The 57,671-nt window shown below is 44.2% G+C and carries 51 protein-coding genes (1 of these 51 running past the window's edge); 21 read left to right on the top strand and 30 right to left on the bottom strand.

Features of this window, described 5'->3' with window-relative positions:
• The 10 genes from AB9H30_RS17495 to AB9H30_RS17450 form a co-directional block, all read right to left on the bottom strand.
• Positions 1–415 carry the start of a hydantoinase B/oxoprolinase family protein gene (locus tag AB9H30_RS17495; RefSeq protein ID WP_371196022.1) on the bottom strand. It extends 1,484 nt beyond the left edge of the window, so the window shows 415 of its 1,899 coding nt (coding positions 1–415); it begins with the start codon at positions 413–415; the stop codon falls past the left edge of the window.
• Positions 416–419: 4 nt separating this feature from the next.
• Positions 420–2,486, bottom strand: a complete 2,067-nt coding sequence (locus tag AB9H30_RS17490) for a hydantoinase/oxoprolinase family protein (protein ID WP_371196021.1) — start codon at positions 2,484–2,486, stop codon at positions 420–422.
• 78 nt (positions 2,487–2,564) lie between these two features.
• Entirely contained in the window at positions 2,565–3,458 is an 894-nt protein-coding gene (locus AB9H30_RS17485) for a hydroxymethylglutaryl-CoA lyase (protein ID WP_371196020.1), read from the bottom strand.
• An 11-nt stretch (positions 3,459–3,469) separates the two neighbouring features.
• Positions 3,470–4,669, bottom strand: coding sequence for a CaiB/BaiF CoA transferase family protein (locus AB9H30_RS17480; protein ID WP_371196019.1), 1,200 nt, complete (start codon positions 4,667–4,669; stop codon positions 3,470–3,472).
• A gap of 70 nt (positions 4,670–4,739) precedes the next feature.
• Positions 4,740–7,322: a TonB-dependent receptor gene (locus AB9H30_RS17475; protein WP_371196018.1), complete on the bottom strand. Its 2,583-nt coding sequence runs from the start codon at positions 7,320–7,322 to the stop codon at positions 4,740–4,742.
• 20 nt (positions 7,323–7,342) lie between these two features.
• Positions 7,343–9,157: a sigma 54-interacting transcriptional regulator gene (locus tag AB9H30_RS17470; RefSeq protein WP_371196017.1), complete on the bottom strand. Its 1,815-nt coding sequence runs from the start codon at positions 9,155–9,157 to the stop codon at positions 7,343–7,345.
• The gene (locus AB9H30_RS17465) at positions 9,138–9,272 is read right to left on the bottom strand and encodes a hypothetical protein (RefSeq protein WP_371196016.1); all 135 of its coding nucleotides are present in this window, start codon (positions 9,270–9,272) and stop codon (positions 9,138–9,140) included. The genes AB9H30_RS17470 and AB9H30_RS17465 overlap by 20 nt, the downstream gene beginning before the upstream one ends.
• 397 nt (positions 9,273–9,669) lie before the next feature.
• Complete coding sequence (tmpT, locus tag AB9H30_RS17460; protein ID WP_371196015.1) at positions 9,670–10,308, bottom strand: thiopurine S-methyltransferase; 639 nt, start codon at positions 10,306–10,308, stop codon at positions 9,670–9,672.
• Positions 10,309–10,355: 47 nt separating this feature from the next.
• Positions 10,356–10,784, bottom strand: a complete 429-nt coding sequence (locus AB9H30_RS17455) for a VOC family protein (RefSeq protein WP_371196014.1) — start codon at positions 10,782–10,784, stop codon at positions 10,356–10,358.
• A 15-nt stretch (positions 10,785–10,799) separates the two neighbouring features.
• Positions 10,800–11,267, bottom strand: coding sequence for a CreA family protein (locus tag AB9H30_RS17450; RefSeq protein ID WP_371196013.1), 468 nt, complete (start codon positions 11,265–11,267; stop codon positions 10,800–10,802).
• Positions 11,268–11,428: 161 nt separating this feature from the next.
• On the opposite strand from AB9H30_RS17450, the gene AB9H30_RS17445 reads away from it, so the two are divergent.
• From AB9H30_RS17445 to AB9H30_RS17425, 5 genes are all read left to right on the top strand, one after another.
• Positions 11,429–13,327 (top strand): M1 family metallopeptidase, encoded by a 1,899-nt coding sequence (locus AB9H30_RS17445; protein WP_371196012.1) that lies wholly within the window; start codon positions 11,429–11,431, stop codon positions 13,325–13,327.
• A gap of 51 nt (positions 13,328–13,378) precedes the next feature.
• On the top strand, positions 13,379–14,275 hold the full coding sequence (locus AB9H30_RS17440; RefSeq protein WP_371196011.1) for a BadF/BadG/BcrA/BcrD ATPase family protein: 897 nt from the start codon (positions 13,379–13,381) through the stop codon (positions 14,273–14,275).
• Between the two features lie 114 nt (positions 14,276–14,389).
• Positions 14,390–15,847 carry a circularly permuted type 2 ATP-grasp protein gene (locus tag AB9H30_RS17435; protein WP_371196010.1) on the top strand — a complete coding sequence of 486 codons (1,458 nt, stop codon included), beginning with the start codon at positions 14,390–14,392 and terminating at the stop codon, positions 15,845–15,847.
• A complete protein-coding gene (locus tag AB9H30_RS17430; protein WP_371196009.1) occupies positions 15,844–16,770 on the top strand; it encodes an alpha-E domain-containing protein in 927 nt (308 codons plus the stop codon). Before AB9H30_RS17435 ends, AB9H30_RS17430 begins: the two co-directional genes overlap by 4 nt.
• 80 nt (positions 16,771–16,850) lie before the next feature.
• The gene (locus tag AB9H30_RS17425) at positions 16,851–17,963 is read left to right on the top strand and encodes a putative zinc-binding metallopeptidase (RefSeq protein ID WP_371196008.1); all 1,113 of its coding nucleotides are present in this window, start codon (positions 16,851–16,853) and stop codon (positions 17,961–17,963) included.
• Positions 17,964–17,981: 18 nt separating this feature from the next.
• Here AB9H30_RS17425 and AB9H30_RS17420 read toward each other — a convergent pair whose 3' ends face one another.
• Positions 17,982–18,725: a peptidase gene (locus AB9H30_RS17420; RefSeq protein WP_371196007.1), complete on the bottom strand. Its 744-nt coding sequence runs from the start codon at positions 18,723–18,725 to the stop codon at positions 17,982–17,984.
• A gap of 193 nt (positions 18,726–18,918) precedes the next feature.
• Here AB9H30_RS17420 and AB9H30_RS17415 point away from each other — a divergent pair, with 193 nt between their 5' ends.
• Positions 18,919–20,031 carry a hypothetical protein gene (locus AB9H30_RS17415; protein ID WP_371196006.1) on the top strand — a complete coding sequence of 371 codons (1,113 nt, stop codon included), beginning with the start codon at positions 18,919–18,921 and terminating at the stop codon, positions 20,029–20,031.
• A 17-nt stretch (positions 20,032–20,048) separates the two neighbouring features.
• Here the strand turns inward: AB9H30_RS17415 and AB9H30_RS17410 are convergent, their stop codons facing one another.
• Together AB9H30_RS17410 and AB9H30_RS17405 are read right to left on the bottom strand one after the other, a co-directional pair.
• Entirely contained in the window at positions 20,049–21,203 is a 1,155-nt protein-coding gene (locus AB9H30_RS17410) for a JmjC domain-containing protein (protein ID WP_371196005.1), read from the bottom strand.
• 91 nt (positions 21,204–21,294) lie between these two features.
• The gene (locus tag AB9H30_RS17405; RefSeq protein ID WP_371196004.1) at positions 21,295–23,343 is read right to left on the bottom strand and encodes a prolyl oligopeptidase family serine peptidase; all 2,049 of its coding nucleotides are present in this window, start codon (positions 23,341–23,343) and stop codon (positions 21,295–21,297) included.
• Between the two features lie 237 nt (positions 23,344–23,580).
• On the opposite strand from AB9H30_RS17405, the gene AB9H30_RS17400 reads away from it, so the two are divergent.
• The 3 genes from AB9H30_RS17400 (at position 23,581) to AB9H30_RS17390 (ending at position 25,996) form a co-directional block, all read left to right on the top strand.
• Positions 23,581–24,735, top strand: coding sequence for a serine hydrolase domain-containing protein (locus tag AB9H30_RS17400; protein WP_371196002.1), 1,155 nt, complete (start codon positions 23,581–23,583; stop codon positions 24,733–24,735).
• 154 nt (positions 24,736–24,889) lie between these two features.
• Positions 24,890–25,048 (top strand): hypothetical protein, encoded by a 159-nt coding sequence (locus AB9H30_RS17395; protein ID WP_371196001.1) that lies wholly within the window; start codon positions 24,890–24,892, stop codon positions 25,046–25,048.
• Positions 25,049–25,180: 132 nt separating this feature from the next.
• Positions 25,181–25,996, top strand: a complete 816-nt coding sequence (locus tag AB9H30_RS17390; protein WP_371196000.1) for a LysR family transcriptional regulator — start codon at positions 25,181–25,183, stop codon at positions 25,994–25,996.
• A gap of 44 nt (positions 25,997–26,040) precedes the next feature.
• Here the strand turns inward: AB9H30_RS17390 and AB9H30_RS17385 are convergent, their stop codons facing one another.
• The gene (locus tag AB9H30_RS17385) at positions 26,041–26,274 is read right to left on the bottom strand and encodes a hypothetical protein (protein ID WP_371195999.1); all 234 of its coding nucleotides are present in this window, start codon (positions 26,272–26,274) and stop codon (positions 26,041–26,043) included.
• A gap of 241 nt (positions 26,275–26,515) precedes the next feature.
• On the opposite strand from AB9H30_RS17385, the gene AB9H30_RS17380 reads away from it, so the two are divergent.
• From AB9H30_RS17380 to AB9H30_RS17370, 3 genes are all read left to right on the top strand, one after another.
• Entirely contained in the window at positions 26,516–28,540 is a 2,025-nt protein-coding gene (locus tag AB9H30_RS17380) for an FAD-dependent oxidoreductase (protein WP_371195998.1), read from the top strand.
• 31 nt (positions 28,541–28,571) lie between these two features.
• Positions 28,572–29,738 (top strand): N-acetylglucosamine-6-phosphate deacetylase, encoded by a 1,167-nt coding sequence (gene nagA, locus AB9H30_RS17375; protein ID WP_371195997.1) that lies wholly within the window; start codon positions 28,572–28,574, stop codon positions 29,736–29,738.
• A gap of 137 nt (positions 29,739–29,875) precedes the next feature.
• The gene (locus tag AB9H30_RS17370) at positions 29,876–30,796 is read left to right on the top strand and encodes a cation diffusion facilitator family transporter (protein ID WP_371195996.1); all 921 of its coding nucleotides are present in this window, start codon (positions 29,876–29,878) and stop codon (positions 30,794–30,796) included.
• A gap of 140 nt (positions 30,797–30,936) precedes the next feature.
• Here the strand turns inward: AB9H30_RS17370 and AB9H30_RS17365 are convergent, their stop codons facing one another.
• The 3 genes from AB9H30_RS17365 to AB9H30_RS17355 all read right to left on the bottom strand — a co-directional run bounded on the left by AB9H30_RS17365 (position 30,937) and on the right by AB9H30_RS17355 (position 33,337).
• Positions 30,937–31,614, bottom strand: a complete 678-nt coding sequence (locus AB9H30_RS17365) for a DUF1826 domain-containing protein (protein ID WP_371195995.1) — start codon at positions 31,612–31,614, stop codon at positions 30,937–30,939.
• Between the two features lies 1 nt (position 31,615).
• Positions 31,616–32,860 (bottom strand): zinc metallochaperone GTPase ZigA, encoded by a 1,245-nt coding sequence (zigA, locus tag AB9H30_RS17360; RefSeq protein WP_371195994.1) that lies wholly within the window; start codon positions 32,858–32,860, stop codon positions 31,616–31,618.
• 78 nt (positions 32,861–32,938) lie between these two features.
• A complete protein-coding gene (locus AB9H30_RS17355; RefSeq protein ID WP_371195993.1) occupies positions 32,939–33,337 on the bottom strand; it encodes a MerC domain-containing protein in 399 nt (132 codons plus the stop codon).
• 299 nt (positions 33,338–33,636) lie between these two features.
• On the opposite strand from AB9H30_RS17355, the gene AB9H30_RS17350 reads away from it, so the two are divergent.
• Positions 33,637–35,019, top strand: a complete 1,383-nt coding sequence (locus tag AB9H30_RS17350) for an alkaline phosphatase PhoX (RefSeq protein WP_371195992.1) — start codon at positions 33,637–33,639, stop codon at positions 35,017–35,019.
• 96 nt (positions 35,020–35,115) lie between these two features.
• Here AB9H30_RS17350 and AB9H30_RS17345 read toward each other — a convergent pair whose 3' ends face one another.
• The 3 genes from AB9H30_RS17345 to AB9H30_RS17335 form a co-directional block, all read right to left on the bottom strand.
• Entirely contained in the window at positions 35,116–36,483 is a 1,368-nt protein-coding gene (locus tag AB9H30_RS17345; RefSeq protein ID WP_371195991.1) for a sugar MFS transporter, read from the bottom strand.
• A 158-nt stretch (positions 36,484–36,641) separates the two neighbouring features.
• Entirely contained in the window at positions 36,642–38,342 is a 1,701-nt protein-coding gene (locus AB9H30_RS17340; RefSeq protein ID WP_371195989.1) for a methyltransferase domain-containing protein, read from the bottom strand.
• 369 nt (positions 38,343–38,711) lie between these two features.
• Positions 38,712–40,745: a hypothetical protein gene (locus AB9H30_RS17335; RefSeq protein WP_371195988.1), complete on the bottom strand. Its 2,034-nt coding sequence runs from the start codon at positions 40,743–40,745 to the stop codon at positions 38,712–38,714.
• A 283-nt stretch (positions 40,746–41,028) separates the two neighbouring features.
• Here AB9H30_RS17335 and AB9H30_RS17330 point away from each other — a divergent pair, with 283 nt between their 5' ends.
• The 3 genes from AB9H30_RS17330 to AB9H30_RS17320 all read left to right on the top strand — a co-directional run bounded on the left by AB9H30_RS17330 (position 41,029) and on the right by AB9H30_RS17320 (position 44,988).
• On the top strand, positions 41,029–41,508 hold the full coding sequence (locus AB9H30_RS17330) for a hypothetical protein (RefSeq protein ID WP_371195987.1): 480 nt from the start codon (positions 41,029–41,031) through the stop codon (positions 41,506–41,508).
• 113 nt (positions 41,509–41,621) lie between these two features.
• Positions 41,622–42,164 carry an ECF-type sigma factor gene (locus AB9H30_RS17325; protein WP_371195986.1) on the top strand — a complete coding sequence of 181 codons (543 nt, stop codon included), beginning with the start codon at positions 41,622–41,624 and terminating at the stop codon, positions 42,162–42,164.
• A gap of 139 nt (positions 42,165–42,303) precedes the next feature.
• Positions 42,304–44,988: a protein kinase gene (locus AB9H30_RS17320; protein ID WP_371195985.1), complete on the top strand. Its 2,685-nt coding sequence runs from the start codon at positions 42,304–42,306 to the stop codon at positions 44,986–44,988.
• A 44-nt stretch (positions 44,989–45,032) separates the two neighbouring features.
• On the opposite strand, the gene AB9H30_RS17315 is transcribed toward AB9H30_RS17320, so the two are convergent.
• The 6 genes from AB9H30_RS17315 to AB9H30_RS17290 all read right to left on the bottom strand — a co-directional run bounded on the left by AB9H30_RS17315 (position 45,033) and on the right by AB9H30_RS17290 (position 46,772).
• Positions 45,033–45,284, bottom strand: a complete 252-nt coding sequence (locus AB9H30_RS17315; protein ID WP_371196041.1) for a hypothetical protein — start codon at positions 45,282–45,284, stop codon at positions 45,033–45,035.
• Positions 45,187–45,435 (bottom strand): HipA domain-containing protein, encoded by a 249-nt coding sequence (locus tag AB9H30_RS17310; protein WP_371195984.1) that lies wholly within the window; start codon positions 45,433–45,435, stop codon positions 45,187–45,189. The genes AB9H30_RS17315 and AB9H30_RS17310 overlap by 98 nt, the downstream gene beginning before the upstream one ends.
• Positions 45,342–45,668: a HipA N-terminal domain-containing protein gene (locus AB9H30_RS17305; RefSeq protein ID WP_371195983.1), complete on the bottom strand. Its 327-nt coding sequence runs from the start codon at positions 45,666–45,668 to the stop codon at positions 45,342–45,344. Before AB9H30_RS17305 ends, AB9H30_RS17310 begins: the two co-directional genes overlap by 94 nt.
• Positions 45,655–45,933 carry a helix-turn-helix domain-containing protein gene (locus AB9H30_RS17300; protein ID WP_371195982.1) on the bottom strand — a complete coding sequence of 93 codons (279 nt, stop codon included), beginning with the start codon at positions 45,931–45,933 and terminating at the stop codon, positions 45,655–45,657. Before AB9H30_RS17300 ends, AB9H30_RS17305 begins: the two co-directional genes overlap by 14 nt.
• Before the next feature lie 187 nt (positions 45,934–46,120).
• A complete protein-coding gene (locus AB9H30_RS17295) occupies positions 46,121–46,447 on the bottom strand; it encodes a hypothetical protein (RefSeq protein ID WP_371195981.1) in 327 nt (108 codons plus the stop codon).
• Positions 46,448–46,523: 76 nt separating this feature from the next.
• Positions 46,524–46,772 (bottom strand): hypothetical protein, encoded by a 249-nt coding sequence (locus AB9H30_RS17290; RefSeq protein ID WP_371195980.1) that lies wholly within the window; start codon positions 46,770–46,772, stop codon positions 46,524–46,526.
• A gap of 153 nt (positions 46,773–46,925) precedes the next feature.
• On the opposite strand from AB9H30_RS17290, the gene AB9H30_RS17285 reads away from it, so the two are divergent.
• Positions 46,926–49,415, top strand: a complete 2,490-nt coding sequence (locus AB9H30_RS17285) for a hypothetical protein (protein WP_371195979.1) — start codon at positions 46,926–46,928, stop codon at positions 49,413–49,415.
• A gap of 112 nt (positions 49,416–49,527) precedes the next feature.
• Here the strand turns inward: AB9H30_RS17285 and AB9H30_RS17280 are convergent, their stop codons facing one another.
• The 4 genes from AB9H30_RS17280 to AB9H30_RS17265 all read right to left on the bottom strand — a co-directional run bounded on the left by AB9H30_RS17280 (position 49,528) and on the right by AB9H30_RS17265 (position 53,402).
• Positions 49,528–49,812, bottom strand: coding sequence for a DDE-type integrase/transposase/recombinase (locus AB9H30_RS17280; protein ID WP_371196039.1), 285 nt, complete (start codon positions 49,810–49,812; stop codon positions 49,528–49,530).
• A gap of 100 nt (positions 49,813–49,912) precedes the next feature.
• Positions 49,913–50,056: a hypothetical protein gene (locus AB9H30_RS17275; RefSeq protein ID WP_371195978.1), complete on the bottom strand. Its 144-nt coding sequence runs from the start codon at positions 50,054–50,056 to the stop codon at positions 49,913–49,915.
• A 132-nt stretch (positions 50,057–50,188) separates the two neighbouring features.
• Positions 50,189–53,020, bottom strand: a complete 2,832-nt coding sequence (locus tag AB9H30_RS17270) for a DUF3427 domain-containing protein (RefSeq protein ID WP_371195977.1) — start codon at positions 53,018–53,020, stop codon at positions 50,189–50,191.
• Positions 53,007–53,402, bottom strand: a complete 396-nt coding sequence (locus tag AB9H30_RS17265; RefSeq protein ID WP_371195976.1) for a (deoxy)nucleoside triphosphate pyrophosphohydrolase — start codon at positions 53,400–53,402, stop codon at positions 53,007–53,009. Before AB9H30_RS17265 ends, AB9H30_RS17270 begins: the two co-directional genes overlap by 14 nt.
• Positions 53,403–53,997: 595 nt before the next feature.
• Between AB9H30_RS17265 and AB9H30_RS17260 the strand changes: the two genes are divergently transcribed.
• From AB9H30_RS17260 to AB9H30_RS17245, 4 genes are all read left to right on the top strand, one after another.
• On the top strand, positions 53,998–54,258 hold the full coding sequence (locus tag AB9H30_RS17260; RefSeq protein WP_371195975.1) for a helix-turn-helix domain-containing protein: 261 nt from the start codon (positions 53,998–54,000) through the stop codon (positions 54,256–54,258).
• 1 nt (position 54,259) lies between these two features.
• Entirely contained in the window at positions 54,260–55,546 is a 1,287-nt protein-coding gene (locus tag AB9H30_RS17255; protein WP_371195974.1) for a type II toxin-antitoxin system HipA family toxin, read from the top strand.
• A 396-nt stretch (positions 55,547–55,942) separates the two neighbouring features.
• A complete protein-coding gene (abiEi, locus tag AB9H30_RS17250; RefSeq protein ID WP_371195973.1) occupies positions 55,943–56,485 on the top strand; it encodes a type IV toxin-antitoxin system AbiEi family antitoxin in 543 nt (180 codons plus the stop codon).
• On the top strand, positions 56,475–57,347 hold the full coding sequence (locus AB9H30_RS17245) for a nucleotidyl transferase AbiEii/AbiGii toxin family protein (protein WP_371195972.1): 873 nt from the start codon (positions 56,475–56,477) through the stop codon (positions 57,345–57,347). Before abiEi ends, AB9H30_RS17245 begins: the two co-directional genes overlap by 11 nt.
• Positions 57,348–57,671 lie beyond the last annotated feature (324 nt).

The following is a 57,671-nucleotide window of genomic DNA, read 5'->3' as shown; positions in this document are numbered from 1 at the left end:
CAAACATCGCCGACCATGCGATATGTCGGCCTTCCTTAAAGATTGGTATTAGCACCATCCAATCGGGTAGATGCGACACGGCTGCATTGGTCATGTAGGGGTCGTTAGTCAGTACAATATCGCCCTCTTCAAGCTCGCCTTCAAAGGCATCCATAAACCCGTGGATAAAGCTGCCGAACTGACCCACCACCATTTTGCCGTCTTTGTTGGCAATCATTGGGAAGCAGTCACCCTGCTCTCGAATACCCGGGCTCATCGCCGTTCTGAAAAGTACTGCATCCATCTCTTCGCGCGCGTTTTTAAGCGCATTTTCGATAATATCAACCGTTACCGTGTCGACATCTACTAACTGCATAGGGTGAGTATTAGTTTGCTTGATTTTCTCTTGCATGGTTCTTTTTATGTTATTTGACATATGCTTATCCTCTCCCTACTGGATGAATTAATAGGTTGCCCACTTGATCAACTTTAGCCCAGTAGCCCGGCAAGATGACGCTGGTAGAATCCATCTCACACACAATAGCCGGCCCGTTGACTTCGATGCCTACACATAGCTTACTTCTGTCGTAAATAGCCGCTGCATGATACTCACCCTCGTAATAAATTTTACTGTCGGTGATTTTACAGTCATCGAGAGGCAGTTTTTCTTGCGTCAATTTAGGCTCTGGAAGCTGCCCTGATTTTGCCGTCGCAATCGCGCGGATCATCACGATTTCATGACCATCTTCTAGTGCAAAGGTAAATAGCTGGGTATGCTCTTCATCAAATTGACGTTTAAGCACGTCTAAACCGTCTTTTTCGAGCTCCTCTTGAGTAAACTCAATGGAAAGCTGGAAGGCTTGACCGGTGTATCTGACATCTGCCTGATAGGTAATGTTTTGATCGGCTTGATCGATGCCGTCAGCAGTGAGGGTCTCACGAGCAAGCCCGCGAAGCTCGTTAAGAGCTTGGTTGAGTTCGTCTTTTTCGGTATTGGCTAAAAGCTTCACAAAGGTGCGCGATGCTTCGTCTCTTACGACAGTGGTTGCATCACCATAAGCACACAAAACACCAGGCCCTGGTGGAATAATTGTCGGCCATGCATCGGTCAAAATACCCAATGAGTTAGCGTGCAACGGGCCCGCACCGCCAAAACCTACAAGTGCGAAATCTCTTGGGTCAAAACCTTGTTCTACAGACACAAGTCTCAAGGCACCAAACATTGCTTCGTTAGCAATTTTAATAATGCCTTCGGCAGCAGCTTCTACGCTCAAGCCCATAGCATCGGCAACCTTTTTTACTGCCGTAACAGCAGCCGCTTTGTCAATTTGCATCTTACCGCCAAGCTGCACGTCGGCAGGTAAGTAACCGAGTACAACATTTGCATCGCATACGGTTGGCTCAGTGCCACCTTGCATGTAAGCGGCAGGGCCTGGCACCGCGCCAGCAGATTCTGGACCTACGCGCAGCGCTTTGGTTAACTCGGGTACAAAGGCAATCGAACCACCGCCGGCACCCACTGTACGCACGTCAACTGACGGAGCACGCACGGTAATATCTGCAACGCGGGTTTCGCGTTTAATACGTGGTTTTGCATGTTGAATAAGCGCTACGTCGGTAGAGGTACCGCCCATATCAAAGGTAAGAATGTTGTCGTAACCAGCACGGGTACAAAAATGCACGGCTCCCGATACGCCGCCTGCAGGGCCTGACATAAGCAGGTTTACAGGACTTTCTGATGATGCTCTAGCCGAAGCCAAGCCGCCGTCAGAGCGCAAAATAGACAAGTGCACGTCATTGCCTAAACGTTCTTTTAAAGAGCGGCTAAGGTTGTCTACATAGCGCGACACCTCTGGGCGAACGTAGGAGTTAACTACGGTGGTTTCCGTGCGCTCGTATTCCTGCATTTCTGGTACGACTTCGCTTGATATCGATACGGGTACGTCGCCAAAGATGATCTGAGCAATTTCTCTTGCTTGGCGCTCGTGCTCGCCATTTAAATAAGCATTTATAAAACAAATAGTTAGTGCTTCAACCTGGCCTTTGTCTTTTAATTTTTGCAAATCAACTTTAAGGCTTTCAACATCTAACTCGCTGACGCTGTTGCCTTTGGCATCCATTCGTTCGTCGGCTTCGATAGTGAGCTCTAGAGGAGCAAGTAGAGGCTTTTTGACAAAGCTTACCCAACCACCAAGACCACCCGGGCAGAATGAACGCGCCACTTGTAACACTTGTTTGTAGCCTTTAGTGGTAACCAAGCCTACTTTAGCGCCTTTGCCGGTCAGTACTGCGTTAGTGGCAACTGTGGTGCCATGCATAACGCGCTTGATATCAGTAGGGTCGATACCTGATTCTTCGCAAATTCTGGCGACACCGTTTAACACCCCAATCGACGAATCTTGAGGGGTGGAGGGTACTTTGGCGGTAAATGTCTCGCCTGATGCTTCATTGATCAGCAAAAGGTCGGTAAACGTCCCTCCTACATCAACTCCCAGTCTAAAACTCATATCTGACTCCTACTTATAATGTTTTTCAATGACCGATAAACCGCAAAACGTGCTGTTAATCGGCTAGTGTTATAGGGTTTAACTTAAGTATTTTTCTATCCACAGCTTAGCTTTTCCGCCTTTAGCGGTGCCGGTAAGCTGTATGGCTAAATCTGACGCTGTTAGTAATTTCTTCATATCAATGCCGGTAACAAAACCCATTTGCTCAACCATCATTACAACATCTTCGGTGGCCACGTTACCGCTGGCACCTGGTGCAAACGGACATCCGCCTAGCCCGGCAATGGAGGCATCAAAACGGCGCACGCCTGCGGTCAATGCTGCATATACATTGGCAAGCCCCATGGCGCGGGTGTCGTGAAAATGGCAGGCAAAGCGCTCTGCGCCAAACTTCTCGACCAGCGCATTCATTAAGCTTGTCACGTTAGCAGGATTGGCTGCGCCAATAGTATCGGCAACCACTATGCGCTTGGCTCCTATCGCAAGTAATCTTGCGCTGACGTCAATTACATCAGCTTGCGAAACCTCACCTTCAAATGGACACTCCCACGCAGTCGCTACATAGGCCTGAACCTCTGAGTTGTCTTGTTGCGCTTGCGCAAATACGCCTTGACAGGCTACAAGCGCGGTGTCGGTATTCATCCCAATATTTTTCTCATTCATGGTGTTAGAAACGGCTACCACTAAAGACGATAAGGGCACGCCAGCTTCTTTTGCACTCTGATATCCGCGCATATTTGGAATTAGTGCTGAAAATACGGTATCACCTTTTAGCTGGGCAAAGACTTTGTCAGTGCCGGCCATTGCTGGAACCGCTTTAGGTGATACAAACGCGCCGACTTCAATTTCAGGCACACCGGCTGCGACCAAGGCGTTTATTAATTCAACTCGCTGATGTATTTCCAGCACGCGAGGCTGATTTTGCAGACCATCGCGTGGCCCCACATCATTTATAATTACATGCTTATTCATAGCGCCGTCCATTACTTGATCACGCCCTTTTCACGTAACAAAGCGATGGTCTCGGGATCTTTATTTAACAATCCCTTTAGAATGTCATCGGTGTCTTGCCCAATACTAGGGCTAGCCGAATAACTCTCTTCATTGCTACGAGATAACTTAATCGGATTACCCGGGCCCTTGGTGGTGCTACCATCAGGATGAGTGAGGTCGACCACCATTTTGCGGTGCAGCACCTGTTCGTCTGATAAAGCCTGTGAAAATTTATTCACGGGTGCACAAGGTATACGTGCCTTCTCGAGTTGCTCAATCCAATACTCTGACGAATTGGCACTGAGGACTTCATTTAGCTTTTGATTGATCATCTGCTTTTTTGCCCAGCGGCCAGGTTGCGTGTCTAACTCAGCGTCGTCAAAATCAGGCACATTCACTACACCTTTCAAGTTCTGCCAAAAGTTGTCGGTGATCACGGCAATCACGATATATCCATTATTGGTTTGAAAGGTATCATAAGGCACATGTACAAAATGCGAATTACCAATGGGATAAGGGTCTTTACCCGATAAAAAGTACATCGTAGCCATGTAATTTAGCAGGGATATTTGACAATCGAGCATCGAGATATCAACGTCTTGACCTTTGCCACTGGTCGCACGCTCGATAACAGCCGCCTGAATGCCCATTACTGCAAACATGCCGCCGCCTAAATCGCCAATTGGAATACCACCGCGGACCTGGGCCTCAGGGCCAGTGCCGGTAATCGACATTCCACCGCCTGTGGCTTGCGCCACTTGATCAAACGCTGGGCGTTTGAAATTGGGTCCATTGCTGCCAAAGCCCGTTATTGAACAGGTAATGATTTTAGGATTCACTTTACTCAAATGCTCATAATCAATTTTTAAGCGAGTGGGCACACCCGCGCCAAAATTATTGATCACCACGTCAGACTCTTTCACTAAATCGTAAAACAGGGCTAAACCGTCTTCTGTTTTCAAATCCATGCAAACGCTGCGCTTGTTGCGATTTAGGGTAATAAAATAAGCACCCATGCCGTTTAATGAATTTTCAGGATCGGTTGCAAGTAATTTGCGCGTACCCTCTCCCTGCAGTGGCTCAACTTTTATAGTATCAGCACCGAGGTCGGCTAAAATCATGCTGCAATATGGACCTGAAAGCATATGCGTAAGGTCAATGATGCGTAAGCCTGCAAGCGGCTTGTTCATATTACATACTCCAATTTATAAAATGCAAAATCTCAGGGAGCCAAGCCCCCTGATTGATTTAAACCTGTGCTTAGAAACGGTAAGTAAAATCTACACCGTAAGACACGAGTGCTGATGGATGAATGAACGAGCCACCAAACTCAGGCGCAGGAATAACTTCTTGCAAATATTGTTCATCAGTAATGTTGCGTCCCCAGAAAGCTAGATTCCAGTTTTCTGCATCAAAACCAATGCGCAAGTTCAGGGTGTCATAGGCATCACGACTTGCGTTGTTAAAGTCTTGAGAATGCGGACCTGGCGGTACACCGCCCCCTAAGGTCCCAAAGAAATCCCAAATGGTAGGCGTTTGCTCACCTTGTAAGGTATGAAAGAAGGTTTCACCCACATACTGCCAATCAAGACGAGTCGTCATTACGATCTCAGAGGTGATGTTGTATTCATACATTGCACCAAGTGTAATCGTCGTATCAGGTGTTTGCGGAGCTTTGTTGCCTACCGAGAGTGGGCGATTACGGTTTTCTTTGATTTCAGAATCAATCATGCCTAACCCCCCATAAACTTGGAAGTCGTCAGTCAGTTGAGCTTGAAAATCAAACTCTAAACCACGGATTGAGAGCTCATCGATTGTGGTAACGGCTCTAAGCAAACCAAATGGGCCGGCAAAAAACTCGAAAAACTGGTTATCTTCGACGGTGGTATCAAACACCGCTGCATTGATACGAAGTTTGTTGTCTAAAAATTTAGATTTGAAACCAAGCTCTAGGTTAGTGGTGACCTCTTTGTCATACTCGTCGGTAACTAAAAGCTGAGCATTTACTGCATCACCTGGGGTACCGGCGCCTGTAGCATTAAACCAGAAGTCGAGTGTACCCTGCGTACCAATTGAGTTAAAACCACCGCTTCTAAAACCTATTCCGTAACTCGCGTACCAATTAATATTATCGCTTTGCTCATAACCTACGGTGACTTTTGGCTGCCACTGAGAAAACGAGCGGCTTCTGTCCGGAATACCCTCGGGCGTGACGTTAAAGGCTGGGTTTATGGCACCAACTTGACCATTCACAATAGTATTAACGTTTAGGCCAGAAGCCCTCACATTAGGCACATTGTTAGATACCGTTCTATCTTCATAATCGTAGCGCAAAGCGAAAGCCAGCTCCCACTGCGGATCAAGATCGTATTCTACTTGACCAAAGGCAGACATTACCGAAGTGTCGAAAGTATCATCAAATAGTAGGTCAGTCGGATTAGGGCCCGTTGGCGGAACATACGCCTGTCTTAAAAATCCTTGGCCCTGATCGGCACCATAAGCAACCACGACGTCACGTTCAATTTCAGCAAAATACAAGCCGGCAATCCAGCGTAAATCGGCATCAGTGTCGTCACTGGTAAAACGCAGCTCACCACTGAAATCAGTTTGATTGCGCTCTTGATACTGATAGCCATCGCATGCAGTGGGCGTATAAGGACCATATACCCCAGTAAACTCTACACCGGGAGGGAATACACCAAAGGGTGCAAAGAAATCACCGAATAAATCTGTTCGGTTAGCACCGCCTAATGCAGCGGGCGTGTTGTTTAAGGTTGCGCGGTCGGTCTGACACTGAGGAGTGACTTCATAACCATAAAATGAAGCGCTCGTGCCGTCTGACAGCAGGTACTCTTCAAGATCGTTATACGAAAACACTGCCGTGACATCTACACCGTCTAAGTCCAAGTCACCTTTTATTGAGAATTCAGTGGTCGTCTGCTCGTTTTCACCGGGTACATTAAAAGCAAAGGTAAAGTCATGGTCATTCACATTTGCGTTATAGGCTGGTTGATTGAATGCAGTTACAAACGAAGGCAAAGCAAACACTGCGTTAAAGTTAATCGCGCCACCCGCTACTTCGCTGCGACTTGCCCGTATGTCGAGGCTCAATAAGTCGGTCGCATCCCAAATCAATCTGCCTTTTATCGTAGTGTCTTCCAGAAAATCAACTACATCGTCTTGGCCTGTGAAAATGTTTTCATAATGACCATCAAATGTACTGTCGGCCACCGTTAAGCGAGCAAACACATTGTCCGAAAGACCGCCACTGACCGTGCCGTTTAAACGACGTAAGCCATTATTGCCGACACTGGCGCGAAATGATCCTTCGAGCTCGTCGCTAGGCTTTTTAGTCGTCACAATAATCGCGCCGGCGACCGCGTTACGGCCATAAAGAGCGCCTTGCGGTCCTTTTAGGACTTCAATTTGTGCAACATCGAGGAGTTCTTCATTAAAACTGTTGGGGTTGGTCATCAATACGCCATCAACCACATATGCAAAGGTGGATTCTGCATCACGGGTTGATACAATGCCGCGGATCGTTACTTGTGTGTCACCGACGTTAGCTGCGTCGACGATGCTAACATTAGGGATCAGACTGATAAAATCGCCTGTACGCTCAATGCCAGCGGTGCGTATGTCTTTTTCAGAGAGCGCAGTAACCGCAATCGGTACTTCTTGCAGGGTTTCTGGACGCTTCCGCGAAATACTTATGATTTCGACATCTTCCTCGCTAGTCGCAGTAGTTTGCTGAGCGACGGCAGCGCCACTAAATGCCAATGAGCTGGCCCCTAAAGCGATGATGACGCTTCCTGCTAAGTTGTTGAGCTTAAACTGTTGCATGACTTCTCCCAAGATTATTTTTAATTTCGATTTATTCGTTTGAGCCTTCGCCAAAGCGTTGTTTGGCTCATGCCTAAATATTCCGCTGCTTTTTGTTTATCACCGCCAAACATATTCACTGCGTCGGCCACTAGGGCCAATTCGTTGTGTTTCACCACGCCCACCGATTGGTCGAGATTGGCTTCTGTAAAAAGTTCGGGTGCAATTTGCCGAAGGGTGTTTGGCAAATTTTTAAGATCAGGTTTCATGTGCAAAGTAGCGACCACACGCTCAAGGATATTTTCAAGTTCACGCACATTGCCCGGCCAGCTGTAGTTACTCAGCTCAGTACTGATTTTCTGCAAGACCTCTTTAGGGTCTATATTCAGTACATAGCTATCAAGAAAATCCTGCAGTTTGACGGCCGAGATCGCTAAGATATCGTCTGGACGCATCCGCAATGGTGGTATGTCCAAATTGAACACGTTTAAACGAAAATACAGGTCTTCTCTGAACTCGCCTCTGCTCACCAACTCTTTGAGTGATTTATTTGAGGCTGCAACTAACTTTAGTGCCACGGGCTTTTCTTTGTTGCTGCCAAGAGGTCTATAATTACGTTCTTGTAAAAAGCGCAATAGCTTGGATTGCTGATCAAGCGCCAATTCGCTAATCTCATCAAGAAACAACACACCATTTTGCGCTTCTTCAATTAAACCTTTGCGTCCGCCGCGACGCGACCCAGTAAAAGCGCCGTCATGATGACCAAAAAGCTCGCCTTCAAACAACTCTGTTGGGATCGCGCTGCAGTTGAGCGCTACAAATCGTCCTTGAGAATATTGACTGTTGCGGTGCACCTCTCTAGCAATCAGCTCTTTACCAGTGCCCGACTCTCCTAAGATCAGCACATTGCTGGGGGAGTTAGAAAATGAAGCTACTTTATCAAGAAGTGTCTGAATGGCTTCTGAAGAAAACACCAATCGCTTCGCATTGTGTGCATCTTTTGAACCATTTGATGATGACGCATCATTCACCGCCGCTTGTTTACGCCGATAAAGTTGGTACATAAACATCGGGCGCTTGCCTGGGTTGACTGAATCTTGATGGAAAAACCAGTCTACGCCGTTTATAGTGCATTCACCGTCGGTAGGGCGCTGTGGGTCTTGCGGATGAATAATATCAGCCAGGTCCATTTCGAACTCTAGGCTGAGATTTAAATCTTCTTTAGCAGCTTTATTTAAGGTGATAGAGTCGCCTTCATGGTCAGTTAAAATAATCGGCGTTTTCGATTGGTTTATTAACCAATGCGTTAAAGCCTTATCAATCTTTTTAGCGCGCGACTGATTACCCACTAACACTGCCTCTTTCAAGGTCGTCGCACACGACTCAGCCGAGTATATTAATATCGAACGCAAACCATGTTGAGCAGCGAGGCCGCAAATCAGACTCGCACCAACTAAGGCTCTATTTTTTTGTGCATCGTCACTATTGGCTAAAATATGGAAAAGTTCACGAGCTTGCTCAGCAGTCTTGTAACACGATTCTTCTAGCGAGATGTTCAAGTGACTCTTTAACAGCGGTACCACAACCGATGGCTCTCCAAAATTAATCAAGCTGATGTCTGAGGACATTTTTGAGGCGCGGGTAACCGCATTGATAATATCGGTGTCGGTGGTTCTTAAACTAAGGACGGGAATATCTAAACTTGCTTTGAGGTATGCCGCGTTAGAGCCAGCGCTCACAATTACATCGGGTTGGTATTGGTCGATAAGGGTTTGCACTTCGTTAATGCTGCCCACAATAGCGTCAAATATCTTAAACTCGGCTTGCCCCTCAAACTCAGGCAAAACGCTGCTCATCAACTGACTGAACTCTTTGTGTCCGAAGATAAGAATCTTTACCAAACTGTGATGGTGATGGTAAGCCGTGTTCAATACCCAATCCTGCTGGTTTTTCGCCATAACGTTCACTCATGAAAATTCGAAGTACCGTAAATATAGTCGAGATTTCAATAAGCAGAAGCTTAGCGCTGTTTTAATATGCTGCTGTTGTACTGCACTGGCTGTGCCAAATTTTTAAGAATTAAACATTATTGTTTTTAATCAACACGTTATATGCAATTTCGGATTGATCGATAGATTTAGGCAACAGCAAACCATACCAATTAATTTCAAAACGAAATTTATTTTTTCAATGTGAAATGATTTTGTAGCGTATTTGTTAAAAAATTTCGTGAGATTGTGGTAGCGTGGTGGCTAGGTTGAAATGCTTTGATTGGAATACCAGTGTTCAAGGTCAATCACAAATAAGCGTATTTAAAAACTTAGGCTACTTTTGATATTAGTAGCCTAAGCGAGGTATTGGCTGGAGCTTATCTCGGACTTAGTCGATAAACCGCCTCAAATACCTCCGACTGCTCTCTGAACCCGCCCTCAACATGACCTGTAAATATATTGTCAATAGCATAATCCTGCTCATAAAACTCTCGTACCATGGTATCAGTTACACTAAATGGAGGCCCTTTGAATAGGCTTTGATCATACTGATAGCAAATCACAAATTTAGGGGTAGTTGGCGTCAGCTTGTGCAAGTGCTCGGTATATTTATTGCGTAAATCATCAGGTAGGGCAACTAATGCCCCTCGGTCAAATACCAAATCGGGTACTCCAATTTGTTTTTGCTCAAGCGCAAAAAAATCGCCAACATATACGCTTAAATTGCTTATGTAATAACGCGTGAACACATCAGTTTTTTCTATTTGTGGCATCGCGCCTAGTTCAGCAAATAGCTGCTGCACAGCCTGTTCATTCAACTCAATGGCAACGACTTTGCATCCATTCTTAAGCAGCCAAGATATGTCTTTGGTTTTTCCACACAAAGGTACAAATACCAAGGCATTGTCTGGGAGGGGGAATTCACTAAAGTACTTTTTAAGCAAATGATTGCCGCTCTCTTCATGAAAGCCAATATCATTTGTCGCCCAACGTTTGTGCCAAAACTCATGATGCATAAAAAAATGTCTGCCTTTATTTTTCCAAAATTTAAAATAAACCCGTCTTAAATTGGTTTATCGTCTGTTCTGCCTGTTTGCTGGCAAAGCTGTAATACCGGACCAAATGCATCAGGAGCATTTAAGTCGGCCACTCGCCAATCGGCTAATCCATTTCGCTCGCTTCCTTCAGTAAAGTGTATACCTTTATGCTGTAATGCGCCTTTAGCTTTGCTTAAATCTTGAGTTGCTAATGACAATAAAAACAAACCTTCTCCGCGCTGTGCAAGTATCTTACCGACATCAGAGTCTTCATTTTCAGGACACACTAACACTAAATAAGTTTTACCCAATAAAAAACGTGCGGTTTTTACGTGTCGCTGAGCTAAATGTTCGTATTCTGCGCTTTGCTCTAATAACAACTCAAAATAAGCTACTGACTCCGTTAAGTCTTTTACTAAGTAGTTGATATGATGAATCGATTTAGAAACAGTCATCAGTATATCCTCGATTTACTGCACGAGCACTGGGGCTTGATAAGCTTCAGTTCCCCACAACGGCACGGTAGATAAGCTATGTTTATAGCTACCCGAGGTTTCTTTAGTTGAATACGAAACATACATTAGGGTTTGCGACTTGGCGTCGTAGATTCGTCTCACCTTCATGTTCTTAAAGAATATGCTCTTAGATTTTTTAAATACGACTTCGCCAGAGGGCGATTTGTCGATTTTAGCAAACATATCAGAGGTAATCGCACCGGTTTGACGGCAAGCGATAGAGCTGTCGGAGGGGTCGGCTAAGTCAAGATTGGCTTCAATGCTCGATATATGACAGGTTACGCCGGTTATCACCGGATCTTGCAAGGCGTCAATTTTAATATCTTTAGTGGTGAACAAGCCCAACGATACATCGCCTACTTCGCTGTCAGAACATCCAAACAAACTCAACGAAACACATATCAACATGCATAATTTTTTCATTTCTTTATCCTTTTATATAGAATTTGATGCTAGGCCAACGAAATACATAGCGCTTATAAGTATAGCACCATCATATTTTGTAGTTTGAGTTTGTGCTGACACCGTGTAGCATAATGGCGCATACTCGCTAACTTCTTTTTAATATTCATATAGGACATCATATGCGCTTTGTTAGTATCGTGCTTGGAGCGTTATTGCTTGCCACTGGCTGCTCTAAGGCACCTGAAGATTCACAAGCAGTGGATAACACTGCCGCCATAAAACCGCTTACCAGCCATGAGCAATCAATGAATGTGTCACGCGACTACCACTCCTTTGCGAATGTTGACGAAGTGCTTGTGACGCATATTAATTTAGACATTACCGCCAACTTCGACACTCAGCAGTTAAGCGGGACCGCTGTCCTCGACCTCAAGCGTATTGCTGCTGATGCCGATACACTGGTACTAGACACGCGAGACTTGGTAATCAACAGCGTTAGCGCAAATGACACAGCGCTTAGCTTTAGCTTGGCAAGCGCTGATCCTGAGTTAGGCTCAGCGCTCAGTATCAGCCTTCCGAGCGAGGTGAATCAGATCACCGTTGACTATACGACCTCACCTGAAGCTTCTGGGGTGCAATGGTTAACGCCTCTGCAAACCGCTGGTAAACGTCACCCATTTCTATTTACCCAAGCTCAAGCCGTGCATGCCCGCAGCTTCATTCCACTGCAAGACTCACCCAAGGTGAGAGTCACTTATCAAGCCACCATTCGCACGCCTAAAGAGCTACTCGCCGTCATGAGCGCATCAAACCAAGCGGATACTGAGCGTGATGGTGTGTATGAATTCAATATGCCGCAGCCGATCCCGTCTTATTTGATTGCCCTTGCTATCGGTGACTTAAGCTTTAAGCCGATGGGTGAACGCACAGGTGTGTATGCCGAACCTGAATTAATAGAAGCGGCAGCAAAAGAATTTGAAGATACCGAAAGTATGCTCATTGCCACCGAAAACAAATACGGCCCTTACAGTTGGGAGCGATATGACTTGCTCATTTTGCCGCCATCATTCCCATTTGGAGGCATGGAAAATCCGCGTCTTTCATTTATTACGCCAACGGTAATAGCCGGTGATAAGAGTTTGGTATCATTGATTGCCCATGAATTGGCGCATAGCTGGTCGGGCAATACAGTAACTAACGCAACTTGGCGTGACCTGTGGCTAAACGAAGGCTTCACTACCTATTTAACCTATCGCATCATGGAAATGATCTATGGTACCGACCGCTATAACATGGAAGCGGTATTGGGGTATCAAGATCTACTGGCCGACATTGCCTCGTTACCAGCAGATGATCAAATTATGGCTATCGACCTGCGCGGACGCAATCCGGATGACGTATTTTCAAATATTCCCTATGAGAAAGGCGCACTGTTTTTACGTGAAATTGAGCAAAAAGTCGGACGCGATAATTTTGACGCCTTTTTGTTAGCATATTTTGAAGCCTTTGCTTTCAAAAGCATTACGACCGACGAGTTTGTAGCTTATTTAGACCAAACCTTACTTAGTGATTATCCCGATGTTCTCTCGAAAGAGCGCATTAAAGAATGGATATTCTCTCCTGGTATCCCAGCAGGCGCACCGGTTCCAGGATCTGACGCGTTCAGTAAAATTGATACGGCCCGCAGTGGATTTTTAAGTGCGGTACTTTCTCCAGAAGATATTGCTACCGATGCATGGACCGTGCACGAATGGCTTTATTTCTTAAACAATTTACCCGAGCAGCTTACCGATGAACAACTGGTAAAATTAGATACAGCGTTTGATTTGACCAACAGCCCAAATAATGAGATTGCGCACAGCTGGCTGATGATTGCGGTAGCAAACGAATATAAGCCCGCGTATGGCCGGCTGCATGAGTATTTAGTTTCAATTGGTCGCAACAAGCTGGTAAAGCCGCTTTATCGTGAGCTTTCCAAAACCGTTGAAGGCAAGGCCTTTGCAAAACGCGCCTTTGAGCAAGCTAAACCCGGCTATCATCCACTAACCATCAAAGCAAACGAAGGTTACGTACAATGAACGCCTGCGCAGCAATAAACAAATAATCATGACTGTGAATAATGTAGCTTAATGAATACAAGCGAAGCCCCTATCTTTATCGGTATCGATGGCGGCGGCACTAAGTGTCGCGCGGTAGTATTTGATAGGGAATATAATCAACTGAGTACAGCCGTCGCCGGGCCCGCAAACGTCGCAAAATATGGCAAGCTTGCTTACGATGAGATGCTCGCCGCGGTGCGTGAAGCATTGCATCGCCTGAATTTAGAGATTGAAAGCGAACAGCATCGTCTGTTTGTCGGCGCCGGATTAGCCGGCGTAAACGTCCCGTCTGCAGCTCGTGCATTACAACAGTGGCAACATCCATTTGCGCGCTTTGATTTTACAAGCGACATACATGCCGCATTGCTGGGCGCACATAATGGCAATGATGGTGCGGTATTAATCGCCGGCACAGGCTCTTGCGCTGCAGGCTTAAAAGGCAATGCTGTTAAGCAATTTGGCGGCCATGGTTTTGCCTTAGGCGATAAGGGCAGTGGCGCATGGTTGGGCAAAACGGCCCTTGCAAAAACCCTTGAGTCACTAGACGGCGTAATACTGGCCTCTGATTTTACCCGTGACCTACAGCAACACCTGTCGATACGCTCTGCGAACGATATAGTAGATGTCTATAATCAAGCACCGCCCTCAGCCTTCGCCGAGTTGGCTCCCTTGGTCATCGCTGCGGCCAGAGACCGAGACCCAATTGCCCTGCCAATTGTTGTTGAAGGTGCTGTTTATTTAAGCAATATTGCAAGCAGAGCTCTGATTTACAGCGGCAACAAACTGGCCTTAGTCGGCGGTGTAATTGAAGGCATATTGCCTTGGTTAGATGAAAATTTAAACCCTTCGACGGCATCAGCGCATCACGGGCCAGAGCACGGTGCGGTAATTTATCAACGAACTAAATTACAAGCCAAAGGTCAATGAATACGCCATACATTTTTACCTGATTGTAAATATAAGCTCGCTTAGCATATATGCAATATCTATTTGCTAGTGGTATGGTATGAATAACGTTTAACTATTCGCACAAGGAAATTTATGGCTATTCGATGGGGCAATTACCGAGTAAAAGGTCTGCACGATGAGTTGATTCAAACAGCGGGCAAGCCACGACCCTATGCACAAGATTTATGTGATTATTTAAAAGGTCTTAGCGATAAGGACGTTAATGAACTAAAAGCAGCCGCAGAGTCCGCTATCCATGTGATGGGGATCACCTTTCGGGTCTATACCGAAGAAGAAGGTTCGATTGACCGAGCATGGCCTTTCGACATTGTGCCGCGCCTGATTGATAAAAGCGAATGGATAGAAATTGAGCGCGGTCTGAAACAACGCATCAAAGCGCTAAATATGTTTATTGATGATTTATACAACGATCAAAAAATCATCAAAGATGGCGTATTTCCAGCCAGCATGTTGAAAAAATCCAAAAATTTCTTAGAAGAGTGCCGCGGCTTTAGCCCTGCCCATGGCGTATGGGCGCATATATGTGGTTCAGATTTAGTACGCGATAACAAAGGCAAAGTTTACGTACTTGAGGATAATTTAAGAGTACCCTCTGGTGTCTCATACATGCTAGAAAACCGTCACGTAATGAAGCGCGTATTTCCTGAAATGTTTGAAAAATATAGCATCATGCCCGTTGATGATTACCCTTCTCAGCTATACGACATGCTGGCAGAAATATCGCCGCGCAAGATAGAAGAACCGGAAATAGTCGTGCTCACGCCTGGTATTTATAACTCCGCCTATTTTGAGCATGCTTATCTGGCACAGCAAATGGGTGCAGAGTTGGTTATTGGCAGCGACTTGGTGGTTGAGGACGATGACTGCGTATACATGCGCACCATCAACGGTCTATCTCGCGTCGATGTTATTTATCGGCGAGTAGACGATTGGTTTATCGACCCTGAAGTTTTTGAACCAGACTCATTATTGGGCGTACCGGGCATTATCAGAGCATGGAAAGCCGGTAATGTTGCGCTAGCGAATGCTCCTGGGTCTGGCGTTGCCGATGACAAAGTTGTATACGCATACGTACCCAAAATTATTCAGTACTATCTGGGTGAAGAAGCCATTTTACCCAACGTTCCTACCTATAAGTGCAATAACAAAGAAGAGCGCGAATACGTATTGGAAAACATTGCCGACATGGTAGTTAAGCCGGCAAACGAATCGGGCGGCTATGGCATGTTAATGGGCCCTCACGCTAGTGCCAGTGAGCATGAAAAGTTTAGAAAACTCATCATACAAGACCCTCGAAATTATGTCGCACAACCCATGCTAACACTATCGACGGCGCCAACCATGGTTGGCACTAAAGTTGAACCTCGACATCTAGATTTACGACCATTTATTCTTAGTGGCAAAGAGGTAAATGTCACTATGGGTGGACTCACGCGTGTAGCGCTAGTAAAAGGCTCCATGGTGGTCAATTCGTCGCAAGGCGGCGGTAGTAAAGATACTTGGATTGTAGATATGGAGGGCGACCAATGAGCATGCTTTCAAGAGTTGCCAACAACATTTATTGGATGGCACGTTACTTAGAGCGAGCTGAAAACACAGCGCGTTTAATTAATGTCAATTCGCACTTACTACTTGATTTACCTTCGCGGGTAAAACTAGGTTGGGAGCCGATTGTCGATATTCTATCCTTCCGAGATCAGTTTTACGAAAAGTATGACAATGCCGACGAACACAGCGTGATCAGCTTTATGCTAACCGACTTGGATAACCCAGGCTCAATCATAAGCGCCCTGAGTGAGGCAAGAGAGAACGCTAGAACCGTAAAAGAAATACTGCCTGCAGAAGCTTGGGAGCAGATCAATGAAATTTACCTGTTTGTTACCGAAAACAAAGCGCAGGCGTTTGTTAGACGCACGCGATATGACTTTTTAAAGCGCATCATCAAAGCGAATCAAGCCATTACCGGTTTGCTTACTGGCACGATGACCCATGATGATGGCTACTGCTTTTTGCGCATTGGGCGTAATTTGGAGCGCGCCGACATGTCGACCCGAATCATCGATGTGCGCTCTGCCTCATTGTTACCAGATGTAGATGAAGACTCTCAGGCGTTTAGTAATATTCAATGGATGAGCGTGTTAAAATCGATGAGTGCTTATCAGATGTATCGCAGAGAAGTAAGAGTGCGTATTAATCGTCAGGACGTACTAGAATTTTTACTCCTAGAGTGTCGTTTTCCTCGCTCACTTTTGCATAGCATAGAACAAGTAGAATATTCACTTGCCGAGCTACCGCACAATAAAGCATCGAAAGACCGAACTCGGAACCTGCGCAGCTATCTATTAAACGCTAATCCCTCAAAATTAACGCAAGAACAACTGCACGAGTTTATTGACGATATCCAGCTAGGTTTAATTGAGATTGACAGCAAACTCAGTGAAAGTTATTTCTAGGTAATTTTCAAACAAAGGCGCACAATGCGCCTTTATTTTTGTCATAAAATCCGTGCTAGCTGCACATTCAGGAGAGATGCTTGAAAACCTTTGACTGCAAGTGCGGAAACACACTGCACTTTCCCAATACGCAATGCGTAAGATGTAAATCTATGCTCGGTTTTTTGCCCGATACTTTGCAAGTCTCGCCAATAAGTCAGGTATGTGTAGATGAGCTGAATAGGGCGGTTTATGAATCTCCAAACAGCAGTCGTCAATATCATCAGTGTGACAACTATTCCCAGCATCAGGTTTGCAACTGGATGGTTGATACCGAAGATAGCGACGATAGCGACACTCTGTGCCGGTCTTGCCGCTTAAACCAAGTTATTCCGAATCTTTCCGACGAAAAAAACACCAAGCTTTGGTTTCATTTAGAATCTGCAAAAAGGCGCTTGCTGTACACTTTATTTAAGCTTGATTTGCCAGTCGTAGGCAAAGACAAGAAACCTGAAACTGGTCTTGGATTTAAGTTTGCAGAAGATGAAATTGAAGACGAATATGGCAATGAGCTGTTTATCAAAAACTACGTAACAACTGGCCATAGCTCGGGGCTAATCACTATCAACCTTAACGAGGCAGATCCATCTTCGCGCATCGAAATGCGCGAAAAAATGCGCGAGCGATATCGCACCTTGCTAGGACATTTTCGCCATGAGTCTGGCCATTACTACTGGAACTGCCTGATAGAAGACACGCCATACATTGACGAATGCAGAGAGTTGTTTGGCGATGAGCGCATGAGCTACCAGCAAGCAATGAAGACCTACTACGATAATGGGCCCAGTAAAAATTGGCAAAACGTTTGGATAAGCGCCTACGCAAGCATGCATCCTTGGGAAGATTGGGCCGAAACTTGGGCTCATTACATGCACATGGTCGATACCCTAGAAACCGCGAATCAGTTTGAATTTACGATTGCGGGCAACAAACTTAGTAACCCGCTTGATGCGCATCCTCACAACAATGCATTAACCACTGAAATGCACTTTACAAAATTGTTTGATGATTGGTGTGCTCTGACTTTTTCACTTAATGCACTAAACCGAAGCATGGGACTAGACGACGCCTATCCTTTTGTGATCTCAATTTCTGCGCTCAACAAATTACGATTTGTGCATCGCGTCGTCGAAGAATCCGCATTAATCGTTTAAGGTTTTTATACGGGTGACTTAGTCACTCTGCTTTTCCCATTCAAAACGCGGTAATCTTTTGAACGCTCGCTTTAAGCCTTCGTTCCATTGCTTTTGCAGCGACTTGTACATCGGCGAGTTGATGGTAAAGGTATTGTGATAGGGCTCGCTGAAGTCATTACTTGTATGAATAGCTAGCTCAATAGGCGGGCCTACTGAGATATTGCTTCGTATGGTCGAATCTAAGGAGACCAAGGCGCAGCGCGCAGCGTCTTCTAGGCTGGTATTTGGCGCAATGATTCGGTCTAGGATTGGCTTACCGTACTTGCTTTCTCCAATCTGTATGTAAGGAGTTTCAGCCGAGGCTTTGATGTAGTTTCCCTGTGGATAAACATGGAATATGCCGCACTGTTGACCAGAAATTTGCCCGCCAATAATAAAGCTAGACTCTGCACTAATGCGGCTCTTATTCATCGCAGCTTCATGCTTCATCTGATAGGCTTGACTGAGCTCGCCAACATAGTCGGCAATTTCATGCAAATACTTGGCAGTTAACAAACTGAATTTAGCGTCTTTATCCTCAACATCAGTAGCGATTCTATTTAATACCGCCTGAGAAGTGGCTAAACTCCCCGATGTTAAAACGTAAATGCTGCGATCACCTGGAAAGATGAACGTGCGCATTTTACTGTGTGAGGCGACGTAATCGACCCCAGCATTGGTGCGGGAATCCGACGCGAATACCATGCCCTTGTTTACATTTACTGCCAAACAATATGTCAAAATACATTCCTCAGAGTGATAAGCACATAATTGTAGCAAGGCTTAGCAATTTTCATAGGTTCAGCCATACTTATTTTTTATTTACAGCGGCAAGCTCGCTAAAACACTCAGGAATTAGGCAACTCTATTGCACTGCTGGCCTCTGTGCGCGATACTTATCAGCAGTGAAAACAACCATACTATGTAGGTACGAATGTCAGACGGTTATGCCGAGCACCCGCCCAAACGTAAATCAATTAAAAACTATGTGATTGGCGCATTTTGGATCCTCTTATTGGTGGCGATAGTGTTTGCTATTGTGCGCTCTCAGCAAGCAAGCAAAGCCCGCGAAGAACAAGTTAGCGAAGTGATGTGGGACACCCAGCTATTAGCCTGCAATAGCGTCTATAATGCTGAGCCTACCGATGATTTTGCTACCTGTATAAAAATGGCAGAAGACGGCTGGATTGATGCGGCGTCTAGAGTAGCGTGGGCTTATAGCCGTGATGGAGAATATCAGAGCTGGCAGTCTGCGTATGAGTGGCTAGAGTGGCTCAGCGACCACGATGAACATGCAAAATTACTGAGCTACGTTGTGCTTTTTGAAATAGGTGAATCTGAAGAATTAAAGCTTTCGGGCGAGCGCGGCATCAGAGAAATGGCGGTTGCGAATCAACCTGCAGCGAGCATTTATTTAGCCTCATTGTATTATCTAGGCTTAAATACGCTGGAGCAACGCTCAAACATTGCGTGGTTGATTAATCGCGCCTATCAACAAAGCAAGTATTGGATAATGCCCGACGTCATTTCAAAAATATACGCCAATGGTTACCTTGGCAGTGTTGACATAAGCAAGGCAAAGCAACTATTGATTGAAGCGACCCAAGAAAGCTTTCCGTTTCATGCAAACAATATCGCATGGCTCTTTGCCACCACCGACAACCTGGACTTAGCAGACTTCCCACTTTCACTGGAACTGGCACAAAAAGTTGTTTCTGAAGAGCCTCACGCAAACAACTATGTGTATGTCGATACCTTAGCGGCCGCATACGCAGCTAATGGTCAGTTTGACGAAGCTTCAGAAACTCAAGCTACTGCCTTAGATCTCATTCTGAAAGAGTACGAGAATAGTGATACGCCCTCACCAGAAATTGAAAACTTCAAAAGCCGTTTAAGTTTATTTGAATCGGGAAAACGCTACATTGAACCTGAGTTATATGCCAGTGGCGAAGAATTTTTTGACTCAGTAAAAAATCGTGTTGAACAAACTTTGATTGAAAATCTATTTGTTGAACTCATTGCACCTGAAGTGCCTACAGTTGAATAGCGCATTGTTAACCAAGGCTATGCGATATCAAGATAACCTTGATTCAGTAGCAGCCTAATTAGCGGCTCGATTGTGTTGATCTGTAGGGAGTCTAACTCACTTGAACACGAGCTAATATCTCGGTCGATGATGGTTTTCAGATATCCTTCAACAGATGACGGCACCGCGAACTCTTGTGCGTCAATGTAAAACCTAAACCCTTCAGATTGGCTCTGCGCATAAATAGGCTTAACCCCCGGCGCTTTAACAAACTGCTCACCGTTTTCTAAAAGCGCTAGGACTTCGTCTTGGTCGAATAAGGTTTCTGGCGACATATCCGCAAGGCCTTGTCTGGATATGCTCTGCATCAGTGCACGTTGCGCCTGCTCGGAATCTAACAGGGACTGGATAGTGCGCTTGAGCTTATTGAGCTCAATATCTGTAATACTGGCCGCCGATATACTCTCATCACGATATTCATGCAGCTCAGGATCCGTATAGCGCTGCTGAGCACTCTCTAAATCCTCGCCTTCATCAACTAGGCCATTCAATACTTCTAAGTTAGTCGGCGCACGAAAGCCAATCGAATAGTTTAAACATTCACTGACCGCTATGCCGTTGTGGGGATGCTTGGGCGGGATATAAATTGCGTCGCCGCTTGCTAATACTTCGTCAATGAGCGGCGTGAAGGGCGTGATTTGTTTTAACAAGGGATGGGGCAAAAAGGTCTCATGATCACATGGTAAACCTACCTGCCAACGCCGAGTGCCCTTACCTTGCACGATAAACACGTCGTATTCATCGATGTGTGGACCCACTCCGGCGCCGGCGCTAGAAAAACTCACCATGACATCGTCCATTCGCCAACTGCCAATCTGTTTCACCCCGTCACTTAAGGCATCAACATCGGGCACATACCTATCTACACCTTGAACCAATAGCGTCCATGCCCCTTTACACAGAGGTTCAAAATCATCAATAGGACCTTGCGTGACCTGCCACTCGCCATTTACATTGGATATTAAGCGGCTATCAACGCCGTCTTCTTGCGATAAGCCAGCAAGCTCATGCTCGTCAATAGGGTCCACGAATGCTGGCATAAATTGTTTAATAACGCACGGACGCTTTTGCCAGTAATCTCGCAAAAATCTCGCCATGGATAGACCCTGCATGTGTGTTGATTCGTTATTCATGACGATTGACTACTTAATAGTTGCGAAACAGCTGGTAGGCCAAGTGTAACCTGAAACACACTTATTTGGTAAACACTAGGCCAAGAGTGAATCATCCTGCATCATCTTTAGGTGCTAACTTATCGGCTAAGCCTAAATCTGTTGGAGGCATTGGGTCGCTGCGGGTCGCTCCTTCTGCTAAGTAGGTATCCATCCAGCGCATAAAACGCAGCGAATAGTCGTATTGAGCGGCTGCTTTGCGATTTCCATGGCCTTCACCTGGATAAAACACCAACCTTACCGGCGTATCGGTACGCACCTTCATAGCTCGGTATAATTCCATTGATTGGCTTGGGTGAACACGAGTGTCCTCTTCGCCATGCATGATCAGGGTTGGCGTGGTGCTCTTACCCGCATGAAAAATCGGCGAGCGTTCTAGCAAGTTCATCCAGTTGTCTTCCCACGGCCATTTTAGTGAGTGAACTAAATGCATTTCGTTTGGAATGTCGCTGGTGCCAAATTTTGAAATTTGATTTGAAATACCCACAAAGGCAACCGCTGCAGCAAAGTACTCACTTTGAGCAGTAGCGCCCCACATCGATGCATATCCACCGTAAGAACCACCAGTGATACCCACACGGTCTTTATTTACCTTACCCGTTTCAACGAGTGCTTTAACACCATCGACTAAATCGTTGAATTCTTTGCCGGCATAGTCATTTTGATGCTCTTTAGCGAACGCAACACCACGACCTGTAGAGCCGCGGTAGTTAGGATAAAACACTGCATATCCATCGGCAGCCGCAAATTGACCACCGTCTGAGTATCGAGTTATCCAGCCATCGCTATAATGGGCTTCAGGGCCACCGTGCACTTGTAAGATCAAAGGCCAGCCACCAGCTGGCGCATCAGTATTTGGTGTAATTAACAAGCCTTCAATTGTTTCACCATCACGGGCTGTATAGGTAAAAGTGGTTTGCGGCGCCAGTTCAAGGTCGTTTAACCACGCATTATGATTAGAGAGTTTTTCAGTTTTGTTGCGTTTGATTTCAAATACTTCACGCGGATGCTCGGGGCTATCGGCGATAAAGCGTATCTCTCCGTCACCAATATCAACGCTGCGTACGACGATATTATCGGGCGTGCGCATAGTGCGTTTTTCGTCGCCATCGGTTTCATAAATCACTAAAGCGCTTTCAACACCCCGATGGGCGACCGCAAGTATGTCTTTGCCCAACCAGTCAATGTCCATAATATGCTGTGGCGCATCGGCCGTCAGCTGCGTAAAACTGTCGGTATTCGATTTAGCCACCATTAACACGCCTGCCGAGGTATCATGGACGTCAGTGCCGGCTAAAAAGGCTAAATGCTCACCGTTGTCTGAAAATTCAAATGCACCCAACTTGCCGGGTATGTCAATACGTGATTTTACTTCGCCGCTTGCGATATCTAAGAAAAATAAGTCACGCAACATCAATGAGTCATCAACCAGATTAGTCGGCGCTACGGCAAGTACCAAAGCTTCCTCATTAGCCGACACTGCAAAGTTTGACACATGTCCGCCGTCAAACACTTTAGTAGGCTTAGCATCTGGCTCAGTCAGACTCACCGCCCAAAGAGACGCGAGGCGCTGGTCTTCTTCGTATACATAGGCTTTAAAGCCCTTGTCTTTAAAATCTTCTTTATCAGCTTTTTCATTGGCAACAAAATGCAAAGTGCTGCCGTCGTTTGTTACGCGATAGTCGCCAATGTTTGTTTCGAACTCAAAACGTTTTTGTGCTTCTCCGCCTGCTAAAGCAATGGAATAAAGAGAGGTGTTTTTATCGCCCTCTCGCTTACTTTTAAAATATAAGACGCTGCGATCGGGGCTAAACTGTAATCCAGAAATACTGCCATGGCCGCCAATAAATTTTACCGGCTCGCTATTGCCGCGAATAATATACAGATGGGTATCAGTTGTGCCGTCTTCATCGCCAGCCACGACATTGCGGGGAGCCGCTAGCGTGTAAGCCGTTAAATTACCATCTTTTGATACGGTGATATTACCCGCATGTTGCACCAGCGGTAGATGCTCTATTTCAAAGGTTTTAGATGCGGCTGCGAAACTTGCCATGCTAATAGCAGCACACAATAAGGTTGCCTTGAAAGGAATCTTTTGCATAGGGTCTTACTCCGTCGTTTTCTTATAATTTTGTATTGTTATATCGCATATAGCTTACGTGATTAAACACAAAAGTGTTCAGAAATATTGGCACTTTTTGCCAACACTACTCCCTAGAAAACCTTCTGGCATACTAATCGGATATACCCAGATTACTTCACTTAAGCCATCATTCTGATTTTTATACCGAGGCCGCGCATGATACATTTGCGATATTATTAATTATGGTGCGCAGCAATGAAAAACACGCTTTTATTCATCAGCCTTTGCCTATCGGCATATTCTTTTAACACGATCGCGCAAAGCGCATACTTTCCTGAGCGCGGTCAATGGCAGCAACAATCCCCTCGTGACTTAGGTCTTAACGAACAAGCACTTCAAACAGCCATAAGCTTTGCTCAAGACCACGAATACAGCGGCGCAAAGGATTTAAGAATAGCTATTCTTAAAGCTTTTGAACGCGAGCCCTTTCATAAAATATTAGGGCCCACTAAAAAGCGCGGCGGTCCGGCGGGGCTCATATTAAAAGACGGTTATATTGCGGCGCAGTGGGGAGATATAGAAAGGGTGGACATGACCTTTAGCGTAACAAAGAGTTACCTTTCTACTCTGGCCGGCTTAGCGTTTGATAGAGGGCTAATTGCATCGCTCAACGATAAGGTCAGCAAATATGTTTGGGATGACACGTTTATTGGTGAGCACAATCAACAAATAAACTGGCACAGCCTACTTAACCAATCCTCGGACTGGTCTGGTGAACTCTTTGGTATAAAGGATTGGGCCGACCGACCACCCGCAGAAGGCGGTATCGACGACTGGAAATACCGAACCCTTCACGCTCCTGATACCGTTATGGAATACAATGACGTCAGAGTAAATGTACTTGCATACTCACTGCTACATGTATGGCGCCAGACTCTTCCACAAGTATTAAAAGTCAATATCATGGATCCTATAGGGGCATCTACCACATGGCGCTGGTTTGGCTATGAAGATGCTTGGGTCACCATAGACGGCATGAAAATGAAATCGGTTACCGGCGGCGGACATTCTGGCGGTGGGGTATTTATTTCGACTTTAGATCAGGCACGTTTTGGCTTGCTAGCGCTCAACATGGGTAAGTGGAAGGACCAACAAATTCTCTCCGAGGCATTTTTACAACAGGCCATACAGCCTTCAAATGCTAATCCTAGTTACGGATATATGTGGTGGCTAAATCAGGGTCCCCGAAAGTGGGAGCAGGTAGATGACAGCAGTATTTTTTATGCAGCAGGATTTGGCGGTAACTTCATAGTGGTGGATCGTACACACAATTTAGTGATAGTCACAAGATGGTTAGAGCCTAGCAAGATTGGTGAATTTGTAGCCAAAGTCCTTGAAAGCACACAATAAGTTAATAGCTCACATGTGCGAATAAAATTTATTGTCGTCACGACAAATATATTTTGATTGTATTGGTCTGAAAAAAACCGATATTACGAGATGTGGGCACCGCAAATATAGTGCTTACAAACGGTAAACATATCAGCCATCTTGAGATAAGAAAATGAGTAAAGATAATCGCTTCAACAAAAAAGAATACAGCTATGACGACGAAAGCTTTAATGGATATAGTGCGTCAAAGCAATCTGGCAACAAACAGCAGGTGCTTGAACAAAAGCCGAAAAGCAGCTTTAAGCGAATAAACAAGCGCGGCTTTGCATAATCGCATTCCTAAACATGCGAATATAGCGTAAACAAGTGCGAAACCTAACGACTGCAATACCAATTTACTTGCACTATTGATAATTAAAGGTAATCCTTTAGATTACAAAAATGCGATTCGAAAGGCAGCATTGTGGACGTTAGGTTTTTTACTACATTCTTAGAAGTTTCTAAAACACGCCATTTTGGTAAAGCAGCCGAGAATTTATACTTAACGCCAGCCGCCGTCAGTGCTCGCATTAAGCAACTCGAAGAGTTCTTTAGCACAACTTTATTCACCCGTGAGCGCAACAGCATTCAACTGACCCCAGCGGGTCAAAAGCTACTTCCCTACGCCCAACAGTTAGAAGATACCCTCAAACAAGCGCGACAGCTTTTAGGCGAGCAAGATGCCGACTTTATTACCTGTGGCGCAACAGCAAATGCATCTAGCTTAATTTTAGACGAACTTCTTGCAACCTGCAGAGCCCAGTTTACGAACATGGCGATTACCACTGAAACACACTGCACCGAACAATTATCGCGACAGTTGCACGAGCGCACTATCGATTTTGCATTTACTACTGAGCCATTTAAATCATCAGATATTGAAACCATTGCGCTGCGCGAGCAGCCTCTATACCTATTGAGTAAAAGCAATCTTGGTGATGATGCACAGCACACAAATTTTGTGCATATCGAATGGAGCAGTAAAGCGAGCACAGCATTACTGACCGAATTTCCAAAATGTAAGCACTATAAATTGAAAACGAATGATGCTCTAGCTGCCGTTCGCTATGTCAACGAACACTCTGGGAGCATAGTGTTGCCTGACTGTCTAAAGCATAAGCTAATATTGAACAATACTTTTAATAGCCAAGCGGTGAGCACCGTCACTCTATACTGTGCGCGACTAAAAGAGCGCCCACACCCGATTGTTGATGAAGTCATCACTTGTTTAACTGCATAAAAAAAGCACAGTAGTCGAATGCCTACTGTGCTTTTTGGCGGAGCTTAGTTTGGTACTTTAGTAATCGCTTGAAAACCTTCTGCATCTAGCTCTTCATTGATGCATTTCAGTAAATAAGCGGGTAGTGCCGGACCTTCTACACCGTCATCTTCTGCCATTTCTACACAATACTCTTTAAATTCTGCAAGTAGCTCTTCATCGGCTACAGGTTTGTCATCTGCAAGGGCTGAAAATACTGCACTAAATCCGATAAACAGGATCAATAAACTGCGTTTCATCTTTGTCTCCAAGTGAAAGATTCGCAGGGAACATACACCCACCAGCACTGTTCAATACAGCAAAATAATTTATGCGTAATAGAAAGAATATTTGCACGTTAATTCAACGTTTATTTAAGACTTAAAACACGTCATGAGGGCATTTAGCATGTTTTTTACATCAACATAGCGTTATATTATCTAAACTGTGGTACTGATAGGTCCGCTGACTTTTTTACGTTTTACAATCATAGGTTACATCATGTCGAATAATCCTTTTCCGTTCCTGCTCAAACCGCTGGACCTTGGCTTCACCACTCTAAAAAATCGCGTGTTGATGGGCTCCATGCACCTAGGTTTAGAAGAAGAAAAAGGTGGTTTTGATAAACTCGCAGCATTTTACGCCGCGCGAGCTCGGGGCGGTGTTGGTCTGATAGTAACCGGTGGTATCGCGCCTAACATCGCCGGTTGGGTAGCTCCCTTTGCCGGACGAATGAGCAGTAGTCGTCACGCCAAAAAGCACCAAGTGATCACCGAAGCGGTGCATGCCGAAGGCGGAAAAATATGCATGCAAATCCTGCATGCTGGACGCTACGGTTATCATCCCTTAGCAGTATCTGCATCTGCCGCAAAATCACCAATCACTCCATTTAAACCCAAAGCTCTGTCGGCTAGGGGCATTCGCAACACCATTACCGACTACGCTGAATGCGCCAACTACGCAAAACAAGCGGGCTACGATGGCGTTGAAATCATGGGCTCTGAAGGATATCTAATAAATCAGTTTTTTTGTGAGCGTACTAACTTTCGTAGCGACGAATTTGGTGGCAGCTTAGAAAATCGCGCACGCTTAGCGCTTGAGATAGTGAAAACAACCCGCCAGCGCGTGGGCGAAAACTTCATTATTATTTACCGCTTATCCATGCTCGATTTAGTTGAGGGCGGCGCACCATGGGATGAAGTAGTTTATCTGGCAAAAGAAATTGAAAAAGCTGGCGCGACGCTCATCAATACCGGTATTGGCTGGCATGAAGCTCGTGTTCCGACTATCGCTACCTCGGTGCCGCGCGCGGCCTTCACTTGGATCACTCAACGCATGAAGAGCGAAGTGTCGATACCACTGATCACCACTAATCGTATTAACACCCCAGAAATCGCTGAATCGGTGCTTGAGCAAGGTCACGCCGACATGGTATCGATGGCTAGACCATTTTTAGCCGATGCGGATTTTGTGGCAAAAGCCATGCGCAACCAATCAGACCAAATCAACACCTGCATTGCCTGCAATCAAGCTTGTTTAGACCATGCGTTTGAACAAAAGCGGGCGAGCTGTTTGGTCAACCCTCAAGCCTGTTACGAAACTGAACTCATTTTTAAAAGCGTAGCTACGCCTAAAAAGCTCGCGGTAATTGGTGCTGGACCAGCTGGCTTAGCCTTCGCAACCTATGCTGCTGAGCGTGGCCACAATGTACATTTATACGAACAAAGCGGCGAAATTGGCGGGCAATTTAATTACGCCAAACAAATACCCGGCAAAGAAGAGTTTTATGAAACCTTACGCTACTATCAGCGCAAAATTGAGGTTACCGGCGTTAAGCTTCACTTGAATAAAAAAGCTGACCTAGGCTTACTTGAGCATGAAGGCTTTGATGAAGTCGTACTCGCTACCGGAATTAAACCACGCACACCTGCTATACCTGGCATTGAGCACCCAAGCGTAATGAGTTATATCGACGTACTGCGCGACCATAAACCGGTGGGCAAACGCGTCGCGGTGATCGGTGCCGGCGGTATTGGTTTTGACGTTTCAGAATATTTAGTAGAAAACGAGCACCTGACTGTTAATCTCGATAAATGGCTAAACCACTGGGGCATAGACAAGACCTTTAGCCATCCTGGTGCTTTGCAGCCTAAAAAAGAGGTAGACCCTGTACGTGAAGTATTTTTGTTGCAACGCAAAGCGAGCAAGGTAGGTAAAGGATTAGGCAAAACTACCGGCTGGATCCATCGGGCATCTTTGGTTAATCATAAGGTGCAGATGATTGGTGGTGTAAGCTACGAAAAAATAGACGACGACGGCTTACATATAATGGTTGGCGACCAGCCTAAAACCCTCCAAGTAGACAATATTGTTGTGTGCGCAGGACAAGAGCCGTTTAAAGTCTTGGAAGAAAGCTTTGTTAACGCTGGCATGAAAGTGCATATCATTGGCGGTGCTGATGTGGCCGCCGAACTCGACGCTAAGCGTGCAATTAGGCAAGGTGCCGAATTAGCTGCTTCAATATGAATACCATTAAAAACACCGCTAAGGCAGTTGCATGAAAACCTACCTAACTCAGCACTTATTTGACGGCGTGCAGATGCACAGAAATATGCACCTACAGGTAGACGAAGGCTTAATAGTGGCAATCTTACCCGCTTCTACCAGCCCGCTCGAGGCAGACGAGTCTTTAGATGGGCTGGTCTGTGCCGGTTTTATTGACACTCAAGTAAATGGCGGCGGTGGCGTGTTATTCAACCACGAACCCAGTTTTCAAAGCCTACAAACAATGATGCGGGGGCACACCAAATTCGGTACAACGACAATGTTGCCGACCTTGATCACCGACAGCGGCACAATCATGCAAAAAGCCGCGACTGCGGTCAAACAAGCCATTGAAACATCCTTGCCGGGAATTGCCGGTATGCACTTTGAAGGGCCTCATTTGAGCCTTGCTAAAAAGGGCATCCATCCAAGTGAGCATGTGCGCTCGATTAGCGATGTCGACCTTATGACCTTTACTCGCAGCGACATTGGCAAGGTCATGATAACTATTGCACCAGAAAACGTGCCGCCCGATATTATTACCGATTTAGTTAAACACGGTGTTGTGGTCTCTTTAGGGCATTCAGCCGCCAGTTTTGATCTTGTACAAGGAGCAATAGAAGCTGGTGCGATTGGCTTTACGCATTTGTTTAATGCGATGTCGGGACTGACCGCTAGAGAGCCAGGAATGATTGCCAGCGCCCTCACCGACCCTCGCATTTTCGCGGGCTTAATTGCCGACCTCCATCATGTGCATCCAATTAACTGTAAATTGGCCTACCACTGCATTGGGCCAAGTCGCTTGATGTTAGTTACCGACGCAATGGCACATGTCGGCTCCGATATGCAAAGCTTACCGTGGCTAGACTCCACAATTACCAAAGTTGGTAATAAGCTTGTGTTGGAAGACGGCAGTATCGCCGGCTCATGTTTAGACATGGCGGGCGCGGTGAAAAATATGTTTGATTTACTCAGCGCGGGTCTGCCAGATGACCAGCCTAATGACGTACTCAGCGAAGTCTTAAACATGGCAAGCCAAGTGCCTGCAAATATGCTCAGCTTGAGTGATCGCGGCGAACTGAAGCCGGGCAATCGAGCGGACTTTGTGCTACTCAATGATGACCTACAGGTAAAAGCCTGTTGGATAGATGGCAAAGTGGTTTTTGACCATTTGACATAGCATACCGATACTCAATGTAAGGTTTATTTAGTTGCAAATTCCGTCTGCAAATATCGACAACAAATTTATCTCAGGCACTATCTAATTTTGAAAAGCGGAGTAGAATCCGCGCGTCTTCTTCTTTCATCTGTTTAGCCATGGCCATTGGTTTTCACGAACAAAAAGAAAAAAGCCTATTACGGCTTTCTCTTTATATCGCTGGATTGTTTGTTTTTGTTGCGTTCGGTTTCGCTTTAATCACGCAGTCGGGCGCCATTTTATTTGATGGTGTTTACTCGCTAATTGCGTTTTTTATGGCCTTGTTAACCTTAAAAGTTGCCAACCTTGTGCAGCTACCCGACGACGACCGCTTTCACTTTGGCTACACAGCCATTGAGCCGACCCTGAACTTGTTCAAATCGATCATTATCATAGTTACCTGCTTATATGCCGTGTTTAGTTCGATTAGCAGCATGCTCCAAGGCGGCAACAGCGCAGAATATGGTTTAGCAATGATTTACGGTGTATTTGCTACCATCGGATGCTTTGCCATATCGGCCTATATGAAACATCGCGGCAAAACGCTTCGCTCTGATCTGGTGGGGGTCGATGCTCGAACTTGGTTTGTAGACGGTGTGCTCAGCGCATCCATTTTGTTGGGTTTTGCTATTGCTTATCTATTAGAACAATCAGATTTTGCCGTTTATTCACCCTATGTTGACCCTATTTTATTAATCGTACTGGGCATCGCCATCTTACCAATTCCAGCTAAAATAATGCTCGACAGCCTTAACGAAGTAATCAATAAAGCCCCGTCTGAGGCCGCTTCAGCGGTGGTCGAAAAAAAGCTCAAGCATTCACTAAGAGCGGTACCCTATGAGCATGTCGAAGTGCGGATCAGCAAACGCGGCAGAGACTTGTACTTATTGGTGCATATCATCGTAGATGAATCCTATGGCTTGACCACCATTACTGAGCTAGATGACATTCGCAAAGAGACCGAAGCGGCGATGCGCGAATGGAATCCGTCTATTTTGATGGATATTTTGTTTATTTGTGACCCTAAATTAGCAGATTAGAACATGTGTTCTTTTTAAGGCAACGGACTGGGTTAGTTCATTGCGTTAACAAACACCATAGTTACTGCACTAAGGTTAGCCAATACAAATCGCTATTCAATATAAGCATTTTGCGCATATTACGAAAAGTATTCGCAGTACTAGGCAACAAAATCAAGCGTCATTAACAACCTTCGCTCACCTGCTTTTAACGCAGGCGAACGATGGACCAGACCCGCGCCCTCGTTTCCTTCCCATGTATCGCCTTTTAATAAAGCGACATGTCCACACCCAATGTTTTGGATATCTGTAGCGTCGTGCATTAAGCCCGATTCTTCATCTTGCTTGCCACCGCTGGCATGCCCTAATTTGTGGATATTAATTTTGTTATGAGGTAACCATTGTGTGCCTATGCCACAAAAAGTCGTCACTAAGCGGCACGGCACCCGGTCAAAATGAAACCGAGGGCACATTGCCTTTTCTAAAACGGACAGCCTCAGTCCTACTTTGTCGGTGTCAAACAGCACGCAAAACATATCGATCACTTCTGCCATATACATCTGAAGTTGCTTTGCATACACTCTGTCGGCCGCGATATTCGCAATATCTTCGACAATGCTATTAGCGCCTACCTGCCTAACCACGTTCATCATCGGTTTGCGACTAATATCATCACTTACCTGCCGTATAAAGTCTGAGGGCAAGTCTCTTTCCCAAATTGCGATATTGCAATGCTCATTGTAGATATCAGTGAGAATGTGTGGATCTGAAGATATGCTTGCGTCGCGAAATTTTGCGGCGCTGTTGTCAACTAAGTTTGTACTTACTATTGCGTTCATATTATTGCTCCCAAGCAGGAAAGGGATCGTTTAAGGATTTCCAGTAAGATTGACCTTTACTCAAATCGCTGTCGTTCAATAAGCACTCATCTAAGGCGCTAATGAGTGCCTCTTTATCGAGGTTTTGCCCAATAAACACTAACTCTTGTCGCATATCACCAAAGGGCTCTTCCCATTGCTTAGATATTGACTCTAGGTAGGCTGGGTCATCTGGCCACTGAGACTTAGGCACCGCTAACCAAAACATTCCGCCATATCCATAGTGTGCAATGCCCCCTGCTTGACTCCATTGGCCGGCAAACTGCGGACGAGTGGCTAACCAAAAATAACCTTTAGAGCGCAGCAGTGTGCCAAACTGACTGGTGTTATGAAAAAACTGGTAGATTTTTTCGGGATAAAACGGGCGACGCGCAGTATAAGAAAAACTATCAATACCATATTCTAGGGTTTCTGGAACATGCTCACCACGCATCTCTTTTAACCAACCGGGCGCTTGCTGGGCTTTCTCAAAGTTAAATAAATGGGTACCCATAATCGCATCAATGGGTACCTGCCCGTTGCAGATTGGAATGATGTTTGCGCTAGTATTCAAACTGCGCAAAATTGCTGAGAGCCTCTCTAGCGCAGAAATATCGACTAAATCGGTTTTGCTGATCAATATAACATCGGCAAACTCCACCTGGTCGATAAGTAAGTCTGCAACCGTCCGCTCGTCATCTTCACCTAAGGACTCTCCTGTCTCTGCAAGATACTTTGCTTCGTCATAGTCCTTTAAAAAATTAACCGCATCTACCACTGTCACCATGGTATCTAGTTTAGCAATATCGCCCAACGAAACGCCGTTTTCATCGGCAAAAGTAAAGGTTTCTGCAACCGGCAGAGGTTCTGATATACCGGTTGACTCAATTAATAGATAGTCAAATTTACCTTCATCTGCTAGCCGACCAACCTCAAGCAGTAAATCCTCACGTAAGGTACAGCAAATGCAACCATTGCTCATTTCGACAAGCTTTTCTTGACTATGATTGAGCGAGATCTCATTTTTTATTAGCGCCGCATCAATATTAATCTCGCTCATATCATTAACGATTACCGCCACTTTTTTGTCTTGTCGATTATTGAGGATGTGGCTCAGCACAGTGGTTTTGCCCGCCCCCAAAAACCCCGAGAGCACGGTAACAGGTAGTTTTTCTTTAACTTGGTTAATCAGGCTATCGCTAAGGTGATCGTGAGATCTTGTATTCATGTTGGCCTCAGTTTGTGTCAACAAATGTAAAAATGAATTGGCTTATAAGTGTGCTCACAGAATGCTTGGTAAGTTGTTTCATGGCTTGTTGCAGGGCTCACTTCGGCGTAACAGAAGGTTTTGCAAGTGACTAAACGCAATTAATACCGAGCCCACGACGGTCAGCACGACTTCGCTGCTATGACCTAGTATGTCGTGCCCAAGTAATGCGGCACTAGCAAGCGTCAACAGGCCAATTAAACCCACCAACAACACGCTTATTTGACGGTGATAGAAATAGCCAAAAAGCATCGCAAATATGCTAATAGGAATGACCGCAAAGACTAAAAATAAATGAAAGCGTTCGTCACTCAGGGCAAGCAAAGCGGTTACCGAAGGCAAAGCAGTTAGCAAAACTGGCAGCGCAAGACAGTGTAAAATACACATAAACGATATTGCGATGGCAGTGTTGTCACTCGCACTTATAAACTTTGTCAAGATCGTCTCCTATGATGTTGATATCGACTACGATAATAAAAATACTCTTGATGAATTGATACAATATAACATAACATAGGCGTTGAAAAGCCTTAGCAACAAGATAATTGATAAGACCTACGAAACTTTTTTGCGAAGCTAAGCCCCACTTGGGAAAAAATGATCAAACAAGCTTTGCTTAGTGGCCCATGCATTTATGCTGTATTTGCTTTCATCAAAAAAGCCGAAATTTGCTTAACAGCCTGTCAAAAAAAAGTTTTAATACATATGGCTCGCTAAATTTATTTTAAGGAATCGCTATGCTTAACAGACGAGAATTTAACAAAGGTTTACTGGCGACAGCACTCAGTGGCTTAGCCCTGCATTTGCATGCAGCCGACCAAAAGATACTCAACCAGCTTATGAGCGATAGTCGAGCATATGGCCCGCTAATATCAGATCCAAATGGCATGCTCGATTTACCTGCCAACTTTACTTATCGGATTATCTCTAAGCTTGGTGAAATCATGGACGATGGTCTTAGCGTACCTGACAGAGCCGACGGCATGGGCTGTATTTTCTTAGACGAAGAACGGGTTGTGTTGGTGCGCAATCATGAACTGTCCATTCCCAAAGACAAACCTGCGCAACCTGAAAATATGAAAGCGATCGCCACAAAAGCATTCGACACAACAGCCGACGGCTACCCTTTACCCGGTGGCACCAGCAATATTATTTACAACCTCAAAACCGGTAAGGTTGAAAAGCAGTTTATGTCTTTAATAGGCACCATTCGCAACTGCTCTGGCGGCACAACGCCCTGGGGCTCATGGCTCACATGCGAGGAATCGGTAGCAAACGCCTCAGATTCAATTGGCAAAAACCACGGCTATGTGTTTGAAGTACCCAGCTCATCTGACGGCTTAATTGAGCCTGTTGCATTAAAAGATATGGGCAGATTTAACCATGAAGCGGCCTGCGTAGACCCAGTTTCTGGGATTGTTTATTTAACCGAAGACCGAAACGACAGTCTATTTTATCGGTTTATACCAAATCAGCCCGGAAACTTGGCACTAGGCGGCAAACTTCAAGCTCTCGGCATTCTAGACAAACCACAGTTTGATTCTCGTAATTGGGACAATGATCATATGCTGCTTAATGCTGAACTGGGCTGTGATTGGATTGATTTAGAGCAAGTAGATAGCCCCCAAGACGACTTACGCACGCGGGGCTTTGCAAAGGGTGCGGCCCTTTTTGCTAGAGGCGAAGGCATACATTTTGAAAACGGTGAGATGTACTTTTGTTGCACCAGTGGTGGCAAACAAAAACTGGGCCAAATCATGCGCTATCGTCCTTCAGCATTTGAGGGTAAAACGCAAGAAAGATTGCAGCCAGGAACACTCAGTTTATTTTTAGAAAGTGCGAACAAAGCCGCTTTCAACTTCGGAGACAATATCACCATTGCACCAAATGGTCATTTGCTCGTATGTGAAGATCAGTATTCAGATACGGTTAACAATAAGCTAAAAGGCATACAAACTAACGGTGAAATTTACGATTTTGCGAAAGTGCGTTGGCAAACTGAGCCCGCCGGAGTGTGCTTTTCTCCTGACGGTAGCACCCTTTTCGTTAATCTTTACTCGCCTACGGCGACCTTAGCGATAAAAGGTCCTTGGGGCAGCTTTACAGGATCGATGTCGTGATTCCCCCGAAAATCTGAGGCAGTCATGGGAAGAAGATCAGCACCATAAACAGAGGTCGATGCCTGTATGTAGCGCTGGCGGTTGAGTCATAGGCATTTACGCTTTTACTTTTGCTTGCGTTTGTTGACGATTCACCTTAGTTGTTCTTGGCGGTATTTTGCAGCCTATCAGCGCATAATAAAATATGAACATGTAGCACGGCAACATCATCCAATATGCAGACTGGCTGCTAAACAAAGCCGATAGACCGCCGTATACCAATGGTAAAATCGCACCGCCGGCAATACCCATGATCAGCAATGCTGAGGCTTTTGCGGTCATCTCACCCAAGCCTTTTAACGCCAGTGGCCATATAGCCGGCCACACAATCGCATTAGCAAAACCAAGCAAAGCTATAAATGTGATGGTATTAGGCACTAAACCTAAGCCCATCCAACCCCATAAAATTTCAGAGAAGAAGGTATCAGTAGTAGATGAAAATACTACGGCGACCGATAAGATCATGCCGAGCACTGCCGAGCCTAGTAGCGCATGGCGCTCGGTCATGACGCGCGGAATCAACACTAGGCCAAGAAAGTAACCCAACACCATAAATGCCATGGTAAAAGAGGTTAAAGTGGTGGCATTAGCTACGCCTAAGCTCGAACCAAACAAACCAATAGTATCGCCAGCGATGACTTCAACACCGACATATACGAATAAGGTTGCTGCCCCTAAGATTAAATGTGGAAACGCAAACAAAGACGTTTGTGCCTTAATTTCTTCACCAGTGGTTTGGTCAATTTCGTTGAGGTTAAGCTCTGGCAAGCGCGATTTTAACATTGCTAAGGCCAACACCGCCAAAGCAATAGCCATCCACAAGTAAGGGTAAATCAAGCCATCAGCCAAAATCGTGATTTTAGCCGCGCGGTCGACTTCACTCATGGCAGCAATGGATTTTGCCGTCACATCCCCAAACTCGCCTAATACCAGCACAGTGAAAATCATCGGCGCAACTACGCCGGCAAGCTTATTCAAAATACCCATAATAGAAATTCTGACCGCGGCGGTTTCTTCTGGCCCAATTTTCACGATGTAAGGGTTAGAGGCCGTTTGCAATAGTGTTAGGCCTGTGCCCAGCACAAACTGCGCAACCAAAAATAGGGCAAAAGACTGCGCTTGGGCAGCAGGAATATACAGCAAGCAACCTGCAGAAATCATCCCAAGCCCAACCGACATGGCTTTACGATAACCGGTAATTTCAAGCACCTTCGCCATCGGCAGCGCCATTACCACATAGGCAAAGTAAAAAGTAGACGCAATGAGAATGGCCTGAATTTCATTGAGGTTGCAGACAATTTGCAAAAACGGAACCAATGCACCGTTCAGCCAAGTGATAAAACCAAAGATGAAAAACAATCCGCCTATTATCACCATGGGCAGCAAACTGCTGTTCTGATTTGGGCTTACTGCTGTGGTTTGCATAACGCTTCCTTAGTCCTCACCAGACCTAGTTTATATTTATTATTCTTTACCGGTGTTTGTTGTTGCTCATCGCACCACTTTGCTCGATTACTGAGCCCGCTGCCTGTGCGCCATTTATCGTTGTTGCCTGCACACTTAAATCTTGGTTAATGACTATATTATTGCCATTCTGCTAGTTGTTGTAGATGCAAAATACGATTTCTTTGCAACAAAAAAGCTTCAAAAACATCATCATAACTGCGGTTATCTGTGCCTAATCTGGGCAATGCCAGTGACGCCTGCGTAAAAAATTCGCTGGGCTCGTTTGCCCATGCTAGCTGCCACCAATCGACAATATCCTGCCTGCAGCTTATTAGCTTATGGGCACTGGGGAGCTTGTCAGACTTATTCGCATTTACCGAAACTTTTGTTGGCAACAAGTTCCACAAGTCATTGTTTGGCCAACGTGAAAACGGTATCGCATGGTCTACCGCGTAGCGTTTGGCGCGCCGAATAGATTGACCTGTCCAAACACAGCTTACATCAGCCACATCTAGCAATGCATCCACACGTCTTCTCACTCTGGATGTAGAGCGCATTGGATCATCCCAGCGAAGGGCATTGAGGTAATCACTGGGCGAGAATTTACTCATATCGCTTGCATAGTTTGCCATAAGAGTCGCCCACTCATTGACTATGGCGGGCTCAATCCAAATACTAAACTGCGTCATCGCATCCCATATGCGCTTCGGAACATAAAAAGAACCAAATGAACCAAGGTATTGATGGTTTAAGGTGATTGAGGAGGGAGTAACCACCCTGTTGGCTTTAACGGAAAAGACCTGCTCTTGTGTGCCGGGGAGCTTGATATATTTAGCAGGCATGTCTTTTATGGTATTCGCGATATCTTTAATAGTGCGATGCAGTGCTTGAGATAAGCTCTGATTTGCAAAACTCGCGCCTAAGTACAAGTCATTATTATGCAGCTCCCCAAGACTTCTCCAGCCTTGTTGAGAAACAAATCCAAGGCCTTTATTTGGATTATTCAGTTGCTGCATTTTATGAACATCTATTAAGGGTCGATAAAGCTTTAACCAATAAAAGGCGACTAATCCAAGGGGCAACTCAACCAGATCATCCGACTGATCGATCACCGCACCGGCATGGGCCTCTGCAATTCTCAACACTGAGCGCAAAAGCGCAATCTTATAAGTCGATGCTTTGTTGTCATTTACCACGATGTTTCGAATGAGTGGAAATGCGCCAGTGCCGTCATCAGGCAAAGTAAGTACCACAGTCTCCCAGCTCACATCAGAGCGACCCATCTGGTCTTTTTTGACTTTTTCGCTGGCTAGTTCAAACGATAGGCCAAATTTGCTAGCTAATTTCTGATGCTCTTCACTAGACACGCTGTACATTACCCGCCCGTCTCGGCACTCACCGTGCCGCAGCGATATTATTAATTTGCCATTGGGCTTAAGCAAGGAGCTCAGTTTGCGAAATGCTCTCTCGCGATGAGTAGGTGCAAGATGCATCCAAACGGCACTAAGCAATATCAAATCAAACTTTATTTGGAGGGAAAATACCTGCCTTAATTCAGGCAGCGAATCGTCTAGCCAGTGAATGTTCGCGTCTATTTGCTTTTTTTGTGCTAATTCGCGCATGCCTTTTGCAGGCTCTACCGCTACAACACTAAAGCCTTTTTTTGCCAAAAATGCACTGTCTCGACCGGAACCTGCACCCACATCTAAAGCCCATCCCTTCTCAGGAATATGATGCATCCACTCACCATGCACATCAACAAAATCGATGCTGTCGTATTGAGCACTGAGTTGTTCGGCTTGTGTGGAATAATAGAAAATGGTTTTTTTATCGGTCAATGGACTGAAGTGCTTTGTGTTTGGATCTTAATACAAAAGTACATGAAATATTAAGCTTAAGCCATAGCTGCAGATTGGATTTTAGACTCTCTATAAAAATTGAATTGGATCCGTATTCTATTACTCACAATAAAATAGCGCACTCGGCGCGATTCGAACGCGCGATCGGCTTCGGATACCAACGATAAGAGCTTTATTCGGTTAAAAAAAGCGACAGATTTTTATCTGCCGCTTTATTGGTACTCTATTAGTGACGTTCTGACTCATACGTATGCAGAGTAAAGCCCCCCAAATACTGATGTTTTGCATAGCGCTTTCACAAAAGAAGCAAGCGCATACATTCTCTCCTAATAAAACATCTACGATTTATCAAAAGTTAGTATTGCTTCTTTGTCCGCTTGCTTCTCTTGGGATACCGTCTTGACCAGCTTCGCCAAGGGTAAAGCTGTTGCCACTTATGATTGGCGTTAGGCTATCGCTAGCATTGCCATCAAAAATGGCCACCGACCATCCGCCACGCCCTGCAGCGTCAGTTTCATTAGTAAAATCAGCCGCGCCACCATTACCACCGCGACCGGTAGTAATCACATTGTTATTAATAGTAGCCGGTGTTGAACCCCCTATAAATATACCAAAAGAAGGACCGCCACCGCCTGAGCCACCAGAGCCACCACGCCCACCTTGACCACCACTGCCGCCATTACCTCCGCGCCCTCCTTTTGCGTTTGCAGGCCCGTTAGTACCGTCGGCACCTTCACCGCCAAGGCCGCCAGCACCGCCGGCTGCCCCTGTACCACCAACGCCACCGCGGCCGCCATTACCTGAGGTAATTTGATTGTTAATAATGTTATGGCTGTTACCGCCTGCAATGTGCACAGCAATGGATGCAAAGCCAGATCTACCGCCGAAACCGCCCGCGCCGCCATCGCCGCCTTCACCACCACCGCCACCACCGCCGCCATTAGCACCTGCTGCGCCACCAGCGCCACCACCGCCGCCGCCGCCACCGCCGCCAGCAAATCCGTTACCACCTTGATCGCCAAATGAGCGAGAGTAAATCCCCTCACTTGTAATACTCCCAAACCCTGTTCCACCAGTACCGGGCGTTCCTCTTACGCCAGGGTCACCACTACCGCCATTACCGCCATCTCTGCCCTCGGGCGTTGAATTGTCAGTATCAAATCCACCACTGCCAGGAGAGCCACCTCTTACAAGCGGTACTTCTCTACCACTGCCGCGCGTACCGTCTTCACCAGGCTCAAACGAGTTATTACCTGCGTTGCCGCCATCACCACCGTTCCAACCGCCGCCAGTAGATTTACCGCCTTCGCCGCCGTTAATATTTAGACCCACGCGAGCGTCCTCGCCATCTACGCCATCTCGTCCTGCATCAACGGTGCGGGCACCTCTATTGCTTGCATTTTTTGACCGTCCTGAAGTGATATCGCTGTTACTTACTGTAGTGGTATCAACAGCATCAAAGTATACGCCATAGGAGGCACCAGCTGCGCCATCGACGCTATTTTCATCAAAGTCTTCTAATAAAACTGTAGCGTTATCTAAGGTGAAGCTAGAAGAACCATTTTGTGCATATACACCAATAATATTAAAAGAATCATCTATTTGGACTGATTCCACCAGTAAATCGACACCAGATACCACGGTGGGTGAATCAACGTTGCGATAAAGGATTCCATTTTCAGTCGCAGTTAAACCTGTACGGTTGTTTTGTATATCTCGAGACCAATCGGCAGAAAATCCTCCGTAAATACTATTACCACCACTTAAGAAAAGATTTTCGCTGGGAGTCGGTTTCACATTTAAGCGCGCATCACCCGATGGCGTTTTAATGTATACATCCGCTTGCTCTGCCAAACCGTCCAGTACGCTGGCCAAGTTAGTAAAAGGGGCGTCGATGCTACCTGTGCTCGTTCCGCTAAATTCTGAGTCGACAAAAATCGCCGTTGTGGTGTCTTCTAGAACCAGCACCTGAACTTGGGCGCTATCTGAGCGGCCATTGGCCGTTGCGGTTACGCGCAGCACGATGGAATCAACCTCATCTGGCGCAGAAAAACTGGCTGAGGCCGTAGAAAAACCAGAGGTGTTTGAAATAGGGGCACCAGATACTTGCGTCCAGCTATAAGAAATGGCATCACCGTCAGGATCAGTAGCACTAGCAGTCAGGGTTACCGAATTACCCGCACTCACCAATGTGCGAGCTTCTGCGGTAACCGTTGGTGGAGCATCGTTTGAGCCCCCGCCCCCGTTAGGACCACTGCCACTGCTGTCTCCACCACCGCCGCAAGCAGCCAAGCTCAGCGCACTTGCTACCGCAAAACTTAACAGTGATAGCCTGTAGGTTTTGCTTCCATGAGACTCTTTTATTGATTTTGAATTGTGCATGTTTTTCTCCATTTTCTTACGCATTGCGCTGTAACAGGCAACTCGCTCTCACATTATAATGAGACGCTAAACCTAGTGTTTTATTAGTCTTCAATGCTTAAAGCGCAAAGCAGGCAAAAAACCCCTCATAAAATAGAATTAATTTTGATTTGTAGGTTTTTAAATCTGAGATGGGTATAAACAGAAAAGGTATTTGCAAAATTAATGAGGGGGTTTTTCAGCCTTTTGCGCTTAATGGATATCACTAGAGATTTTTTAAACACACGCTGCAAAAGGCAAAATAATGATGAAAAAACAAAACTTAAAATACCTGGCTGTTGTTACTTTCTTTTTTTGGGTAAACCCAGCGATATCACAAGTGCAACAGTTGCCTGAAATAGGTGCTTTCCTTCCCTCTATTACCGACGTTAAACCAAAGGAGGTGTCGGCGGTGGATGGCTTATGGTCCATATCGAGCTTGGATAAAGTGGTAAGAATTGACCGAGGAAGGATATACGCAATTGAAGGTTGGACGCACCTTTTTGTACTCAAGATTATGCCTGGAATGGTGGTTATTCATCCGTTTACTGAGGAAACGCCAGGTGTGTTTGTAGGTGATGACTTACCATTGCAAGGGCCATTAAAAGCCGTGCTAACAGGCGATCGGATTCTGCATTTTGAAGTGAAAGGCGCGTTAGGCGAAGTTGAATATCAGTTGATACCACAACAGTTAGATGATCCAGATGCATTTAATCAATTAATGAAGCAAGTACGCGATTTTTAATCAGAGCGGCACAAACTGAGTAAAGTTTGATAAATATTGCACAAATATAAAAGACGTTTTATTCTCGTTTCACTGTCTATTTTATACACAGTTGAGCTGAGGGGAGATTTTTTGTGTCAACGTTCTCAAACGAGATAGCTTGTTTGCCATTTGACTTGCAAGCTTTGATGCTTGACGAGCTTCACAATATTGCCAGTCGATTTATGAATAAAGAAAGTGCTGGGCATACACTTCAGGCAACCGCACTGGTAAATGAAGCTTACGTAAAGCTGGCTGACAAAACAGTGCATTTTGTAGATAAGCAGCACTTTGTTGCTATTGCTGCCCAGCAAATGCGGCGCATATTAGTAGATAGTGCGCGACAAAAGCAGGCAGCTAAGCGCGGCGGGAGGCCAATAAAAATCACCTTAGAAGAGAGTGCCATTGCAAGCCCAACAGAGCTGCCTAACCAACAAATTGAGCTTTTGTATATCAATGAACTGCTCGACGAACTGGCAAGTTTTGATGCAAGGGCGTCAAAAATTTTTGAGATCAAGCTGTTTTCAATGCTTGGCAATGAAGATATTGCAAAGATAATGGAATTGTCACTTGCAACGGTAGAGCGCGATATAAAAGCTGCAAAAGCATGGTTTAAGCTACAAATTCGCAAAAACTAACAATGTAATGATAAACAAATCCTTACTCATTATTAAATAGTACGGGATTATTATTGGACTAGTATTGGACTAGTATGGGACTAGCCCAGCACTATCCCGCCGTCTTATTTTTTACTGAGCAAAGCAAAGGCAGGCTATCATGAACCAAGAAAAATGGGCTCAGATAAAACAAATTTTTTCACACGCCAGTGCTCTTCCCAAAGACGCGCAAGCTGAGTTTATACAGCGCGAAGCAATGGGCGATACTTATGTCATAGAACAAGTCATGTTGCTGCTGAGCACCGATGACGAACAAGACGATGTGCTTAATCTGACAGGCGCAGTAGTATCATCCGCTACAGATATTATAAAAAATGAAGCGCTGTTGAGCATTGGCGATATTATAGAAAGTTTTAAGGTTCAGGATGTGATTGGCGAGGGAGGCATGGGTAGTGTCTTTTTAGCAAACCGCATAAACGGCGACTTTGAGCAACAAGTGGCAATTAAAGTCATTCATAGCCGATACATCAGTGAGCAAAGCATTCAGCGTTTTAGGCGAGAACGACAAATTCTGGCCTCGCTTAATCATAAAAACATTGCCAGTTTCATAGGCGGCGGGGAGACTGAAAAAGGCCAGCCTTACATCATTCTAGAGTATGTTGATGGCTTACCAATCAACGAATATTGCATCCAGCATGCATTAAGCATAAAGCAACGCTTGGCCCTTTTTAAAAATGTGTTAGAAGCGGTGATTTTTGCTCACCAAAACTTTGTGGTACACCGTGACATCAAACCAAATAATGTGTTGGTTACCGCAAGTGGAGAGGTAAAACTGCTCGACTTTGGCATTGCGAAACTTCTGCAAGAAGATACGACACATAGCAAAACAATGGCCAACCTTACCCACGAATACACTAGAGTGATGACGCCCGCTAATGCCTCGCCCGAACAAATTTTGGGAGACAATGTTACCACGCGCTCAGATGTGTATGGCCTTGGCGCCCTATTAATGTATTTGCTTACCGATGAAGCTGTATTTGATACCACACGTAGCTCCTTGCGCAGCATTGAGTCGATGATCCTCGAAACCGTTCCGCTTAGGCCATCTGAGCGTTGTTTAAATGCAAATAATGCCATCCTCAAACGCAGAGCCAAAATCCTAAAAGGCGATCTCGACAACATTGTACTCAAGGCATTACAAAAAGACCCCGACAGACGTTATTCGAGCTGTGAACAATTTCTCGAGGATATTATTCGCTATCAGAATAATTACCCGGTTTTAGCCAAGCCCGATAGCTTTTGGTACAAAAGCTCCAAATTTTTGCAGCGCAACGCTCTGACTAGTTCTCTTACAGCCTTATTTTTTGCGGGTATTATTGGCACCAGCGCGGTGATTTTTAGGCAGTCTTTAGTTATAGAGCAAGAGCGCGATTTTGCCTTACAGCAGGCGACTACTGCTCAGCAAACCGCTGACTTTATGACCCAAATATTTAATAGCGCAGACCCAAATAACCGATTTGGGGGCGACACTAGCGTCAAAGAGGTCTTAGAAAAAGCAACAAATGATTTAAATGACTTAAACAGTGAGCCTTTTATTAAGGCACAACTCAGCGCGACCTTAGCCTCGGTATATAACGTGCTAGGAGAAAATGATTTGGTAAGCAAGCTCATTGAAGACGCCGAAGTCTACCTAAAAGCTTACGCCGACAAAGATAGCACTCCCGCAAACACCTCTGCATTGCGTGGGCTTAGATATTTAGTGGCCAATGAAAAAGGCAACATGTTGATTCATTCAGGTCAGTATGAGCAAGCGCGTGAGGTATTTTCATCCTCGATTGCGATGCTAGAAAATGATGTAGCCTTGCAGGCTGAGGATTCAGAATACAATCGCTACTATGTGTGGGCGCATTATGGTCTGGGTACTGCGTATTCTTATGAAGGCTTTGATAATGAGTCTCTCCTGCATTATGAGAACGCCCTAACCCGCGCACAAAGCATGATTGCTAACGAGGAAAAGTTTGCAGACGACATGCGCGAGACCCTGTCTGTTCGATACTTCGCCTACGGGCATTCTTTGCGCAGAACAGGGCAGATAGAAAAGTCTAGAGACATATTAAAGCAAGGAATTGAAGTAGAAGCGTCGCTAGAGAGGCCGCCTAGCCTTGATCTCGCATACGGTTTTAATCAGTTAGCGAGCACTAGTGTGATGCTGGGAGAATATGAGCAAGCTGAAGATTATGCCTTACAAGGATTAGCGATTCGCACAGACATACTCAGCACTAACCATGTTGAGACACTTGCAAGTATGGGCATGCTAAGCAATATATACGCACGACAAAAGCAATACACTAAGAGCATCGAAAACCGCAAAAACATGCTAGCCGCAGTTGAGCAAATACTGGGCACCTCACACCCACACTATGCGGCTGTGCTGGGCGCATTAGGGCAGCTATACATGTTAATTGATGAGCTAGATACTGCACAGGCTTATTATGAGGATGCATATCAGCGCTTTATTCAACTTTTTCCAGATGGCAATGGGAATGTAGCGATTACGCTAACCGGACTTGGTGATGTTGCCTTACGCTCTGACCAAGCTGAAGCAGCTTTAACATATATGCAAGAGGCGATTGATATTTACGAGCGAGACGCGCTGCCACGCAATGCTCGCGCGGCAAAAACCTTTGGACTTTACACGACCGCACTGTACAAAAACCAGCAAATATCCAAAGCACAAAAATACGAACAAGCGACCTTAGACATCTTAAATGAATTGTACAAACCCGAAGACCAAGAATACAAAACGTTAACACGACGAATTGATGAAGTGAAGCTAGCGAATTAGTCTTTTAAGTGTTCGCCGGTGGATCTATTCACCGTAAATATTAGTTATATGTGCTCTTTAAGTTGCACCCACTTGTTATTTATCGTTGATATAATCGCCTTAGAAGTGACCGATGATACATTTGCATTTTTCAATACCGCTTCGGCATTTGATAAGTTATCCATTAACCCTTCGACTATGGTCGTTACCTCTTTTGGGTTAATGTTTGCTTGTTTCGCCAACACAATCAAATCTATCTTGGCGCAACCAAAATCGCTTATTACTAGCGCTAAGTAGTTCAAATGGTGCGGTTTCAATACCGCACATGTTTGCTAAGGTCATACAACTAAACTCGACCAAGCTCTCTTCATGCTTTAGGTAGAAGTTATTGGAGGTAAGTTTAATGATGCACTGTTGACCGTTTGCATTAGGTTTAGTGGTATAAGACCCATCAGATATAGCCCCCATCCATCTGGAAGACTATCTGCAAAGACACCATGCAATTTTTGATGCGGTGTAGAGGGGCCAATTTGAACGTTAGTCGATTGCTCTAGTGCAAAGGGTGAAAGGTTAGAATACTTGCTCAAATAAGTTTCAGCATATTGGAAGTATATCCCATTTTTGTTTTCAGCAAGTTCACCTACATGCGCAATCTCGCCGTTTGAAAGGCGATGGTTGACTTTCAGTTTATGATTTAGCATAGTTTACAACCTCATCAAGGCTTTTTGGTGATTCAGTTTTTCGAGTTAATTGCTGCAACTCTGTTAACTTACCCACTTCAGCATATAACATGAGAAATTGGCGTAGTGATATCTCACCTGTACTTTCAAACTTTCTAATTGTGCTGTTGGGTACACCGGTTTTTTCTGCAAATCTTTGAACGCTGTACCCTTTGCGTTTTCGTGTATTTTTGACAAAATGACAAAGTTCAAGTTGTAAGTCAAACGGTGATAGTAACGATAGCATGACAAATCTCCCTCATCATTAAATTGCCATTATAGTAGCATAAAGCCTGTTTAAGATTTATTAATTGCTACTATAGTATCTATTTTTGCTTTGCAAATGCGTCAACTGTTTGTAGGCTTGCTAGCACTATTTTGAGTATTGTCATATATGGTCGCGAATACATAACTTAACGACATCGTCAGGGGCCTTAAACTCTCATAGCGCGAATTTCTGATGATTGAGAGTGCAAGTAGCGGGCTCTGGCAAGAACGTGCGCTTTTACTTTTGTCATGTATTGGCGATCATCGTTAGTAAATTGCTTTGCTTGGGTGATTTGATTGATAAAGTTATTCTGAGTAAGAAGCTCAGTCACTTTATTTGCCAATATTGTTAGCTGACGTGACAAGAGCTTTTTATTTATCCCGCAGGTTTCTGCGAAGTCTGCTAACTGGTACGCATGAATATTGTTTGGTGCGAATTCATCACCCATCGCCATCCTAGTCAATATCGCACCAAAGGTAATGCAGGACATCATTGATTTTGATAAACACCTCTTCCAAGAACCATGTATCGCATAATCGGAAAGAATCCTGTTAAGTTGACAGTAACCCTTAAGGCACAAAAGTGCATACGGTGCCGCCGTTTTCACTCACGCGCAGCACCATATCATTCAAAAAAGGCCCACCATTACTATTTTTAGCTGAAATAGTTAAGCGAGAATTAATAGGGTAAGTTTTTCTCCATTGTACTGAGGTCATACTCAGTGTTTTGGCTGCCTCGCTATATTGCCCTTCTTCGCAAAACCCTACGACATTATTAATATTTCCGTGTGTAATTTTTATTTGCGTGAACATTCCCATATCGGTTTCCTCTTAAAAACTAATAAATAACGACGCATAAATTTTGAATTTAAACAAATAATTTACACCTCAATAACGTTAAATAAACATAATGCATCATATTCATATATACTCAAACAATTGATTATTTTTTATTCATTTTAGAGAGCGCTAATGGACGAATTTGAGCAAAAGCAATTTGCCGAGTTAAAGAGTCAGTACGATTCACTTAGTAAGAGAAATGAACTTCTTGAAAAAAGCGTACAAAACGCGAGGTACAACAAGAAAAACAGCACGCCAGACAATCTTATTCCGAAGCTTGGCAATATTCCCTCAAATACTGCTTATTACACCACTACGTCCCTTATTCACGATAAAGATGAGTCTTCTGTAAAAGATGAGGTTACCGCACCAATAAGTCTCTCAGACTTGATAGAAAAAGACGGAAAGCGCACGCTGGTTGGTTTTAGTAAACCGCATAAAGGCATCAAGCTGACGCATCAACAAACATGGAAGGCAAAAGGGATTGGGTTGGGAAGCCTTGTCCATTCATTATGTCTCGCGCCTGGAGAAGCCACACGAGTAGCAGTGCAAGATTGGACGAATACACAACGTGGGCAAAGTGCAGAGTCGAGCAATCAATCAGAGGCCGCGTCAAGCGCCAATGCGCAAAGCCGAGCTATCGATGAAGTGCAAAACTCTACTGCGAGGGAGGCCTTGTCTGGTTCAAGTAACGATAGGGCTTTAGGCACTTCGTCTAGTGCAGGAATGAGCATGTTGTTTTTAAGCGCTGGATCGGCTCGTTCAAATACCGTTGCTACTTCGGTAAATACCAGCACCGGCGAGAGTGAATTACTAGCAAACGATTCCCAGAGAATTCAACAAGCAACCGAAAAAGCAGCAGAGACTGCGCGCAATAGAAGAGCGAGTGTTGTTAGAGAAATTACACAAAGCGACACATCAACCACTACCACTAGGATCATCGCTAATTACAATCATATGCATGCACTTACCATGATGTATTACGAAGTACTTGAGGCTTATGAAGTAACAACTTCGGTAATTAATAAACAAAATTGCGTTTTCATACCCATGGCTTTGATGAGCAGCGAAACCCTGCTAAGTAAACACAGTAACATTATCGCCAATGCCGCACAGGCGGCGGGTATGGATTTATTAGCATCGGCGATTAAATTGCACGATGCTCAGTTCCTATCTTCTGAAAATTACCCTAATTTTATGAATAACACGCAGGCAGCAGAGCAGGAGATTAAAATAGCGGCAGGGACCATACATACTATATACCCATTGCGGGTTGAAATGTATAACGAAGACAAGGCGCAGTGGAGCGCTACTCAAAATGAGCACCAAAGAATAATTTCAAGCATAGAAAATAATTTGCAAAGTGCAATATCTGGGTTAGCAAGTTTTGCATCTTCAGATCTGTCTGAGAAAACAAAAGTTCAAATAGAGTCTGCTATAAATGCACTAAAGACCGCTAGAGGGGATGAAAGAAATCAAGGTGACGATGTTAAAAGTTTACTAGGCTCAATAAAATATCTACAAACACAAGAAGCGTTAAATGTTTATGGCGTCGCGGGTAAAAATTCTCTAATGCCATATACGCAATCTGGCGTAGCCAGCTGTGAAACAACGTTGGCGCGTATTTCTGATGCAATAGGGTATCTGCAAAAAACACTTTTTTCTATCGACGCAGTTAAATCAACAAGTGAAGACCTAATTGGTGCACTTGATAAATTTAATGAATATTTTAATCAGGCCGTATGGTTGGAGTGCCTAACTCCTGCTGTCGTGCACGCTATGTTTGAAGGTAAGGTGTTTGAGTCATGCTCGCTGAATAGTTTAGTAGATCCAAAACCGATTGCATTCACGGGAAATCTAGTTGGTTTTGCATTAGGTGATAGCGAGACTCTCAAAGATCAAAGTAATGCGTACACTAGCACAATTGTTATGCCTACGGGGGGAGTGTTCGGTGAAGCGGTATTAGGACAGTCAATCGCAGCAGAAAAAATTGATTTAACCCGGTTCTGGAATTGGCAAGATTCACCTATTCCACTCACGCCGGCTGAAATCAGTCCTCAATCTAATGCACATACAGTGGCATCTATGGATTTAAACGCAAGAGACTTTTCTGAGTTTAAAGCCAATCTAGAGGCTTCCCAAGCAATGCCGAATCCTGAGGGGTTGAGTGCAATCCTTCAGTCGATTTCTTCGGGCAACCTGTTCAAAGATATGAGTGGCCAAGATGTAGCTAAAGCAATGGCAGATGCAGTAACAAAATATGCTTCGGAATCAAACAAAACCGCTCAAACACTTGCGTCCAGTAACTTCCAAAAGTCTCTGGATATTGGAGAAAAAATCGCCACTGGCATATTAAGCGGCGGTTCATCGACATTACTAGGTGGCCTTTCTGAAATGGATGATGCTGGCGTGATGGGCAAACTCCTCGGCATAGGTGAGGGCAAAGAGACCCCATTGGCAACGGCTATAGAAAATGTTGCAGACACATCTTTAGCAACCGGCGGCGCACTTGATATGACCAAGGGTGAAACAGAATTGTCAGCAGGGGTTAACCCAGCTTTAGGGGGTGCATTAGATACTGGTAAAGCTGCAAGTGGTTTGACAGATCAGAAAAAAACGTAAGTAATGCTGAAAGCTTACACGGTTTGGTATTGTCAGCTTATTGTTATTAGACGGTAAAAACCTCTGAGCCTGCCCCTGCGATTTGAACCGCCTCATCTGTCGTTCCTGTTGCCTAGATAGCTGATGGCTGATGGGAAAGTTCACATCGATTATTTTCATACTGCTTATTGGAATGTTCTACGCTTGGCATCAGTTCTCGTTTCGCTGCTGAATAACTCTTAAGTTCGTCGGTCACAATCTTGATGGGCTGTACTTGTTGGCCTTTTAACAATTTTCTGAAAAATTGCATAGCAGCGCTTTTATCCTTGCGTTTCTGAACTAGATTATCAATTTCATCTACGTCCTGATCGGCTGCCCGCCAAAGATAATGAAGGACACAATTTATTTTAATGAACACCTCGTCCAAGAACCATGTATCGCCCTACTGACCTCGATTTTTCCTTATTTATTTGGTTGCAGTATTGATCACCGAATTACAGACACCAATTTCTGATGGTTTAATAGCTGACGGTGATCCCTCTGGCTGCCAATAACTCTTCGATATCTCGAAAACTTAGGGCAAATCGATAGTAAAGCCATACAGCATGGCTAATGACCTGAGATGGGTAGCGATATCCGGAGTACATTTTGGCGTTTATCATGTACGGATTGTGTCACAATTTGGAATAAGGTTGATAAGTTGACAATACCGTAATTAGACCAGTAGCTTCCCTTGGTAGCCACACTCCAGCAGAAAATAGCACTTCTATCAGCAAAAGTGCTTAACGGCAAAGCTAGTATTTATGCACAAGATGCTGATACAACTTCTGAGGTATTGGTTGGTCTAATTCAAATTCAATGGAAACTGCCTTTTTACCGCCGATGGTGGTTAGTGTTTGAGTACCTTTAATGACTCTTAGCTCACCAATGTAATACCGTGCTGAACCTTCTGACTCAGCCTCCTTTCTAATAAATAGAGGGACTCTTAACTTATTATTTTCTTGGTCTAGTAATGCTAGAACTTCTGGGCTGCTGAGTGAACGATTGTTTTTCGTGGTCCAATGAAAGCGGCTAGGATTAATAAAATAGTCATTATATTGAGTTGTCTCTGCAATACCGTCATTTTTGTGGTAATTGACAAATATCGCACAATCATTTGTTTCCCTATCGTAAAAATAGCCCCCTACGTTTTGTGGATTACGATTTTTGCGCCAGCCCAAAATTCTGAACGTTTCTTTATAGCTATATTTAGCTCCCACTATAAAGCCGTCAACATATCTTCCTATTTCTCTTCTCGCAGTATATTCAGCTATAGCATTTTCAATAGCATCACAAAGCAGTTCTTTTTGAAAGGAACTCAAAGCAAGTATTGCTGAACCAGCCGAATATGAATGTGTGTCTATCACTTCGTGATTTTCATGCCCTTGTGGTGAGCCGTAGCGTAAATTGAGTACATTAATTATTGACAAGTACTTCTCAAAAGAAAGGCTCAGTCCGAATCTAGCCTCGCATTCCGCTTCAAGTGCTTTGAAATCTATTTTGTTAGTATTCAACAGTAAATTTAGCGCTAATGGTTCATATGCTTGAATACCATCTAGCGCCTCGTTAATTAGTAGCCCGAGTAAGGGGAAATTCATTTGGCCATATTCCGACTTTTGATACTCTGGGTCGTACTTACAAGCGAACTCATGTATTGACTTTATATTGCTCTGTTTGCAAAACAGTAAAGAAGATAAATCACCATGCATTCGCATAGACATCAAACTTGGAAAGGTGCCTGTTTTTGATTTCACCAAATTGTATTCTGTTTTTAATTCACGAATACCGATATTGGGTGAGGTTTGGATGGCTTTAAAAATGCGCTCTTTTGCAATCCTATCGAAGGAAATTGTGCTTTCCCCAGGCAGTAAGGTTTCCTCGCTTCTGAGTAATCTTCTTAGGTTATCTTTGTTGCGACTGCGGTCGCCATAAAGCGCAATAGGGATTAAAAAATTATTGGTGTAGTTACCTACTATATCGATAACCGTCAAATATTCTTTGTTATGGTGCTTTCGCAGGCCTCGCCCTAGTTGCTGAACAAATATGATAGCGGACTGAGTTGGCCTTGCCATGATAATTTGATTAATGCTAGGAATATCAACCCCCTCATTAAAAATATCGACCGTTATAATATACGATAAGTTGCCGTTCTCTAGGCTATCAATTGCATCTTGCTTGTCTTTTTCAGAAGAGCTACCGGTCAAAGCAATGGCTTTTTCTCCATTTTGCTTAAGAAATTCAGTGAAAGACTTTGCCTCTTCGACTCTTGATAAAAAACATAAGGCTTTAATTGAAAGTTTGTCTGCACCAAACTTTAATGAGTGATTATAAATATGCCTAAATCGTTGCTCTCGGGTCAATAATTCTAGCGTGATGTCTTTATCACTTTCATGGCTTAAGTCAGCTATACCGAAATAATGAAACGGGCAAAGAATGTCAGTTTCTAGCGCGTCTTGTAAGCGAATGTCACACACAATATTGTTATCGAAAATATCAAATATGTTTTGATTGTCACTGCGCTCAGGTGTAGCGGTCATACCAAGTAAAAACTCAGGTTGGAAATGTTCAATGATTCTTTGATAGGAAGCGGCAGATGCACGATGGGTCTCATCAATCACGATATAAGCGAATCTTGTTTTAGCCAAGCGACTTAAATTTTCAGGGCGGGAGATTGTTTGCACGGTGCCGAATAAAAAATCAGCGTCCCAATCGGTAGTTTGACCTCCAACTAAGCCAAATGAATACTCGTCTTTTAAGATCGTTTGATAGGTCTCCATTGATTTTTTCGCAATGGTTGTGCGATGCACCAAAAACAAAGCCGATTTTGCCTTTGATTGGCGCACATCAAAAGCTGATAAAACCGTTTTTCCGGTTCCTGTAGCTGATACTACTAAGCCTCTTTGCTTCCCCAATATACGCGATTGTCGCAGCTTCTCTAAAGCCTGTTTTTGAAGTTCATTTGGCGTAAAAGAAGACAATTGTACAACGCCTTCAAGCGAGTTTTTCTTGTTCGCTTTATACTGCTGTGAATATTCTTCAAGAATATGCTTGTTTAAAACCGTCGCGTTTCGCCAAATTCTTTCAAATTGTTGATTGGCTTGATTAACGCGTTCTTCGCCTTGAGAAAACAAAAAATTGATCTCATCGTTTCTTGATAGCGCAGTTTGGGTAATATTGGAACTGCCAACCAATACTTTGGTGATACCAGGGTTTTTGAATAAGAAAAGTTTGCCATGATATTGCGCGCCTTGCAGCAAACGAACCTCAACAGCAGGTATAGCCAATAACATTTTAAGGGCTGCCGGCTGAGTAAAACTCAAATAGTCAGACGCAACTATTCGTGCCTTCCCGCCACGCTCTGTAAAGTCATATAAGGCTTGTAGCAAAGACACAACGCCCGACTTTGTAATAAAAGCAACCGCTGAATCGAAGCTGTCTGCGTCAATCAGCGCCTGTTTAATTTCACTTAACACGCGTTTACGTTGTGATTGGTTATTAGTAACAAACTTGTCTGAAGTGTGCTCTACTGTTAAATAGGTATAGCGAGACGAAACATCTTCAACGCGCATAGAATTAGTTTCCGACATTGCGCGTTAAATAATCCACTGCTGACTCATCTGCAGGTAACCATTCTATTTCACGAAGTTTTTCCACAGGTAAGCGTTTCAAATCGGTATGTTCAGTCAATTGCACAATAGGCCCGACACAGGTGCACGCGTAAAAATGAAGCCGTATAGAAAAATCTGGATAGTCGTGTTCAACGCTTAACAAATGTTCTCCCACTTCAATACTAGTCTGTAGTTCTTCATCAATCTCCCGCTTTAAGGCTTGGCGATGATCTTCGTTTTCTTCGACCTTTCCGCCGGGAAACTCATATTTAAAAGATAAATAGTCAAACTTGGCCTGGCCTTTTTTAAAACAGTGAATGAGTTCATCTTGTTTGATGATGGCGGCGACTACGTCGATCATTGAAAAACCTGGTCTTTAAGTGCGGCCGTCCAGGGTAATATTTATTTTGTGTTGTCACAATAGTTATTTAAAACAATGGTCTTGGGGGGGATTTTGTGCTGGCGCGCCAAATAAATAGTGGGAACGTCTGTTACCTTAGGATGCGGAAAGTCAAAATATAATTAATATATTCATATATTTAGAAACCATGAGTATTAGCCTCATTTTTCATAAAAATTATTATTAAATTCAAACCCTCATCATTTCAATGACTTGTAAATTTTTTTATTGCGTATAGTAGGTATACTGTTTATGAGTGTCACATTAACCGATAATTCTAAAAGTCTTGCAAACTCGAGATGGGCAGATTGGTCGTGAACAGTAATGACCAGAAATTAGGAAATATTGATTTTGAACTAAGGGAGCTAGAAAAAAGAAATTTGTTTGCTTTAATGTTCGGTTAACTTCCCACTCATTGATTTCTTTAAGGTACATCTAAATACCCTACAAGGTATAAGTTGACATATATACCAATAAGGGTATATTTAACACTGTATACCTTTTGGGGGATAAGCATATAGTTATACCTTAACGGGGTTAATTGTGGAGAGACATAATGAAGTTTAATAATTCAAAAGAACTGGCTGATTACATAAAGCTGCATCGAAATAAGCTGGGGCGAACGCAAACTGATGTAGCGGAGCATGTTGGTTTAAAGCAAAAAACCATCTCGGCTATTGAAAACTCTGCGGGAAACTCTCGTATTGATACATTATTTAAAATTGCGCATGAACTAAACCTCTCCATCGAGCTTAAGCCTAAACAGGTAAATGAAAGCGGCCAAAAGATAGAAAGTGGCTGGGATCAGGAGTGGTAATATGGAATTGATGGTAAGCCTGAACGGGGTCAAAGTAGGTACACTGTCAAAAGATAAAAACGGTGGACTACATTTTTCTTATACGCATCAGTGGATGGATCGCCTAGGCGCACGTCCCATTTCTTTGTCGTTACCCATTACAAAGCAAAAATACTCTGGTGACCTAGTGTATAACTTCTTTGACAACTTGCTCCCCGATAACCCAAACATTCGAAATAAAATACAAGCTAGATTCAATATAGGCTCTGGACATGCATTCGATCTTTTGGCGGCAATAGGCAAGGATTGTGTGGGTGCTATTCAATTATCTTCAAAACAACCAGAGTCTATAAACCAACTAAACTACAAGATGTTGTCAAATCAAGACGTTGAGAAGTTATTGCAAGGCTACAAACATACAGCACTTGGAATGGAAAGTGATGATGATGACTTTCGGATTTCGCTTGCTGGCGCTCAGGAAAAAACCGCTTTACTTAAAATTGGTCAACAATGGACGAAACCGATAGGTTCAACACCAACAAGCCACATAATGAAATTACCAATGGGCGAGTTACCGCAAGTGGGTATCGACTTAACCGATAGCTGTGAGAACGAATTTATTTGCCTAGAGCTTGCGAGAGCCTTTGGTTTTAATGTGGCTAATTCAGAGGTGCTTTACTTTGGCGAGCAAAAAGTATTAAGTGTTGAACGCTTTGATCGTAGATATGCATCTGACGGTTCATGGCTCATGCGTCTACCTCAAGAGGATTTTTGTCAAGCAATGGGTATTTCATCTGCTCAAAAATACCAGTCAGATGGTGGTCCAGGAATCATAGACTGTCTCAATTTGCTCACGGCTTCGTCTAACAGGAAAGATAGAGCAACATTTTTTAAAACTCAGATATTCTTTTGGTTAGTCGCTGCTATTGACGGTCATGGAAAGAATTTTAGCGTATTTTTAGAGCCTGAAAACTCGTATAGAATGACGCCTCTGTATGACATCTTGTCCGCGTATCCAGTAATATCAAAAAAAGCCTTACAGCCACATAAGATCAAAATGGCGATGTTTTTAAAAGGCAAAAACACTCACTGGAAGTGGAAGGGTATTCAGCCTCGTCACTTTGTATCGACCGCCGAGTACGTAAAATATCCCGTTGATAAAGCTATATCTCACTATGAGTATTTTGTTGATAATGTTGAAAACGCTATTGCTAAAGTTGAAGATAAAATTCCCAATAGCTTTCCAGCCTACGTAGCGGAGGCAATTTTTTCTGGACTGAGAAAGCAAGCGGCTAAAAAATTGGTATAAATAGCAGAGACCGTGCACAACATATCAGTAACCGCGCTTTTGATGGTAAACATTACAAAAACTAAGTTTGGAGTACTTGGAAAAATTTGGAAATGCAAGGCGTTCAGACATTAGATAACCTTTTAGATGGCAAATAGCCAGAAGTCTTAGACAAAAAACAGCAACTTGATGAAGTTAAAAATTTGCAACTGTTTTGGTTTGTATACTGAATACCTTGCTTCGCTTTCTTAGTAAAAAGTGTCTGTAGGTTATCGGAAATATTAGTAACTTAGCTTCCTTGCGGTGTGATGCAATTAATTATGTGGACAATATACGTCCACATAAGACGTAAAATGTACACTTGATATCTATACATATTACGTCCATTATAGACGTAATATGTATAGAAGATATCACATGAATAAACAACAAACTTTAAGTCGTTTGACTATGCAAGCTAAGAACGATGGACATAATGGCGTATTTGATACCTATGATTTGGCAATGATGATGCAATTTAGGCATAACAATAAATTTAGCGGATTTATCGGTAAAGCAAGCAAAAACAACACAATCAAACGAGTCGCCAAAGGCTTATATATAAATCCACTATCGCCACCAAATCCGCGTACAGCAATCTACCTTATCGCTAAGCGCTTGAGATGGAATGTTAGTAACTATGTTAGTCTCGAATCTCAACTTAGTTATCTCGGCATAATCTCACAGCAACTCATGGGGCACGTCACTATCATGACGACCGGCAGAAAAGGTATTTTTAAAACTGCTTATGGCGTCATAGAATTTACCCATACCATGCGCTCAATCTGTGAACTATCAGATCAGTTGTACTATGACGAAGATATTGGAATGTTTAGAGCAAATAGACAGCGCGCGATAGCAGATCTAAAAAGAGTGGGACGTAATGTCAATATGATCGAGGAAATGCCAGATGCTGAATAAATTAGTAGAAGAGGTGCTCTTCAGAAACGAGCAGTTGAACGGACTAGCTGATGCAGTAGAAAAAGAAATTCTTCATCACGACATTTTGATAGTGCTGCAGAAAGCCGGGATCTTGCAGAATTTAACCTTTATTGGCGGCACTGCGCTTCGAGTCTGTTATAACTCCAATCGCTTAAGCGAAGATTTAGACTTTACTGCTGGTTTAGATTTTGAAACATCTGCTATGACGGGAATGGGTGATCATCTACAAGAATATCTTGCAAAAAAATATGAGCTGAAAGTTGTGGTTCATGAACCGACTTTGTCTAGCACTGATACATCAACGTGGAAAATAACAATAGAAAAATTCCCTAATCGACCGGATTTACCAAGCCAAAGAATGCACATCGACATTTGTGCGCTCCCTTCATTCGAGCGAGAGTTTAGGCCAGCCATTGATCATTATAATATTCAATCTCCCATTATTGGACTACCAATACCAGTGCAAAGCAAAGAGGAAATATTAGCGGATAAAATGGTCGCTTTTGCCTTCAGGGCTCGGCGAATCAAGCCTAGAGATGTATGGGATATTGCATGGCTGAAACAAGGTAACGTATCACAGAATGCTCAATTAATTAGCCGAAAGCTAGCAGTACGAAACAAGACAATTAGCGAATACGTAGAATTGACAACAAAACATGCTGGTATGCTGAATAATGATCTACCTACCCAAAAAGATTTTGCACAAGAAATGAGTCGATTTCTGCCAAGGGACATAGCTGAAAACACACTCAAAAATGCTCATTTCTGGTCTTATATTAGTCAAGTCATAAGTGAAGATGTTACAGCTGTAAACAACGAGTTAGTGGCTATAAAGACTTAACCACTTCAAGCAAATTATGATGGAGACTTCAAATTAACACACTATCTTCAGTAGCAATGAGTGGTGTGTTAATTTGCAACGGCAATTGACCCACCATTGCATTCATTAAGTGATCCATCTAATCTTGCTTAATGGTAAGGCGGATAGTTGCTCAGGTATTTTTTAATTGGCTCAATATTCAGCGCAAAAGCTAACCCCAAATGGCTCAATGAACTTCCCAGATTTTGCTAGACACTTTTAACAGTTACAATGTAACTTACAGTAGAGGTGTTTATGAGCAAAGGCAAAAGATATACCGTAACCGTCGCCTAAAGACCGTCACCT

Source organism: Glaciecola sp. SC05, from assembly GCF_041380235.1.
GTDB lineage: Bacteria > Pseudomonadota > Gammaproteobacteria > Enterobacterales > Alteromonadaceae > Glaciecola.
This window is presented reverse-complemented; position numbering and strand designations above follow the sequence as displayed.

Excerpts from the sequence above, each read along its gene's own strand:
- AB9H30_RS17245 (WP_371195972.1), top strand. The coding sequence starts at position 56,475 with ATGCTGAATAAATTAGTAGAAGAGGTGCTCTTCAGAAACGAGCAGTTG.
- AB9H30_RS17455 (WP_371196014.1), bottom strand. The coding sequence starts at position 10,784 with ATGACTGTTTCTAAATCGATTCATCATATCAACTACTTAGTAAAAGAC.
- AB9H30_RS17300 (WP_371195982.1), bottom strand. The coding sequence starts at position 45,933 with ATGCTATCGTTACTATCACCGTTTGACTTACAACTTGAACTTTGTCAT.
- tmpT (WP_371196015.1), bottom strand. The coding sequence starts at position 10,308 with ATGCATCATGAGTTTTGGCACAAACGTTGGGCGACAAATGATATTGGC.
- AB9H30_RS17330 (WP_371195987.1), top strand. The coding sequence starts at position 41,029 with ATGATGAAAAAACAAAACTTAAAATACCTGGCTGTTGTTACTTTCTTT.
- AB9H30_RS17255 (WP_371195974.1), top strand. The coding sequence starts at position 54,260 with ATGGAATTGATGGTAAGCCTGAACGGGGTCAAAGTAGGTACACTGTCA.
- AB9H30_RS17470 (WP_371196017.1), bottom strand. The coding sequence starts at position 9,157 with ATGAGCAGCGTTTTGCCTGAGTTTGAGGGGCAAGCCGAGTTTAAGATA.
- AB9H30_RS17490 (WP_371196021.1), bottom strand. The coding sequence starts at position 2,486 with ATGAGTTTTAGACTGGGAGTTGATGTAGGAGGGACGTTTACCGACCTT.
- AB9H30_RS17465 (WP_371196016.1), bottom strand. The coding sequence starts at position 9,272 with ATGAGTGAACGTTATGGCGAAAAACCAGCAGGATTGGGTATTGAACAC.
- AB9H30_RS17365 (WP_371195995.1), bottom strand. The coding sequence starts at position 31,614 with ATGAACGCAATAGTAAGTACAAACTTAGTTGACAACAGCGCCGCAAAA.
- AB9H30_RS17415 (WP_371196006.1), top strand. The coding sequence starts at position 18,919 with ATGTCAGACGGTTATGCCGAGCACCCGCCCAAACGTAAATCAATTAAA.
- AB9H30_RS17260 (WP_371195975.1), top strand. The coding sequence starts at position 53,998 with ATGAAGTTTAATAATTCAAAAGAACTGGCTGATTACATAAAGCTGCAT.
- AB9H30_RS17475 (WP_371196018.1), bottom strand. The coding sequence starts at position 7,322 with ATGCAACAGTTTAAGCTCAACAACTTAGCAGGAAGCGTCATCATCGCT.
- AB9H30_RS17440 (WP_371196011.1), top strand. The coding sequence starts at position 13,379 with ATGAATACAAGCGAAGCCCCTATCTTTATCGGTATCGATGGCGGCGGC.
- AB9H30_RS17265 (WP_371195976.1), bottom strand. The coding sequence starts at position 53,402 with ATGATCGACGTAGTCGCCGCCATCATCAAACAAGATGAACTCATTCAC.
- AB9H30_RS17445 (WP_371196012.1), top strand. The coding sequence starts at position 11,429 with ATGCGCTTTGTTAGTATCGTGCTTGGAGCGTTATTGCTTGCCACTGGC.
- AB9H30_RS17385 (WP_371195999.1), bottom strand. The coding sequence starts at position 26,274 with ATGAAACGCAGTTTATTGATCCTGTTTATCGGATTTAGTGCAGTATTT.
- AB9H30_RS17430 (WP_371196009.1), top strand. The coding sequence starts at position 15,844 with ATGAGCATGCTTTCAAGAGTTGCCAACAACATTTATTGGATGGCACGT.
- AB9H30_RS17275 (WP_371195978.1), bottom strand. The coding sequence starts at position 50,056 with ATGATAAACGCCAAAATGTACTCCGGATATCGCTACCCATCTCAGGTC.
- AB9H30_RS17335 (WP_371195988.1), bottom strand. The coding sequence starts at position 40,745 with ATGCACAATTCAAAATCAATAAAAGAGTCTCATGGAAGCAAAACCTAC.
- AB9H30_RS17450 (WP_371196013.1), bottom strand. The coding sequence starts at position 11,267 with ATGAAAAAATTATGCATGTTGATATGTGTTTCGTTGAGTTTGTTTGGA.
- AB9H30_RS17400 (WP_371196002.1), top strand. The coding sequence starts at position 23,581 with ATGAAAAACACGCTTTTATTCATCAGCCTTTGCCTATCGGCATATTCT.
- AB9H30_RS17320 (WP_371195985.1), top strand. The coding sequence starts at position 42,304 with ATGAACCAAGAAAAATGGGCTCAGATAAAACAAATTTTTTCACACGCC.
- AB9H30_RS17310 (WP_371195984.1), bottom strand. The coding sequence starts at position 45,435 with ATGGGGGCTATATCTGATGGGTCTTATACCACTAAACCTAATGCAAAC.
- AB9H30_RS17290 (WP_371195980.1), bottom strand. The coding sequence starts at position 46,772 with ATGGGAATGTTCACGCAAATAAAAATTACACACGGAAATATTAATAAT.
- abiEi (WP_371195973.1), top strand. The coding sequence starts at position 55,943 with ATGAATAAACAACAAACTTTAAGTCGTTTGACTATGCAAGCTAAGAAC.
- AB9H30_RS17395 (WP_371196001.1), top strand. The coding sequence starts at position 24,890 with ATGAGTAAAGATAATCGCTTCAACAAAAAAGAATACAGCTATGACGAC.
- AB9H30_RS17285 (WP_371195979.1), top strand. The coding sequence starts at position 46,926 with ATGGACGAATTTGAGCAAAAGCAATTTGCCGAGTTAAAGAGTCAGTAC.
- AB9H30_RS17370 (WP_371195996.1), top strand. The coding sequence starts at position 29,876 with ATGGCCATTGGTTTTCACGAACAAAAAGAAAAAAGCCTATTACGGCTT.
- AB9H30_RS17405 (WP_371196004.1), bottom strand. The coding sequence starts at position 23,343 with ATGCAAAAGATTCCTTTCAAGGCAACCTTATTGTGTGCTGCTATTAGC.
- AB9H30_RS17485 (WP_371196020.1), bottom strand. The coding sequence starts at position 3,458 with ATGAATAAGCATGTAATTATAAATGATGTGGGGCCACGCGATGGTCTG.
- zigA (WP_371195994.1), bottom strand. The coding sequence starts at position 32,860 with ATGAATACAAGATCTCACGATCACCTTAGCGATAGCCTGATTAACCAA.
- AB9H30_RS17350 (WP_371195992.1), top strand. The coding sequence starts at position 33,637 with ATGCTTAACAGACGAGAATTTAACAAAGGTTTACTGGCGACAGCACTC.
- AB9H30_RS17345 (WP_371195991.1), bottom strand. The coding sequence starts at position 36,483 with ATGCAAACCACAGCAGTAAGCCCAAATCAGAACAGCAGTTTGCTGCCC.
- AB9H30_RS17435 (WP_371196010.1), top strand. The coding sequence starts at position 14,390 with ATGGCTATTCGATGGGGCAATTACCGAGTAAAAGGTCTGCACGATGAG.
- AB9H30_RS17410 (WP_371196005.1), bottom strand. The coding sequence starts at position 21,203 with ATGAATAACGAATCAACACACATGCAGGGTCTATCCATGGCGAGATTT.
- AB9H30_RS17295 (WP_371195981.1), bottom strand. The coding sequence starts at position 46,447 with ATGATGTCCTGCATTACCTTTGGTGCGATATTGACTAGGATGGCGATG.
- AB9H30_RS17305 (WP_371195983.1), bottom strand. The coding sequence starts at position 45,668 with ATGCTAAATCATAAACTGAAAGTCAACCATCGCCTTTCAAACGGCGAG.
- AB9H30_RS17380 (WP_371195998.1), top strand. The coding sequence starts at position 26,516 with ATGTCGAATAATCCTTTTCCGTTCCTGCTCAAACCGCTGGACCTTGGC.
- AB9H30_RS17480 (WP_371196019.1), bottom strand. The coding sequence starts at position 4,669 with ATGAACAAGCCGCTTGCAGGCTTACGCATCATTGACCTTACGCATATG.
- AB9H30_RS17270 (WP_371195977.1), bottom strand. The coding sequence starts at position 53,020 with ATGTCGGAAACTAATTCTATGCGCGTTGAAGATGTTTCGTCTCGCTAT.
- nagA (WP_371195997.1), top strand. The coding sequence starts at position 28,572 with ATGAAAACCTACCTAACTCAGCACTTATTTGACGGCGTGCAGATGCAC.